Origin of the sequence: Litchfieldella xinjiangensis (assembly GCF_000759345.1) — a bacterium.
Lineage (GTDB): Bacteria > Pseudomonadota > Gammaproteobacteria > Pseudomonadales > Halomonadaceae > Litchfieldella_A > Litchfieldella_A xinjiangensis.
In genome coordinates this window covers 57672-114619 of record NZ_JPZL01000001.1, presented here as the reverse complement: position 1 = coordinate 114619, position 56948 = coordinate 57672, and the positions used below count along the sequence as shown (strand labels likewise).

Genomic DNA, 56948 nt, shown 5'->3' with positions numbered 1-56948 from the left:
ACACCCTGTCAGCAGCCGGGGTGAACACGGCGGAAGTAGAGCTCATCGATCACCCGAGCGGCCATGCCCTGATCCAGGTCGATGATCAGGGTGAAAACGCCATCATCCTCTTCCCCGGGGCCAACCATGGCTTCAGCAAGGAGCGTATCGAGACGTTGATCGAACAGGCCAACCCGGGTGACTGGCTCTTGCTGCAGAATGAATGCAATGGACTCGATAAACTCATGGCCAAGGCCAGTGAGCGGGATCTGCGCATCGCATTCAACCCAGCGCCGATGACCGATGACGTCAGCGATTTACCCCTCGAGAGTTGCCGCTTGCTGTTCATCAACCGAGGCGAGGCAACGGCGTTGGCTCGCGCCGATGACACAACGCCGCGCGACGAAGTCCTCGACCGACTGGCCAAACGCTTTCCTGACCTTGAGATCGTTCTTACGTTGGGCGGCGACGGCGTGTGCTATCAATCCTCCAGCCAACGATTGCATTTGACGGCGCATCGCGTCCAGGCCGTGGACACCACGGCCGCCGGCGATACATTCATTGGTTATTTTCTCGCCGCACGCCAGAAGGGGGACGACATCGAGACGTGCCTGCGACGCGCCAGCGCGGCGGCAGCCTTGTGCGTTCAACGTGCCGGTGCCGCCCCGAGCATTCCTGTGACCGGCGATGTCGAGGCGACTCGACGCGAATGGCCCAGCCTGACCTTGACCACGCAGTAACCCGACCCCACGAAAAGGACCAACGACGTGCCCTACCCGATCATCTTCGACACTGACCCCGGCGTGGACGACGCCCAGGCCATCGCCATCGCCCTGAGGCACCCCGATATCGAATTGCTGGGCCTGACGACAACCTATGGCAACGTCAACATCGAGACAGCCACGCATAATGCCTTGTTGCTCAGCGAGCTTGCCGGTCAGTCGATTCCAGTGGCTCAAGGTGCTGCAGCACCGCTTGCAAAGACCAAGTATCCGGCGCCGGCCTTCATCCATGGTGACAATGGGCTAGGCAATATCGAACTGCCGCCCGTCTCCGGCAAGGCCGTGTCGCAAAGCGCGGCCGAGTTCATTGTCGATACGGTGAATGCGCGTCCCGGTGAGGTCACACTGGTTGCCGTCGGACCCTTGGGTAACCTGGCAGCCGCCCTACAGCTCGATCCAGGCATCATCGACAAGGTAAAGCACGTCGTGATCATGGGAGGGTCGATCAAGGAAGGCGGCAATGTAACGCCGGTGGCTGAAGCCAATATCTTTAATGACCCCCATGCCGCATCACGCGTGCTGACGGCTGGCTGGCCCTTGACCATGGTCGGCCTGGACGCCACGCATCGATGCGTACTGAACCCTGATCATATGGAAGCCATCGCAGCGGGACAGGGCGAATTGGGCAAGGTGCTCGCGGGAAGCTATGCCTTTTACGCCGAGTTCTATCGGGGTGCTCTGGGCATCGACGGGTGCTGTCCGCACGACAGTTGCGCCCTTGCCTGGCTCATCAAGCCGGAACTCTTCACCACCACCAAGGGCCACTTGACCGTGGTCACCGATGGTGACGCCGAAGGCCAGACGGTATTCGCACCCGCCGGCCGCCCGTTCATCGATTCTCGCTGGAATCGCACACCGACGGTCGAGGTGTGTACCGGTGCGGACGGCGGAGCCATCGTCGAGTGGATCGTCGATACCCTTAAATAATCGCTGTCAGCAGGTTACGAAGGCGTCGTGTTCATGACAGTCGACGCCTTCCAGTTCGACATGGGTCACCCGCGCCTCGGGCGGCCCCTGCCATAGCCACTGGGCGACCCGATTCACCTGGGTTCCCTCACCGCAAAGCATGACTTCAACCCGGCCGTCGGGAAGATTCTTGGCATACCCCGTTACCTTGGCCTGTAGGGCCTGGTCCTGAGTCGCCTTCCGGAACGAGACACCTTGTACCTTTCCACTCACTACTGCCTTGACGCAACACGTTGCCATTGAACTCTCCTTCGCTTCTAGGCTCCACTTCATTCATTGCTCTGTCAGCAGCTCTCGCTTGACCAATACCGCCGCGTTGCGCGGAATGATGGGCCGCCCCCTGGCCTGCAAGTGGCACTTGGTGAAGGCCGCACCCAATAACAGGATCAACGAAGAGTAATAGACCCACAACAGGATAAGCACGACGGACCCGGCGGCCCCATAGGTTGAGGCGGTTGCGGTATAGGCCAGATAAGCGGCTATCGCGTTGCGCCCCAGCGCGAACAATACCGCGGTGACGATGGCGCCAAGCAACACATCGCGCCAACGCAATACGACATCGGGCAATATCTTGAAGATGGCCGCGAACAGCGCCACGATCACCGCTAACGAAATCAGCGATTCGGCGAGACTGAGCAGGATCCCGGTGCCTGGCAGGATATCATCGGCCACCTCGAGCAAGGCGCGCAGAACAATGCCAAACGCCAGGGACACCATCATGATGAAACCGATGGCAAACACGACGGCCAGGGACAGTGCGCGGTTTCGAAGGAACTGAATGAAGGTGTTGCCCGATGGCTTGGCTGTCACACCCCACAACATGTTGAGCGAAAACTGCATCTGGGCGAATACCGTCGTCGCACCGATCAAGAGTGCCGCCACCCCCATGACGGTAGGGAATAGTCCCGATTCCTCGATACGTGACTGGGCGACTGCCTGCTCAATGGCGGTAGCCGCTTCGGTACCCAACGTATCTTGCAATTGAGCGACGATCTGGCCTTGGGCTGCATCCTCGCCCAGGACCACCCCGATCACCGTCACAGCGATAATCACCACCGGGGCCAGGGAAAACAACGTATAAAATGCCAGCGAGCCGGCATAGCTGAAGGCATTGCGCTCCAACCAGAGGTTCACGGCATCCCTGACGACATGCCACCAGAAAATGACCCTTCCCTTGTACACGCTGACTCCTTATTTTCGTTTTACCCTCTACAGGATACGCAACAATAAGGAGAGTCGCAGTCAATCAAGGCCTTATCCAACGCTCTGTCGCATTGCAGCAGCGCAGGGAGACGCCGATAATGACCTAGCCCACCCATAGCCAAGCCGGGAACCACATGGCAACTCAGCCCGAGCCCTATCATCACGAGCGCCATCCCGATTTCGATTGTCTGGTCTTCATCGGCCGGTTTCAGCCTCCTCACCTGGGGCATCTTGCGGTCATCCACGAAGCGTTGAAGCGCGCCCGACAAGTGATTGTTCTGGTGGGCTCAGCCTGGCAGGCACGTTCCGTGAGGAACCCTTGGAGTTTCCTCGAGCGAAGCGAAATGATCCGAAGCTGCTTTAACGCAGACGAGAACGCCCGTCTTGAGGTCGAGCCTCTACTCGACGCGCTTTACAATAACGACGTTTGGGTCCGCGATGTTCAGCGCAAGGTTCGAGATATCGCAACCCCCCGCCATGGACGCTTGCCTCGCATCGGCCTGATCGGAGCCAGCCGCGGGCAATCCAGCTATTATCTCAGCCTTTTTCCCCAATGGGAGTCCGTCAGCGTCCCGCTGGTCGAAGGGATTTCCGCCAGCCAGATACGTGAACGGCTGCTATGTTCCCCAACCTCGACAAGCGATTATCTTTCGAAGGATGCCGCTCACGACCTGCCCGCCTGTATCCACGAAGCGTTGCACCTGTTCGTGCAGCGAAACGATGCCTGGAAGCAGCTCATCGAAGAGCAGGCACTCCTTCAGCAATACCGACAGGCTTGGGCAAACGCGCCATATCCCCCTATCTTCGTCACGGTCAACGCCGTCGTCGTCCAGTCGGGCCATGTGCTGCTGGTCAAGCGTAAGGCGGCTCCCGGCAAGGGGCTTTTGGCATTACCAGGCGGGTTCATCCATCCTCATGAACGTCTCATGGATGCCTGCCTCAGGGAGTTGCGCGAGCGAGTCCGACTCAAGGTGCCCGAACCGGTCCTGAAAGGATCACTCAAAGGCCAGCGTTTATTCGACGAGCCCCATCGCAGCTGGCGAGGACGCACCCTGGCGGAAGCTTTCTATTTTGCCTTGCGTCCCGAGCAGCGACTTCCTGAGATCAAACCGGCCAAGGGCGGAGACACAGCGCGTTGGGTCGCCCTGGCCGACCTCGAACCTGAAACGCTTTTCGAGGATCACTTTTTCATACTTCAGAATTTCCTGGGGCTGCCGACGGATTTCATCAGCGGCTAGTTGGGCGTAGCGGCCCCCTCGGGCGTAGCACTTACGCAGTCGATCTGCTCACGCGTGCAGGAAATCACGGGGTAACTTCATCATCTGGCGCCACAGGCGCTCGACCCCGGGTTTATGCACCAAGGAACAGCGGTACAGCCGGATCTCGAGCGGGACATCCCAGGCGCTGTCAGCCGCCCTCACCAGCCGACCACTAGCCAGCTCTTCTCTAATGCAGAAATCGGGGATCCAGGCCATCCCCACCCCCTGCATCATCATGCCCTTGAGCCCTTCCGCCATGGCAGTTTCGTATACGGTGCGCAAACGCAAGCGAACCGGATCGTTCTTGAGCAGCATGCGCACACTCCTCCCCAGGAAGGCGCCCTGCGTGTAAGCCAGATAGGGGATCGGTGCATCACCGTCGAGAGGAAAGCGCGGCTTACCATCCTCGTCAGGCTGACACACCGGGATCATCTTGACCTGGCCAATGGAAAAAGACGGAAACACCTCGGCATCGAGCTGCATGCTGGCATAGGGATCGTAGTAGCCAAGCATCAGGTCGCAGTTGCCTTCTCTCAACACATGGATGGCGTCCCCGACATTCATGGCAACCAAACGTGTCGGCAACTCGCCCAGCCCTTTCTGCAGCCTCGATATCCATCGGGGATAAAAGGCCAGCGCCAGTGAATGGGCGGCAACGATGTCCAGAGCCTCGTTGGCCATGGTCAGGCCCCGCAGATGCCCCAGACACTCATTCAATTGCTCGACGAGATTGCGCGCAGTGACGAGGAACAATTGACCTTCGGGTGTCAGGCCAATCGGGGTCGTCGAGCGATCGACGAGCGTCACGCCCACGGCCTGCTCAAGCGAGCGTATACGACGGCTGAAGGCGGGTTGCGTGACATGACGCTGACGCGCCGACGCGGAAAAACTACGGGTATTGGCCAGCGCAACGAAATCTTCCAGCCACTTGGTCTCGAGGTTCACCGCAACTCCGATGGGGTGTCGGGAAAGACACTTAGTTTACGTAAGGGCGCGCTAAACGACCATGGGCATGTCGAACTGCTGCAATCGACTGTCGCTACGCCTCATTGAACGGGCGAGAGAAGGTAAGCGGCGCGCGAAACCAGTTTCTTCCAAAGGGGGCGCTCTTTGAGTTCTCGGTAGCTGACCTCACGGCACGAGGCAAAGTCACGTTCCAGCATGTGCTGTACATCCGCTGCGAAATCGATATCGGGCACGAAGGCCGTTACCTCGAAATTCAGCCGGAACGAGCGGTTGTCGAGGTTCACTGTACCCACGGTCGCACTATGGTCATCGATCAGCATCACTTTCTGGTGCAGGAACCCCGGCTGGTAGCGATAGACCTTGACCCCGGCCCGCACCATGTCAGGCAGGAAGGCAAAGGCGGACAGGAATACCAGCAGATGGTCCGGGCGCTCGGGGATCATGACACGTACATCCACACCCCGCAGGGCAGCTAGGCGCAAGGAGTCCTGAACGCCCTGGTCGGGAACGAAATAGGGACTGGTCACCCAAAAACGCTCCCGAGCGTTGTGAATGGATTGCTGTACCAGCAGGCTGGCCGTCTCCTGCTGATCGGCGGGGCCAGAGGGAACGATCACCACATTCTGGCATTCGACACACGGAGCCATGGGTGTCCAAGTCAAGCTGAGCACATCGCCAGTGGCCCAGTGCCAGTCTTCCCAGAAAGCTTCCTGGAGGCCGAGTGCACTCGGGCCCGTCAGCTTCAAGTGTGTATCGCGCCAGGGCCCATGACGTGGATCCTCGCCCAGGTATTCCACTCCGACATTGAAGCCGCCCAGCCAGCCGACTTGGCCGTCCACGACCATAATCTTGCGATGATTGCGAAAGTTGAGCTGAAAGCGATGGCGAATACCCCGAGATGAGTTGAATGCATTCACTTCAACGCCCGCATCGATGAGGTCAGTGAGATAACCGTCATTGAGGTTATGACAGCCAACTTCGTCGTATAGGAAATAGACGCGCACACCCCGGTCGGCGGCATGCACGAGTCGTTGCTTGAATTCCAGGCCCAACCGATCGTTTCGCACGATGAAGAACTGGACGAGGAGATATTCTTGCGCGGATTCGATACCCGCGAACAAGCTGGCAAACGTATCCTCGCCGTCGACGAGGAGCTCGGCTCGATTGCCGCTGGTCAGCGGCATCTTGGCCAATTGCTCGATCGCCCGCGAGTCCCCGCGCGACGTGGTGGCCAGGTAGGGTTCGGTCAGACTGCGATGACGATCCAGCACGCGCCGCAGCACGGTATCGCGTTGACCGCGCGCAGAAACATAGCCATAGAAGCGTGGCCGACCGAAAACCCAATAGGCCGGCAGCGCTGCATAGGGGAAGGTGACCAGAGAGATGATCCAGGCGATCGCCCCCTGGGAAGTCCGGCTCGACATGAGCGCGAGGACGGCGGAAATCACCCCAAGCAGGTGGATCACGAAAATGGCAAACCCTACCAACGTCGAGGTCATATCGCTCCCGTTCAGTTCCGTCTGCCGAATGCTGGCGGTAACCAGGTTACCGTCATGCTACCGCCAGCATGCCTTCCTTAGGCCTTCTCGGCGATGATTTCCTTCCATTTGGCGGGACCGGTCTGATGAACCGACTCCCCTCGGCTGTCTACGGCCACGGTGACCGGCATGTCTTCGACCTCGAATTCGTAGATGGCCTCCATGCCGAGGTCCTCGAAACCGACCACACGCGATTTCTTGATGGCCTGGGCCACCAGATAGGCTGCGCCGCCAACGGCCATCAGATAGGTCGCCTTGTGATCGCGTATCGCCTCGATGGCCTGCGGCCCCCGCTCTGCCTTGCCGACCATGCCCAGCAGGCCGGTCGCTTCGAGCATGGTGCGGGTGAACTTGTCCATGCGTGTCGCCGTGGTGGGGCCTGCCGGACCGACGACCTCATCGCGTACCGGATCCACCGGACCCACGTAGTAGATAAAGCGACCCTTGAGGTCCACCGGCAATGATTGGCCCTTGGCGAGCATATCCGCCATGCGCTTGTGCGCAGCATCACGACCGGTCAGCAGCTTGCCGTTGAGAAGCAGCGTGTCACCCGGCTGCCAGGTCTGCGCTTCCTCGGGTGTGACCGTATCGAGATTGACGCGCTTGACGTTCTCGCCCACTTCACGGGTGATCTCCGGCCAATCCTCGAGCTTGGGTGCAGGCAGCTCAGCGGGGCCGGTGCCATCGAGGGTAAAGTGCACGTGACGGGTCGCAGCACAGTTGGGAATGATAGCCACCGGCTTGTTGGCAGCGTGCGTCGGATAATCCTTGACCTTGATATCCAGTACGGTTGTCAGGCCGCCCAAGCCCTGCGCACCGATGCCGCTGCGGTTGACCTTGTCGAATAGCTCCAGGCGCAGCTCCTCGGCTCGATTGCTGGCGCCACGGGCCTCAAGTTCCTGGATATCGATGGGGTCGAGCAACGACTCCTTGGCGAGCTCCATGGCTTTCTCGGCGGTGCCGCCAATGCCGATGCCCAGCATGCCGGGCGGACACCAGCCAGCCCCCATCTTGGGCAACTGCTCGAGCACCCAGTCGACCACGCTGTCGGAGGGATTGAGCATGGCGAACTTGGACTTGGCCTCGCTGCCGCCGCCTTTAGCTGCCACGTGAATCTCGACCGTATCGCCGGGCACCAGCTTGTGGTGAATGACCGCCGGCGTATTGTCCTTGGTATTGGCCCGCTTGCCGTCAGGGTCGGCCAGTACCGAGGCGCGCAGGACATTGTCGGGGAGATTGTATGCGCGACGTACGCCTTCGTTGATCATGTCGTCCAGGCTCATCTCGGCATCCCACTGCACCTTCATGCCCACATGGACGAAGACAGTGACGATACCGGTGTCCTGGCAGATCGGGCGGTGGCCGGTGGCGCACATGCGCGAGTTGATCAGGATCTGTGCAATGGCATCCTTGGCCGCCGGGTTCTCTTCCCGCTGGTAGGCGCCATGCATGGCGTCGATGAAATCCTTGGGATGGTAGTACGAGATGTACTGGAGGGCGTCGGCTACGCTCTGGATCAGATCGTCCTGGCGGATCACGGTCATGAGGAAGGCGCTCCTGGGCTATGACTAAGGGCTGCAAGCGCCGTCAGGAAGCGCTGGCAAGCCTGGTGGCGGCGAATTATACCTCAACTCGCCGAGTTGGGTTACTCCACCAGGCTTTCCCATGTCATCCCAATGTGAGCAGCTGTTCCTTGTATTGGTGAATACGATCCCGCAGTCGTGCCGCTTCCTCGAACTCCAGGTTCTGGGCGGCTTCGAACATGGCGTCTTCGAGACGCGAGATTTCGCGCGTCAACGCTTCCCCGCTCAGCGGCTCCTGCTTGTTGCTGTCGTAGACGGCATCGCGTTCTGCCACGAGTCGCTCGGTGCGCTTGCGACTGCCCTTCTTACCCGGCGTCTGTGCCCCTTCCATGATATCCGCCACAGATTTGGTCACCGTGCGCGGCGTGATGCCATGTTCTTCGTTGTGGGCGATCTGCTTGGCTCGCCGGCGCTCGGTCTCGTCAATGGCACGACGCATGGAATCGGTGATGCGGTCGCCGTACAGGATAGCCTTGCCGTTGGCGTTACGTGCCGCACGGCCGATGGTCTGGATCAGCGAGCGTTCAGCCCGCAGGAACCCCTCCTTGTCCGCATCGAGGATCGCTACCAGCGATACCTCGGGGATATCGAGACCTTCACGAAGCAGGTTGATCCCCACCAGGACATCGAACTTGCCCAGGCGCAGGTCGCGAATGATCTCGACACGCTCTACGGTGTCGATATCCGAATGCAGGTAGCGTACGCGAACGTCGTGTTCATCGAGAAACTCGGAAAGGTCCTCTGCCATGCGCTTGGTCAGCGTCGTGACAAGTACCCGCTCACCGACGTCGGTACGCAGACGAATCTCGGAGAGTAGATCATCCACCTGTGTCGAGGCCGGCCGCACTTCGATCTCGGGATCGACGAGCCCCGTCGGGCGCACCACCAACTCGACCACCTGCCCCGCATGCGACCCCTCGTAGGGCCCGGGTGTGGCCGATACGAATACCGCCTGGGGGCAGATACGCTCCCACTCCTCGAAGGTCATCGGCCGATTATCCAGTGCCGAAGGCAGGCGGAAGCCGTATTCCACCAGCGTCTCCTTGCGTGAGCGGTCGCCTTTGTACATCCCACCGACCTGCGGCACGCTGACGTGGGATTCGTCGATGAACAGCAGCGCATCGGCGGGCAGGTAATCGAAAAAGGTCGGCGGCGGCTCGCCGGGCGCACGCCCCGACAGGTATCTCGAGTAGTTCTCGATACCGTTGCAATAACCCAATTCGTGCATCATCTCGATGTCGTACATGGTCCGCTGCTCGAGACGCTGGGCTTCGACCAGCTTGTCATGCTTGCGCAGCCACTCGAGGCGCTCGGCAAGCTCCTCCTTGATTCGTCCGGCGGCCTCAAGGATCGTTTCGCGCGGCGTGACGTAGTGGCTCTTGGGGTAGATCGTCATGCGCGGTAGCTGGGCGCGCACTTCACCGGTCAACGGGTCGAACAGCCGAATCGAATCGATCTCGTCATCGAACAGTTCCACACGTACCGCCTCCTCGTCCGCATCGGCCGGGTAGATATCGATGACATCGCCGCGGACGCGATAGGTGCCGCGCCGGAAATCCATATCGTTGCGGGTATATTGCAACTCGGCCAGCCGGCGCAGGAAGGAACGCTGGTCGATGAGTTCCCCCCGATTGAAGTGAAGACGCATCTTCAGGTACTGATCCGGATCGCCCAATCCGTAGATCGCCGACACGGAGACCACGATCAAGGCATCGCGTCGCTCGAGCAGCGCCTTGGTGGCAGACAGGCGCATCTGCTCGATGTGATCGTTGATCGAGGCATCCTTCTCGATGAACGTGTCGGAGGACGGTACGTAGGCCTCAGGCTGGTAATAATCGTAATAGGAAACGAAATATTCCACGGCGTTGTCGGGAAAGAACGATTTGAACTCCCCATACAATTGCGCCGCCAAGGTCTTGTTGGGCGCCATGACGATCGTGGGCCGCTGCAAACGCTCGACGATATTGGCCATGGTGAAGGTCTTGCCGGAGCCGGTTACCCCGAGCATGGTCTGGTGGGCCAGGCCGGCGTCGAGGCCTTGAATCAGGCGATCGATTGCCCGGGGCTGATCCCCGGCGGGCTTGAATTTCGAGTTAAGCGTAAACGCTTTGCTCATTAGGGCTTGTTCTCCAGCAGTCCACCGGATAATGCGGACGTCATCATTCCTGGCGGGTGGTAATCTCGACGTTCGAGGTCGTCATGAGACGATGGATGGGACAGTGATTGCTAATCTCGCTAAGACGCTCGCGCTGCTCCTCGGTCAGGTCGCCGTGGAAACGCATCGCCACGTCCAGCCGGTAGACACCATGACGCTCCTCGCGTTCATCCCTGGCTACCGTTACCGTGACACCCTCTAGCGGCCATCCCTTGCGCTGCGCGTACATACGTGCCGTGATGGCCTTGCACGCACCCAAGGCAACGTCGAAATAATCATGCGGGTCGGGTGCCGTCTCTTCACCACCAACGATATGCGGCGCATCGACCATCAGGTCCTCGAACCCGGCGATTTCAGCACGCTGTCGATATTTGCCGTCTCGTTCGCTGAGGATGGTAATACTCATTACTTCACCTTGACGCCCAAGGCCTGTACGACGCGTATCAGTTCCTCGCGTCTCACATGCCCTTCGACATCGGCACCGTGACGACCTACTTCGGCGCTTTCCACCCCGTCCACCATCATCAAGGCCGTGGTGATACGATTGACGAGATCGGCGCTGTCGACGTTTTCGAATCCCAGGGAAACTTGGGCCATGGTCCTTCCTGCTGGTTTGCTTTCAGTCAGTCTATCACGGCGGGAGCACACGAAAATGGCTTGAACTTACGCGGCTCGCCCCCATTCCTATACATTAGGCCAATTACTTGAAATGCATCATAGCCCTGACGGAAGAGGCTTGACGGAGAGTCGCCCATGATTGACTGGAACGCCATAGCGGGTGCCACGTACAGCGATGGAGGACGGGTCGAATTCGACACGCCCGAACCGCATCGTGAAGCACTGGAGGGGCTGGCCCTGACCCCGTTGGCACATCTCGGCGTTCTCGAGGTCGAAGGTGCCGATGCCGAACGCTTCCTGCAAGGCCAGACCAGCGCGCAGGTCAGCCTGGCCGGTTCGGGATTCGCCCCCCTGACCTGCTTCTGTACCCCCAAGGGCCGCATGCTGGCCAATGCCCAGCTTGTCCGGGTCGCCGATCAGCGGTTCTGGCTAGTGCTCGAACGCGAACTCATTCCGTCATTGAAAGCCCATCTCGACAAGTTCGCGGTCTTCTACAAGGCCGAGATGCGGCCTCGTGACGATCTGGCCCTGATGGGACTGATTGGCAACGATGGGCCCGCGCTAGTCGAAGCACGACTGGATGTGCCCCCGCCGTCGCTCTGGGGTCATGCAAGCCGTGATGACATCCATGTCCTTCGGCACCCCGGGCCTCGTCCCCGCTTGCTGCTGGCCATTCCCCAGGACAATGCCGTGAATGCCTGGCAATCGTTGTCAGCGCACGCCGCCTCGGTCGGCAATAGCCTCTGGCGGTTGATGGACATCCAGTCGGGCCTCGCCTGGATGGGCGAAGTGCACCAGGACAAGTACCTGCCCCAGATGCTCAATTGGGAAGCACTAGGAGGAATCAGCTTCAAGAAAGGCTGTTATACCGGCCAGGAAGTCGTGGCACGTGCCCACTTCAGAGGCCAGGTCAAGAAACGCCTGATGCGCGCCCAGCTCGACGGCGCTGAGCTCCCAGAGCCGGGCACTGCAGTGGTGGATGCCGAAGGGAAATCCCAGGGAGAAGTCTTCACCGCCGAGTTGGACGCCTACGGTCAGGCAGAGATACTCGCGGTGCTGAATACCAAGGAAGCGCCTACCCCATGGCTGGTGGTGAACCAGCGCCTCAAGCTTCTTTCATTGCCCTACGCCATCGAACGGGTCGACCCGGAGCAGTTAGCCACCTCTATGGTCTAATCCAGCTCGAGCCCGAACACACGTTGCGCCGTCGCCGTGCTCTGCTCGGCGATGGCGTCAGGGGTGGTTCCTCGCAACTTAGCCACAACGTCGCGAACCTGAGTGATCCTGGCCGGTTCATTGCGCTGGCCTTGATAGCCGCAAAGGGGCATGTCGGGGCTATCGGTCTCGAGAACGAACCCATCCTCCGGCAATCGCCGCACGGCCCGCCACAGCCGCTGGGCGCGCTCGTAGGTTACGGCGCCGCCCAGTCCCACAACGAACCCCAGGTCCAGGAATTTCCAGGCTTGATCCGGCGATCCAGCAAACGCATGGATCAACCCACCGGCCGGTAAATCGAGCTCACGCAACCGCTTTGAAACCTTGTCATTGGCATGCACACAGTGAATCACCACCGGCAACCGTCGCGTTTTGGCAAGGCGTAGCTGGGCGTTGAATAGCCGCCACTGTGCGTCGAGCGTCTCCTCGAAACGCGCATCGATACCGCATTCACCAAGCGCAGTCACTTCAGGGTGCTCATCGAGTAGGGCGCCGAGCGCTTCGACATCGTCCTCTTGGTGCTCGCCCATGAAGTTGGGATGCAGTCCGAGACTGATGCTGACGTCACTGCGGGAATTCAAGGCAAGCACGTCGGGCCAGTGCTTACGGGTCGTGCCCGGGACCATAAAATGACCTACGCCGGCCTCCCTGGCACGTGAGAACATGGCGTGGCGATCGTCATCGAAGGCGGAAAAATCGAGATGGCAATGGGCATCGACCAGCATCCGTGTGGCGCTCCCTTGGTGGATCAAGTGTCGGACGACAACGTCGATGTGCAGGACGGACAACGTGTCGCCGGGATAGGAATCTTGCTGATGCAGTAGGGACAGCTTTTAACCGTAGGTGCTGATGCCGTCTCGGTGGTTTGCACCAGGTTCTTGAGGCGATTGATGTTACGCACGAGGAGGAAAGTCGCTAGAGCGACGATCAGAAAGGAGATCAGTGCGTTGAGGAATACGCCGTAATTCAGCGTAACCGCTCCAGCAGCCTGGGCCTGCTCCAACGTCGTAAACGGCATACCATCGCCCGCGCGCAGCACTAGAAACTGATTGGAAAAATTCAGCCCGCCGGTGGCCAGCCCGATCAGTGGAGTCAGAATATCCCTTACCAGGCTATTGACGATACCGGTAAAGGCGGCACCGATGATGATGCCAACAGCCATGTCGACCACATTGCCCTTGACCGCAAACTCGCGGAACTCCTTGAGAACCTTGGATGGCATCCTTCTCTCCCGTCTCAAATTCCGGTGTCAAGCCCTGGACCCATACTAGACAGCCTGGATCAAGGGGCCGAGGCCGGCAATAGCCGGCCTCGGCCAGGTATCAATGTTCCCGTGTCGCAGCAAAGCGCACGTCAGGCCAACGCTCTTGGGTCATCTGAAGATTGACCCGCGTCGGAGCGATGTAGGTCAGGTAGCCGCCGCCATCATAGGCCAGGTTGGTACTGGCCTTGCGCTTGAACTCCTCGAGCATCTTGGCATCGTCACAGTAGATCCAGCGCGCCGTCTGCACATTCACGGCCTCATATAGGCAATCCACCTTGTACTCCTCCTTGAGGCGGTGTGCCACGACATCGAACTGCAGACTCCCTACGGCGCCGAGGATGAGATCGTTGTTATCCAAGGGCATGAACACCTGGGTAGCGCCTTCCTCCGAGAGCTGCTGCAATCCCTTCTGCAGCGCTTTCATCTTGAGAGGGTCCTTGAGTCGAACGCGCTTGAACAGTTCCGGCGCGAAGTGGGGAATGCCGGTGAAGCGCATATCCTCGCCAACGGTGAACGTATCGCCGATCTGGATCGTGCCGTGGTTATGCAACCCAATGATATCGCCGGGCCAAGCTTCCTCGACCTGCTCACGATCCGAAGCCATGAACGTCAACGCATCGGCAATCTTCACATCCTTGCCGATACGCACGTGGCGCATCTTCATGTTCTTCTCGTACTTACCGGAGCAGACACGCAGGAAGGCGACCCGATCGCGGTGATTGGGGTCCATGTTGGCCTGGATCTTGAAAACGAAGCCGCTGAACTTCCCATCCCCCGCCTCCACTTCACGCGCGTCGGTCTCACGCGGCTGGGGAGGCGGCGCATACTCGACGAAGCCATCGAGCATTTCGCGAACGCCAAAATTACCCATGGCCGTACCGAAGTAGACCGGGGTAAGTTCACCGCGTCGATACGCCTCGAGGTCGAACTCATGCGAAGCCCCCCGCACCAGGTCGACCTCCATGCGAAGCTCTTCGGCTTGCTCCGCACCCAGGACCTCATCGACTTCGGGGCTATCCAGCCCCTCGATGCGCCGATCGTCAGGAATGCGGTTGCCCTGCCCCTGGGTATAGAGGTGAACGACATCGTTGTAGAGGTGATAGACCCCCTTGAAATGCCTGCCCATGCCTATCGGCCATGTCATCGGGGCACACTGGATATTGAGCACCGTCTCGACTTCGTCCATGACTTCGATAGGGTCACGCGTGTCGCGATCCAGCTTGTTGATGAAGGTGAGTATGGGCGTGGTGCGCAGACGGCAGACATCCATCAGCTTGATGGTACGCTCTTCGACACCCTTGGCCGCATCGATGACCATCAATGCCGAATCGACTGCAGTCAGGGTGCGATAGGTATCTTCCGAGAAATCCGCGTGCCCTGGCGTATCCAGTAGATTGACGATACGACCGTTGTACGGAAACTGCATGACCGAGGTGGTTACGGAAATGCCCCGCTCCTGCTCCATTTTCATCCAGTCGGACGTGGCATGGCGGTCGTTACGCTTGCTTTTGACCGACCCCGCCATCTGGATGGCATTTCCGAAAAGAAGCATTTTTTCGGTAATGGTAGTCTTACCCGCGTCGGGGTGAGAAATGATGGCAAAGGTTCTTCTAAGCCCGACTTCCCGGGCCAGCGATGAATCTGGCATGTATGGCGTTCACGAGGTCTGGGGCGGCCGCTGACCGAATGCGAGGGATCCCGCGGCAGCGAAATGGGTGATTTGGTGCGATTTTACGTGCTTGGACCGACGCCGTACAGCCTGCCCATTCCCGATGCCTCCATGAACATGGCTGTGCCATGCCAGGAATCATGCCTCGCGGTGGTAGCGAACCCCATTCAATTCGAGCTCGACGACATGCTTGAAGGGCTCGTAGGTACCGTCGATATCCCCCGGCGCGCCTCGGCTCCCATCGAGCCAGGATTCGGGAATGACCTTGACGGCGTCCAGCGCCACGAACTGAACTCTGGCGGGAAAGTGAGTGCCATCGTGATCGATCACGACATGCTCACCCGCCATGCAGCGTCTGAGCTTCTCGAAGAATGCCTCGTCTTTCAGCGTTTCCGTACGCATGATACCTCCTCTAGGCTTGTGTCTTCGGTTGTGTTCTTCAGTCTAGGCGCCGACCCCATAGCCAACAACCCAGGCCGGCCGCAACGGGTATATGAGCGCAACCCGATAGTTCGGTTATCATGTTCCCCCGCCCCTATACGGAGCCGCCATGCAACACGCCCTGCCATTGCCCTTGTCCACGCCCAATCGCAACCTGGTGCGACTCACCATCGTGCGCGGGATCACCTGGACAGGCTTTCTCGGCGCCATCATTTTTGGCATCGAGGTTCTAGGGTTTCAGTTGCACGTCTTGCCCGTCATCAGTGTCATCGTCGCCATGGGGTTGGTCAATGTCGCGACCTGGTGGCGGCTGGGACGTCCCCGCGCCGTCACGGATACTGAATATCTGATGCACCTGCTGACCGATATAGCGGGGCTCACCCTGCTGTTCTACTTCACGGGGGGATCGACCAACCCGTTCATTACCTACTACCTCGTTCCCGTGACCATCGCTGCCGCCACGCTTCCCTGGTTGTATGCCTGGATCATCGCAACGGCGGCATTGGCGGGCTACACCTTCCTCATGGTGCTCTACGAGCCCGTCCCGCAACTGAGCCATGGCATGCTGGTCGGGTCCATCAGCCTGCATGTGCTGGGCATGTGGCTCAACTTCGGTCTATCCGCCGGACTGGTCACGTTCTTTATCTTCAAGATGGCGCATGCCCTGCGACGGCGAGACCAGATGCTTTCCCATACGCGTGAAAATGCATTGCGCAACGAGCAGGTCCTGGCCGTGGCCACCCAGGCAGCGGGAACGGCCCACGAGCTTGGCACACCGCTTTCAACCATGGCGGTGCTGCTCAAGGAAATGCATCAGGATGTGCCGTCCGATTCACCATTACGTGAAGATATCGACCTGCTGCGAAGCCAGGTGGACATATGCAAGTCACGGCTGCAACATTTGGTGGCAAACGCCGATCGCCGCCGCCTGGCCGAACCCGAGATCCGGCCGGCAGCAACCTGGCTTCAGGAGGTGGTACAACGCTGGCTGGTGCTGCGGCCCGATGTCAGCCATCACCTCGACATCGCCCAGCATCGCAACCCACCTCACCTGGCCGTGGATGCCACGCTCGATCAAGCCTTGCTGAACCTATTGAATAACGCCGCCGATGCCAATCCCGAAGATATCGTGATTCAACTGGACTGGGATGACGATTTGGTCATCATCGATATACGCGATCATGGCCCAGGTGTCGCCATGTCGATTGCCGACCAGTTGGGCGACACGTTCGTCTCCACCAAGACCAAGGGCATGGGCATCGGCCTGTTCCTGACTCACGCCACCATCAATCGGCTCGGTGGCGGAGTCAGCCTGTACAATCACGAGGAAGGTGGCGCTCTGACCGAGGTAAAACTACCCCGCCAAGACCCAGATCGCCAGTGACGGAGCCCCTATGAGCCAGCGAGACGAGACAGTGTCGGAAACCAGCGAACGCGTATTGATCGTCGATGACGACGAGATGTTCTGTCACGTAATGCAGCGAGCCATGACGAGACGCGGCTACGAAGTAAACGTCGCACATGACGCGGAAGAAGCCCTGGCGAGCGCACGAACGGCCCCGCCGGATATTGCCACACTCGATCTCAAGCTCGAGCATAGTTCGGGGCTCAAACTCCTGCCGGAGTTGCTGGAGATCGTTCCCGAGTGCCGAGTCGTGGTGCTGACCGGCTACTCGAGTATTGCCACTGCCGTGGAGGCCATCAAGCTGGGTGCGGTGAATTACCTATGCAAGCCCGCCGATGCCGACGAGATATTGACGGCGCTTGAGCGGCAGACAGGGGACCCCGACACCGAAGTTGCCGAGAACCCCCCTTCCATCAACCGGGTCACCTGGGAGCATATTCAGAAAGTGCTGCAGGAACACGACGGCAACATTTCGGCGACGGCCCGCGCCCTGGGAATGCATCGCCGGACACTGCAGCGCAAGTTGCAGAAGCGGCCAGTGAGGCGTTGATGAAGGCGACTACTGCGCCGTCCATCCCAAGTCGATGTTCCAGCTCGATCCAGTCACGGCGCCCGCGGCGTCCGAGGCCAGATACGCCGTGAGCGTAGCGACTTCCGAGGGATCGATCAACCGCTTTACCGCCGCGTTCTTGAGCATGATCTGTTCGATGACCTCCTGCTCCTGCATGCCATGCAGGCGTGCCTGATCGGCAATCTGATTGTCCACCAGCGGCGTCTTGACATAGGCCGGACAAATGGCATTGGCTGTAATGCCGTGCGCCCCCCCTTCTAGAGCAGCCGTCTTGGTCAGGCCAATCAACCCATGTTTGGCGCTGACATAGGCCGATTTCCCCGGCGAGGCGACTTGGGCATGAACCGAGGCGATATTGACGATGCGCCCCCAGCCCCCTTCACGCATGTAAGGCCAGGCCGCCTGGGTCAGCAGAAACGGAGCAGTCAGCATCAGATCGATGATCTGGCGCCACTTCGTCTCGGGAAACTCTTCAATGCTGGACACATGCTGAATGCCGGCATTATTGACGAGGATATCGATGTGACCGAAACGCTTCGCTGCCTCGGCTACCGCATCACGGCATGCCTGTGCATCGGTTAAATCCGCCTGGAAAAAAGCCGCGCCTGATGCATCGGCCACTGTTTTGCCCTGGTCGTTGTAATCTACCGCGAGCACTTGCATGCCCAGCTCGCAGAAATGCTTGACAACGGCCTCGCCGATACCGCTGGTCGTGCCGGTCACCAAGGCCACACGCGGCGTAGCCTGCTGATGATTAGTGGCGCTCATCGCTTCCTCCCGGTTTCGTTGGCATCAATCGACCCACTCAGCATACGCCGACGTCATCACCTGGCGCCACTCAGCGGCGATGACGTCATGCCTTGGCCCCAGGGGGATCCATGACGCGGCTGACCAGCTGCTGGGCGAGGCGACTCCCCTCTTGCAGGGAGTCGATATCCCCCAGGTCGCTCAGCACCTCGCAGCGCCAAAACCAGACGTCATGATCGACTTGCTCCTGATTGAAGGCGTAAGCGCCTCCAGGAAGCTGGACGATGCGCTCAGCGACAGCCTCTCTGGTCGCGCTCGTCGGTGGCAGAAGCACCAAGGACAGTGAAATCGGCGTCAGCAATGCCCCCACCAGGCTGGGCTCATCGTTTAGCCCTACCTCATCTTGCCCCATCCCATCGCCTGACCAAGGGCGGAAGCACAGCGTATCCACCCCCAGTAGGGGATTGCGACATGGCGAGGATTTGAACCATGACGCATGGACCTGCCAGTAGCGATGGGCGACGTCTGCCAGACGAGCGTATTGGTCGGAATTCAATGCCTGCATGATGCTCTCCCGTTGGCGAAGCCCGCAGTCTACCTATTGAGGGGCTGCTGGCCACTTCCTGCGGTGCAACCTTCAGCCTGTTAAACTGGTTGCAAGGACACTCACAGACATCGCAAGGAGGCTCCATGCAGGCCCGCCAACGTCTCGAGCAAGCCACGGCCATTGCTCACCGTGCAGGACGTGCCATTCTGGACGCGCACGCCAGTCAGGATTTCGAGCATCGTTACAAGAAAGGCAGCGAGCTCGTGACCGACGCCGACGTGGCCGTCGATACATTGATCGCCGAGGCGCTCGACGAGGAGTTTTCCGGCGAAGCACGCTTGACCGAAGAGCTGGCTCCGGATCACGACAGCCTCGATCTCAATGATGCGCTGTGGATCGTCGATCCAATCGATGGCACCGTCAATTTCGCACATGGACTACCCCATGTGGCGGTGTCTATTGCATGGGCCAGCCAGGGCCGAGTGGAGGTCGGTGTAGTGCATGCCCCTTTCCTGCAGGAAACCTTCACCGCCATTCGTGGTGAAGGGGCTTTCCTGAATGGCACTCGCCTGCAGAGCAGTCGCGCCAATCGACTTTCAAACAGCCTGATTGCAACAGGGTTTCCATACGACCGTGATACCCGTGCCCCGCTCATAAGACGCCTGACAGCCGTATTGATGCACTGTCAGGACGTTCGACGAATCGGTTCGGCGGCGCTGGACCTGTGCAACGTGGCTTGTGGCCGGCTGGATGCGTATTACGAAAGCGTATCGCCATGGGACTTCGCTGCCGGCTTGCTGATCGCCCGTGAAGCCGGTGCACAGACCGGGCATCTTTACCCCGTACCGCAGGGTATCCCCAATGACCTGTACGGGGAGAATATCCTGGTCAGTGCGCCGGACATTTATGCCGAGCTGGATCGGTTGCTCAAGCAGGCGGACGAAGAAAGTCTATAGTGCAATGCAATAACCCGGGTAGATTGCTCCTATTGGCAATCTCCCGGCAAGTACGGAACAATGGGGCATAAATTTCTATTCGCACGATATGTCCACCTTTATTCAGGAGAACTTCATGTTCGTAGTGATCTTCGGCCGTCCCGCATGCCCTTTTTGCACCCGAGCCAAGGACCTGGCAGACAAGTTGAGCGACACAGGCGCCATCTCCGGTTATCGCTATATCGATATCCATGAGGAAGGCATCACCAAGGCGGATATGGAAAAGACCATCGGCAAGCCGGTCGAGACCGTACCCCAGATTTTCGTCGACCAGACTCACATCGGCGGCTTCACCGAGTTCGACCAGTACGTCTCCGATAATGCTTTGCTGCCGGCCAGCACCGAACAGTAAGGTGAGTCGAGCTCACACGTGACGCGATGCAAACCGCCCGGCTAGGGCGGTTTTTTCATGTGCGTAAGGTTAGCGTCCCCTTGGCGTTGAATCCCTCCTCAGCGCCTCTGCCTATACTTGCCTGGACGACAAGGCACAGGGAGAGGGCCTGACATGCAGCGCCAAGCGTTCTTGCAAGAGCTATGGCTCGATTATGTGCACCATCACCCCGAACTGGGTGCCTTGCGCCTGTGGCCGTTGGACAGCTGCCCCGAATACCTCACCCTACTGACGCTCAACCATGGCCCCTACGCAGCCAATGCTTTATTACCCGCCCTGAAGTGTCAGGGGTATGCGCATGCTGAGCACTTTGCCATGGCCGACCGGGGACTTCTGGTGACGTTGCTATCCCCCCCCGATGAGGGCGCCTGGCTGATCCTCGCGGAACTTCAGCTTGGTACGTTGACCCGCGAGCCCCGAGCCTATCTCCAGTCGCTGATACAGCGTCCTCGTGTCACCTCACTGGAAGGCTTGAAAATACTGACTCGCGGCCGACCTTGGGAGATGCCCGACTGGTCGGGGTACGAACGACTGCATCAGGCGCATCCACTGGCGGCCTGGCTGGCGGTAATGGGGCCTCGGATTCACCATGTCGGCTTCGATTGCGAATGCCTGGGAAACGACCTGGTCAGCCTGGATCAGCAAATGCAACGCGCCGGTTTCCAAGGAACCGCCAACCGGTTGGAGGGGGTGTTTCCTGTTTCTCCCCTGCTCAACTTCCGCTTTTATGCGACCCGTTCACAGCGCATGGCCTTCGCGGGAGGAGACGAGCACCGCATCGCCATGGGCGGGCTGGCCCTAGTGCAGAAATGTCTGCCCAGTAACCGTGAGCGCGCCGCCGAATTACTGATGCCACGCCATACCCGTTGCGAAATCGGCTAGGTGTCGATTTAACGTGTCACGTTCTCTTCCGCCGCCAGGTTTTCGGCCGCATCGTCTCCGTGTTCATCATCCTCGTCGTAGCTAAAGTCGAACTCGTGCTGCTGAGGCTCGTAACGTGGATCAAGCTCATTGATGTAGTGCGGCGTCTCCATGACGGGTACGGCCACATACGGCTCCTGCTCGACCGCCGGTTCGGCGATTGCCCGGCTACGGCCGAGTTGATACAGCACGAATACTGCCAATAGCACCGATACGGCGCCGAGGAACATCCATAGGCCATCCGGACCAACCCATTGCATGGCCAGCGATGCACTGAAAGGACCAATGATTGAACCGACCCCATACCAGATCATCAGCTTGGCATTTGCTGCAACGATCTCGGAATGGTCGAGCCAATCGTTGGTGTGAGCCAGGCTCAGGGAATATAGCGTATGCAGCATCGCCGTATGGAAGCAGGCGACTACCAGCAGCATGGTGAAGCTGGTGCGGGCCACGGCCGCGATCAGCACACCCGCCAATGCCATGACGACCGCCATGCACAGGATGACCTTGCGGCGATCGAAGCGATCGGAAACGCGCCCCAGAGACCATTGGGCTACCAGCGCCACCAACGTGGTAATGGCCATGAACTGAGCCGTCTGCGCCGTGGACAGGCCGATCTCCTGGCCATAGAAGGGCGTCATGGCAAAGAACGATTGCACCATCAAGCCGGCCACGAATGCGCCGGCCAACCCGACAGGCACGCGCCGGAACAGTTCGCGCAGCTTGATCTTCTGAGGTTGGACATCCCCCACCTTGCTGGGGCCATGGATACGATGGATGGACAGCGGCACGAGCGAGAGTGCGAATAGCATCCCTGCCACCGAGAACAATACCGTAGTCGAGGGGTCGGCCAGGTTCAGCATCCACTGCCCCCCCGCCAGCGACGAGGTGGAGATCACCATGTACCAGCCGAGCACGCGGCCACGATTCTCATTGGTGGACTCACCCGAAACCCACGACTCCATGACCATCAGCAAGCCAGCGGTGGCCACCCCGCCAAATAGCCGCCAAGCCAGCCAGGCCCAGGGATTGATCCATAGCCCATGCAGCATGGCGGTAACCGCCAGTGAAGCAGCACAGGCCGCAAAGACCCGGATATGGCCCACTGAGCGGATGCGTTTTTCCAACCAGTAGCTACCCACCACGAAGCCCAGCGAGAAGCTGGACATGAGCAGGCCTGCCATTTGTGAGGGAAAGCCCTCGAGGGACATACGAACGCCAAGCAGGGTCATGATCAGGCCATGCCCCAGCAGAAAGCAGATTTCGCATACGAACAGAATTGGCAACGTCGCGGGTAACGCGCGCACTCGCACCTCCATGTGGTAACCGCGTTCCATAATAGCGTCGACGACGCTCACTGGATGCAATCAACAATGACTCGAACCGCTATCCTCGTGAGCGCCGCATCACAGTGTGGCGCATTCTTGCCGATCATCAAAGTCAGCAGTGGCCAAGAATGAGGTTATTCACAATTCCTGTGGATAACGATGTGCAAAGTGACTGTATAGCCACGTTTGAGCAAGTCGCTCAGCGGGTCGGGCTTACAGTGATCAGATTTTCATCAGTGGCCACCGCGTTAGTGCAGCGCACCATTAGTCTAAGTTCATCCTCATGGTGCGAAGCAGCAGTTCCCAAGCCCGGCAAAGGCTGGCACGCTGTGCCAAACTGCGTTAGTTACATAACTATAGAGGGAGGAGCCGATGACTGCCCCGCTATGGGCCCCGTCCCAGGCCACCATCGACAATACGCAAATGGCCGCCTTGATGCATCGCATCAATCGCGACCACGGCGAGGACCTGCAGGACTACAGTGCCCTGCATGCCTGGAGCATCGAGCACGCCGAAGCCTTCTGGGCATTATGGTGGGACATTGCCGATATCCAGGCCGTCTCACGCGGAGATACCGTGCTCGAGCGGCCCGATGCCATGCCTGGGGCTCGCTGGTTTCCGCAAGCCCGGCTCAACTTCGCGGAAAACCTGCTCAGGCGTCGCGACGATCACCCTGCGCTAGTGGTCTGTGACGAGCGACGCAGGCGTAAGGTGATTTCCTATGCGGAATTGTACGAGCAAGTCGCCAAGCTTGCTCACTCACTGAAGCAAAGCGGGGTCACCGCGGGCGACCGAGTGGCGGGTTTCGTACCCAACAGTGAACATGCCGTCATCGGCATGCTCGCTGCAGCCAGCATCGGTGCTGTCTGGTCCTCCTGTTCACCTGACTTCGGTTTCAATGGCGTGATGGATCGGTTCGGTCAGATCCAGCCCAAGGTATTGATCGCTACCGATGGTTATACCTGGAACGGCAAGCCGATCGATACGCTGCCACGTCTGGCCGAGATTAGTGATGCCATCGACTCGATCAATCAGATTGTCATCTTCTCGTTTTTGAAGGACGAGGTGGAAACCGACGGCATCGACAAGGCCGTAACGTGGGACGACTACCTCAGTAATCCGGCTACAACTGTCGAATTCGAACCTCAACCCTTCGACCATCCGTTGTACATTCTCTATTCATCCGGCACGACCGGGGCACCGAAGTGCATCATTCACTCAGCCGGCGGCACCCTGCTCCAACATCTCAAGGAGCATCGGCTGCATACCGATCTCGATGCGAGCGATGTATTGTTCTACTACACCACCTGCGGGTGGATGATGTGGAATTGGCTCGTCTCCGGCCTGGCCTGCGGAGCCACCTTGGTGCTTTATGATGGTTCCCCCTTCTCTCCGGCGCCCGATGTACTCTGGGAAATGGCCGAACGCGAGAAGGTCACGGTCTTCGGTACCAGCGCCAAGTATATCGCCGCTTGCGAAAAGGAAGGGCTACTGCCCGGCAAAAGCCACGACCTGACGAGCCTGCGTGCCGTGCTCTCTACCGGCTCGGCACTGGCCCACGAATCGTTCGATTACGTCTACCGTGACATAAAGGAGGATCTGCTACTCGCCTCCATTTCGGGCGGAACGGATATCGTCTCCTGCTTCGCCCTGGGGTGTCCCATTCGCCCCGTCTATCGAGGCCAGCTACAGTGCCGCGGCCTGGGCATGGCCGTGGATGTCTTCGACGACGAAGGTAAACCGTTGCGTGAAGAAAAAGGCGAGCTGGTTTGCGCCCAGCCCTTTCCATCGATGCCCGTCGGCTTCTGGAACGACCCCAACGGCGAGCGATACCGGGAGGCCTACTTCTCGACCTTCCCCGGCATCTGGGCTCATGGCGATTACGCCGAAATCACCGCCGAGGATGGGCTTGTCATCCATGGACGCTCCGATGCCGTGCTCAACCCCGGGGGCGTGCGCATCGGCACGGCGGAGATCTATCGCCAGGTCGAGAAGGTCGAGGGCGTTCTCGAGTCACTTTGCGTGGGCCAGGAATGGGGTGACGACGTTCGTGTGGTGTTGTTCGTGCGGCTGCGCGAGGATAGGACGCTCGACGACGCGTTATGCGAGGAGATCAAGCGCACCATTCGTGCCAATACCACTCCGCGCCACGTGCCCGCCAAGATCATCGAGGTCGAGGATATCCCACGCACCTTGTCAGGCAAGATCGTCGAACTCGCCGTACGTAATGTCATCCACGGTCGTCCAGTCAAGAACCAGGACGCTCTCGCCAATCCCGAAGCCCTCGAGCTCTACAAAAACCTGCCCCAACTGCAGCATTGACGAGTTGCCCGGTCACGTAAGTGGCTGGGCAGCTCACGCATGTTCCAGTAGCATTGACTGATCGAAGCCCGCCGGGTAAGGAGCGCGCATGTCGGCCCTGAAGGGGATCGTCAGCCTACTGCTATTGATTGTGATCACCCTATTTTGGGGGATACCGCTTTTCATATTGATCATCGTCAAGCTTGTCACCCCGACACGACGCTGGCGACGCCAGGTGCTGCTGGGCTTGATTCATGTGGCGCAGAACTGGCTGGGCAGTAACCTGTGGTGGATGCGCCGCTGGCTAAAACCGCAGTTATCAACACAACTGCCGAAGAGCCTTTCCGCGCACAAATGGTGGCTGGTGATTTCCAATCATCAGAGCTGGACCGATATCTTCATGCTTCAGCTCGCCCTGCATCGCCGTATCCCCATGCCTCGCTTTTTCCTGAAGCGCGAACTCATCTGGCTCCCTATAGTGGGCCAGGCCTGCTGGGCACTTGAATTTCCGTTCATGCGGCGCTATTCGCGTACGCAACTTGAACGCAATCCCGCCTTGGCGAACATCGATCGTGAGGCCACGATCCGCAGCTGTCGCCAGGCACGTGAGGTTCCCTCCGCGCTTTATAACTTCGTTGAGGGGACCCGTTTCACCCCTGCCAAGCGCGATGCCCAGGCAAGCCCCTACCGTCATCTCTTACGCCCCAAGGCGGGCGGTATTGCTCAAGTTCTCAGCGTGATGGGCGATAGGCTTGATGGCATTCTGGACGTGACCATTCACTACGTGCGTCCTCAACCGACCTTCTGGCGTTTTTTATGCGGACGTGAAGCGGCGGTGACGCTGCACGCTCGGCACATCGATGTCCCCGACTGGATGCCGGGTGGCGATTATCATCAGGATCCGTACTACAAGGAACGCGTCCACACATGGCTCAACGGTATTTGGGAGGTGAAAGATGGCAGGCTCGATGCGTTTTCCTCGCCTTCGTGATGTTGATCCTGGGCGGTTGCGCATCTGCACCGTCCGAAACGCAGCGTCTGCAGACCATTGCCGGCAACTGGGTTACGATTCAACGCGGTGACACCTTGGGTGCCATAGCTTCACGCGCCAATGTCCCGCTGGAACGCTTACAGCGCTTCAATCCGGGGGTGGATTCCCGGCGCCTGGCTGTCGGCCAGCGCATTCTGGTGCCTTCGACCCAAGAGCGCGCTCCTTCTGGAGGTCCCTATCGCTACCAGATTCGCCCGGGCGATACCTACTCGAGCATTGCCCGGCGCTTCGGAACGACAGCACAGCACATACAGACAGCCAACAGTGGGCTTAATCCCAGTGCACTGCGGGTCGGGCAGTTGATTCAAGTACCGTTGCGCGGGGCGAGCAGCACTTCACGGAGTGTGGCCAATTCCCGCCCTCCCACGAATTCGGCTCCTTCCAGACCTAGCCCACGGCCCAACCCAGGTCCCGTACCCAGCCAGGCCAAGGGCTGGCCTTGGCCACTCGATGATTATCGGGTGGTGCGCCAGTTCGGGAGTGATTCTCGCGGGACACTGCAACCAATGCTACTCGCCACAAGTCGTGGCCAGCGAGCAAAGGCCGTCGCTGACGGTGACGTACGCTTTGCCAGCAGCATGCGTCAGCTGGGCAAAGTCGTCATCGTTCACCACAGCGACAACCTGCAAAGTGTTTACGCCCTTTGCGATAGCCTGGCCGTGAACGAAGGCGACAAAGTCACCCGGGGCATGCCGTTATGCGAGGTTGGCTACAGCAACGCCACGCAACGCTACGACTTGCTGTTCGATCTACGCCATGGCGGGAAGCCCATCGATCCTCGTCAGGTCCTTCGATAGTTTGGCCTCAGAGCGCCGTGGAAAAGATATCGGTCGTGTCATGGGACCGTCACTACCATGACCCCTTCCTGTCATCCTAAAGGGCCACACTGGCCTAAAAGCGATGACGGGAAGTGCCATGCGTTTATGCCTGGTCAGTGAAACCTGGGCCCCCGAGATCAACGGGGTCGCACACACGCTCAACCATTTGAGTCAGGAGCTGGATCAACGCGGGGTCGAGCAACTGCTCATTCGGCCACGCCCCCGCGAAGGCCGTGAGGCCCGGTACATGCAGGCCGAGCTCCAGGTCAGTGGATTTCGGCTTCCGCGCTACACCGACGTACAGTTCGGCCGCCCAGCGGACAGACGCATCATGAATTTCTGGCGTCAGAATCGTCCAGACGTGGTCTATCTCGCGACCGAAGGCCCTCTAGGCTTCTCTGCCCTCCGGGTTGCCAGGCGGCTAGGCATCCCGACAGTCAGCGGCTTCCATACCAATTTCGATCATTATGCAGGCGATTACGGCATGAATTGGTTGAAGGCACCGGTGCTGGCGCTGCTCAGGCGCTTCCATAATCGCACCCATGCCACGCTGGTACCCACAATGGTTCAGGCCGAGCGGTTGCGTGGGCAGGGCTTCGCCAATGTCGGCGTGATGGGACGAGGCATCGATAGTCATCACTTTACGCCGGACAAGCGTGATCCGGCGTTACGTCGGCAATGGGGTGCAGAAGGCCACCAACCCGTGGCTTTGCATGTGGGCCGTCTCGCCTGTGAAAAGAACCTCGACCTACTCGTTGAAACCTTCAGGGCGATGCGCGAGACACAACCGGATCTTATCCTCGTGCTCGTGGGTGACGGCCCTCAGCGGACGACCCTGGAGCAGCGTCTCCCCGAGGCCATCTTTACCGGCTTCATCGACCATCATGCCCTCGCCCGACACTATGCCAGCGCGGATCTTTTCATCTTCCCTTCACTCTCCGAAACCTACGGCAATGTTGTGGTGGAAGCCATGGCCAGCGGCCTGGGTGTGGTGGCCTTCGATTATGCAGCAGCCGAGGAACTTATCGAAGACCAGAAAAATGGCTTGCTGGTCTCTCGCGATACGCCTGACGACTTCGTCCAGGCAGCGGTGTCGCTGTGTCAGTCACCCGCACGCTTCGGTCAATTGGGCCGGGCGGCGCGAAGGAGAATTCAAGCTCAAGGATGGGACGTCATTGCCGATACATTCCTCGATAGCCTTCGACACGCACAGGAGCCCTCCGATGGCCTGCCCGACCCCTGCCGCCCCTGAGCGCCTGAACGCACCACACCTGTTCACTCGGCTCGACAGTGCCGAGTGGCGCATGTGCCAGCGTATGGCCAGGCTGAGTATTTACAGGCCTTGGCTCGTGACGCTGCGTATCGCCAGTCGGCTCGGGGATTGGCCCGCCTGGGTCGCCCTCATTGCCATGCAGCCCGTGTTGTACGGCAACCAGGGCTGGTTATGGCTATGGCAGTTCGCCATCACGGCTATCGTGGCGGTGATCATCTATCGCTTGATCAAGACGCGGCTTTGCCGTGAGCGGCCTTTCATCACATTCCAGGGCATTCCCTGCACCATGCCTGCACGTGACCGCTACAGTTTTCCAAGCGGACATACCATGCATGCCGTCATGTTCTGTTGGCTATGTGCGGCCACCCAACCTAGCGCCCTGTTCGTCGTTGCCCCACTCAGTGCGCTGATCGCCGCCTCGCGCGTCGGGCTAGGCCTTCATTACATCAGCGATGTTCTTGGAGGTGCCTTGATCGGGTGTGCTTTTGCGTGGTTCAGCTTATGGCTAATTCCGCCCATGCTCACCTGACACAGGCCGCACGGCGTGTCATCCTGCTCCAATGAGCGATGTCTTCCATACTTCGTGCGAGCGCCTTCTTCAAGCCCCACCGCTGTGGCTATGCCAGGATCTCCTTGGCTGGCACGAGAGCCGAGCGCTGCTCAACTATCTTGACCAAACGCTCGACTGGAAACAGCCGAGTCTGCGACTCTACGGTCGAGAGCATCCTATACCCCGTCGCCAGGTCTGGATGGGAGACAGCAACGCGACATATCGATACTCAGGTAAGGAATTCCAACCGGCCCCTTGGTTGCCGGCGCTGATTCCGGTTCGTGAGCGCGTCGAGGCTCGTATTGCCGCTCTTGGCTTCCCTGCCAGATTCAACAGTATTCTCCTCAACCGCTACGCGGACGGCGAGGAGCGCATGGGCTGGCATAGTGACGATGAGCCTGAATTGGGACCGGAGCCGATCGTCGTGGCTCTCAGCTTGGGTGCCGAGCGACCGCTGCGTTTACGCTGGCGTGACCGGCGCAGCGAGGCTTTCAATGTCTGGCTGCCCAACGACAGCCTGTTACTGATGGGTCCAGGAACTCAGCAGCAATTGCAGCATGCCCTGCTTCCTCGGAGAGTTCCTGGATTACGTATAAGTTTAACTTTTCGATATGTAAGTTAGGATTAGTGTTTTTTATATCAAGAAAGATAACGGTATAAACTATAGCGACATTAAAAGGGAGGCTTAGCCTCCCTACGGTGCAAATGAGCAGTATCCCTTAGCCGCGATAATACCCCGGGGTAACGAAAGGCATCCGCGCCACAGTCATCGGCAAGCGCTTTCCTCGAACCTCGGCGAACACTCGGTTCCCCGCTTCGGCATGTGCAACTGATACATAGCCCATAGCCACCGGTTTACCGACGGTGGGGCCAAAACTCCCTGACGTCACCTCACCTATCCGATGGCCCTCCTCATCGAACAGCTCGGTTCCTTCACGTACAGGGGCCCGCCCCTCAGCTACCAGCCCCACTCGCTTGCGGTCATGATCCCGAGCATCGATCTGATGGAGTATCAAATCCGCACCGGGAAAACCACCGACCCGTTCGCCACCATGACGACGCGCCTTGCCCACGGCCCAGATAAGCCCTGCCTCGACCGGCGTTGTCGTGGTATCGATATCGTGACCATAGAGACACAGCCCCGCTTCGAGTCGCAGTGAATCGCGGGCGCCGAGCCCTATCGCTTCGACTTCCGGCTCATCGAGCAGACGCCTGGCAAGACCGTCGGTATCGTCCTTCTCTACCGAGATCTCGAAACCGTCTTCTCCGGTATAACCGCTCCGGCTGATCCACACAGGGAAGCCAGCCAGCGTGAAACGTCCATGCTGCATGAAGACCATATCGCAGGCTTCGGGACACACGCGTTTCATGACATCGGCCGCTCGGGGTCCCTGCAGGGCCAGCAGCCCCCGGTCCAGCGTCTCGACGTGATAATCCTGGCCCAGCCCGACACGCAAGTGTGCCAGGTCCTGATCCCTGCAGGCGGCATTGACGACGAGGTACAGGTGGCCTTCACCTCGGACCACCATGAGATCATCGAGAATTCCCCCCTCATCGCCGGTAAACAGTGCATAGCGCTGCATGCCGACCTCGAGGCCAACGATGTCGGCGGATACCAGCGTTTCCAACGCGGCCGCTGGATCAGGCCCCTTTATGAGCAGTTGCCCCATATGGGAAACGTCGAACAGTCCGCATGCGCTCCGGGTATGCTCGTGCTCTTTCTTGACACCCAGAGGAAACTGCACGGGCATCTCATAACCCGCAAAGGGCACCATCTTTCCGCCAAGTTCGACATGCAGTGCGTACAAGGGCGTCTTGTTGAGTTCGCTCATCGTGAGGTCCACCTTCGATTGCATCCATGGCCAGGCGTTGCGGGTGGTCTGCCACCCGCAACGTCCGTCGACTACTAGCGTTCTTCGCCTGGAAGGACCTCCTTGCCATCGAAGTAATCACGGGTTAACCGGAAGACGATCGGTGACAACAACGCCAAGGCGATCAGGTTGGGTATGGCCATCATGGCATTGAAGGTATCCGCCATCAGCCAGATGAAGCCAAGCTGGGCCATGGCACCGACTGGAATCGCCAGTACGAACAGCACGCGATAGAGCATGATCGAGCGCACGCCAAACAGGTATTCGAAACACTTCTCGCCATAGAACGACCAGCCAAGGATGGTCGTGAAGGCGAAGATCGCCAGAGCGATCGACACGATGTGGTTGCCGATACCCGGTAGTGCCGCCTCGAACGATAGGGCCGTCAGGGAGGCCCCGGCTTCACCGGTTTCCCAAACCGTTGAGGTAAGGATTACCAACGCGGTTATCGAGCAGACGATGATCGTATCGATAAACGTTCCCAGCATGGCGATCAAGCCCTGACGCACCGGGTTCTTGGTCTGGGCTGCTGCATGCGCGATCGGCGCACTACCAAGCCCCGCTTCGTTGGAGAAAATGCCGCGCGCGACACCGAAGCGAATGGCGGCCATGACTGCGGCCCCGGCAAAGCCACCCATGGCCGCATGGGGATTGAACGCATAGTAGAAGATCATGCCAAAGGCACTGCCGATTTCACTGGCATTGACGATCAGTACGACGATACCGGCTGCGACGTAAGCGATGCCCATGATCGGTACCAGCTTGCCTGCCACCTTGGCGATGCGTTTGATACCGCCCAGTATGACCGCGCCTGCCAGCACCATGATGACCACGCCGGTGATCCAGCTAGGCAGGCCAAACGATGCGTCCAGGGCGTCCGCCACCGAGTTCGACTGAACGGTATTACCGATACCGAACGCAGCAATGGCCCCGAAGAAAGCAAATGCGGCGCCCAACCAGGCCCATTTGCGCCCCAGTCCGTTACGGATGTAGAACATCGGGCCGCCAACATGATTACCGAGGTCATCCACTTCCCGGTAACGTACCGCCAAGACGGCTTCGGCAAACTTCGTGGCCATACCCACCAGCGCGGTGATCCACATCCAGAAGACGGCCCCCGGGCCACCCAGGGCAATCGCGGTGGCCACACCGGCGATATTCCCTGTACCTATCGTTGCCGAAAGCGCCGTCATCAACGCATTGAAAGGAGAGATTTCCCCCTCGCTCTCATCGCCCTTGGACGATACGCGCCCCTGAAACATGAGGCTGAAACCGACCCCCAACTTGCGAATCGGCATCAGCTTGAGCCCCAGCTGGAGATACAAGCCAACCCCCAGCAGCAATACCAGCATCAATGGTCCCCAAACCACGCCATTGATGGCGCTGAAGACCCCATTCAACGTTTCCATCGAGTATTCCCCTTCTTGTATGGCTTCTTGTTGTGCACGACCGTGCATGATGGATACCAGACCAGATGACCCGGTATGCGAAACCGCACTACGATAGCGGATTCCACCGATATTCCGCCACAGCTCCGCAGTTTCCTACCGGTTTTTGGTCTTGGGGTATTTTCCACGATTCATAGAGTGCTGTTACCCCCCGCCGGAGGGTGAAATTTGTTTCTTATAAGAAACAGCGCTACATTAGCGGCCTTGCGACGGCACTCAAGCCAGCGAACACGCCATGAACTCAGCATAGTCGGTCACGCCAGGTTGAGTTGAGCCCCATATCGCAAGGTAGAAAAGCACGGGGGACCGTTGCTGGACGAAGCCGGATAAAGCGGCCAACATGGTGAAGCGGTCAAGCAGTGACCCTCGGCTGGCAGCTCCGTTTGGTTATGGTGGCCTCGCCGTAGGGTCGGATGACAGTACGATTCGTACAGAAAACCATTTCGTATAGGAAAACGCGATGAGCAACCTTCCCGCGAACCTGAGATATACCGAAAGTCACGAGTGGGTCCTGGATAACGGTGACGGTACCGTTACGCTGGGTATCACCGACCATGCTCAGCAGGCCCTGGGTGATGTGGTGTTCGTCGAGCTTCCCGATGTCGGACGCACCTTGGAATCCGGTGGCGAACTGGGTGTCATCGAATCGGTCAAGGCTGCCTCGGACCTCTATGCCCCGTTGGCCGGTGAGATCGTCGAAGCCAACACTGCGCTGGAAGACGCCCCCGAAACGGTCAACGAATCGCCCTATGACAAGGGATGGATCGCCAAGCTGAAGCCCAGCAATATCGAGGCAATCAACGACCTTCTCGATGCCGACGCCTATGCCAAGGTAGCCGAGCAGGACGATTGAGGATCGATGCCCTTCCTCCGGCGAGTTCGTCTCGCCGGCTTCTCTGAACCCGTAGTCTATGTGAGCTTGACCGCTCCGACATATTCGCAGGTATCCCATGGCTCTCGATAACCGCCGCCTGGCCGACCTGACCGGCCACGATGCTTTCATTGCCCGTCACAACGGCCCGCGTGCCGACGATGTCGAGCATATGCTTCATACACTCGGTCTCGATTCGATCGATGCGTTGATCGAAAAAACGGTCCCGTCAGGTATCAGGCTCCAGCAGGAGCTTGGCCTCGATGCGCCTCGCTCCGAAGCCGAAGCGCTGGACTACCTCAAGCGTTTGGCGCGGCAGAACAAAGTATTCAAGACCTATATCGGCCAGGGGTACCATTCGACGCACTTGCCCGCGGTGATCCAGCGTAACGTGCTGGAAAATCCGGGCTGGTATACAGCCTATACGCCCTATCAGCCAGAGATTGCGCAAGGCCGCCTCGAAGGACTGCTCAACTTCCAGCAAATGGTCATGGACCTGACCGGCATGGAGCTGGCCAACGCCTCGCTGCTCGACGAAGCGACGGCGGCGGCCGAAGCCATGGCGCTGTGCAAGCGTGCCAACAAGCGGTCGAAGAGCGACGCCTTTTTCATCGCCAACGATATCCTGCCCCAGACACTCGATGTGGTACGCACGCGGGCCCACTACTTCGGTTTCGAGCTAATCATCGCTCCCGCGTCCGAACTGGCACGGCATGACGTCTTCGGGGCGTTATTACAGTATCCCGGGGAAAGCGGTCAGGTCCACGACCTCGCTCCCCTGCTGGCTGCCGCTTCCGAAAAAGGCATCATGACGTGCGTGGCCGCCGATATCATGAGCCTGGTATTACTCAAGGAACCGGGCCGCATGGGCGCTGACATCGTCGTTGGCAATACCCAGCGATTCGGGGTCCCCATGGGCTATGGCGGACCTCATGCCGCATTCTTCGCTACCACGGACAAGCTCAAGCGCTCTATACCCGGGCGCATCATTGGCGTCTCCAAGGACAGTCGCGGCGCACCCGCGCTGCGCATGGCCATGCAGACGCGCGAGCAACACATCCGTCGCGAGAAGGCCACCTCGAATATCTGTACAGCCCAGGCCCTGCTTGCCAATATCGCCGGGTTCTATGCGGTGTACCATGGTGCGGAGGGCTTGCGCACCATTGCCTCTCGCATCCATCGCCTGACGACGTTGCTCGCTGAAGGCCTGGCCCGCAAAGGGGTCCGTCTGGTCCATGACAGCTGGTTCGATACCCTGCGCCTGACCGGAATCGATGCCGGCAAGGTGCACGGCCGAGCCATGACCCACGAGATCAACCTGCGCTATTTCGACGGTGGCGATATCGGCGTCAGCCTGGATGAAACCACGACGGCGGCAGACTTGGCCGTATTGTTCGATGTCCTGATTGGCGAAGAACACGACTTGTCGATCGCCGCGCTGGACGAGGCGATTATTGCGCAGGACATTAGCGGCATTCCCTCGGACTGCCTGCGCGAAAGCGATTTCCTGACGCACCCCACCTTCAGGCGCTATCGCAGTGAAACCGAGATGCTGCGTTACTTGAAGCGCCTCGAGAACAAGGATCTTTCGCTGACGCATGCCATGATCCCGCTCGGATCGTGCACCATGAAGCTCAACGCGACCAGCGAGATGATTCCCATCACCTGGCCCGAGTTCGCCAATGTGCATCCTTTCGCACCGCAGGAGCAGGTGGCAGGCTATAAGCAGATGATCGGCGAATTGGCTGCATTCCTGGTTGAAATCACCGGGTATGAGCATATCTCCATGCAGCCCAACTCGGGGGCTCAGGGAGAGTACGCGGGCTTGGTGGCCATCCGTCGTTATCAGGCCGCGCAGGGTGAAGGGCACCGTGACATCTGCCTGATTCCCAGCTCTGCCCACGGTACCAACCCCGCGTCCGCTGCCATGGCGCAAATGAAGGTCGTCGTCGTGGAATGCGACAAGAACGGCAACATCGATATTGACGATCTACGCACCAAAGCCGAGCAGCACAGCGAGAACCTTTCGGCCATCATGCTCACCTACCCGTCGACACATGGCGTGTTCGAGGAAGCGATTCGCGAAGCGTGCGACATCGTCCATGCGCATGGCGGGCAGGTGTACATCGATGGGGCCAATATGAACGCGCAAGTCGGCCTGGCGCGCCCGGGCGATTTCGGAGGCGACGTTTCACACCTGAATCTGCACAAGACGTTCTGTATTCCTCATGGGGGTGGCGGCCCGGGCATGGGCCCGATCGGTGTCAAGTCGCATCTGGCGCCCTTCGTCTCGAACCATGTGGTCACTCCCATCGATGGGGTTCGACCGGAATGCGGTGCCGTGTCCGCGGCTGCTTTCGGCAGTGCCTCCATCCTTCCCATCTCCTGGGCCTATATCAAGATGATGGGGGCACGCGGGCTGCGTGAAGCAACGGAACTGGCCATCCTGAATGCCAACTACATCGCCCAGCGGCTCGATGGCCATTACCCCGTGCTCTACAAGGGAATCAACGGCACTGTCGCCCATGAGTGCATCATCGATATCCGCCCGCTGAAAACCACGTCAGGTATCTCGGAAGAAGATATCGCCAAGCGTTTGATGGATTACGGCTTCCATGCCCCGACCATGTCTTTCCCGGTGCCGGGCACGCTGATGATCGAGCCCACCGAATCCGAGTCGCGTTATGAAATAGATCGCTTCTGCGATGCCATGATCGGCATCCGTGAAGAAATCGCACGCGTGGAGAGCGGAGAGTGGCCTGCTGAAGACAACCCCCTGGTCAATGCCCCGCATACCATGGCCGACTTGATGGATGACGCCTGGTCGCGCCCGTATACACGGGAAACGGGGGCTTTCCCTTCAGCCGCTGCAAAGGCGGCCAAATACTGGCCCTCGGTCAACCGGGTCGACAATGTGTTCGGGGATCGGCAGGTAATATGCTCATGCCCAAGCATCGATGACTATCGCGACTGAGCGCAGTGACGAGCTTAGAACTGAAAATCCCGGCCATAGCCGGGATTTTCATATTGAGTCGGTGTAACTAACGTGGCGTTTCGCCAAGCGTTTCCAGCCCGGGCTCTTCCGCGTACCCGTACAAGGCATGCCGCCGGTGTTGGCGGAAGTCCTCCAATAGCTGAACGTAACGCCGAGGTAGGTCTACCCCGCGGGGGGTGACTATATGCAGCGTCTCATGCACGGGATGAGGCAGGGCAATTTCCTTGACCTGACGTTGCCAAGGCGAGGTTTCCAGCACCAGGCGGGAGATGACAGTAAAGCCCAAGCCGCGAGCGACGGCATCCAGCACCATGGAAACTTCATTGGTGTAGCCCTGCAAGGGGAAATGGCTCATGGACCTGAACTCACCGACGAAATTGGCACGCAACAACTGACTGGCATTATTGATGCCGTCGGAGTAGTTCATGAATCCCAGGCCCAGCAGGTCGTTGAGCGTGGTCCCGGTGAAATCGGCGGGTACCACCAGGCATAACGGTTCCTGGTGCCACGGGTCGTGATTCAATTCAGGGTGGCGGCTGACGTCGTTGACGATACCCAGGTCATAACGGCCCGCCAGGACGTCCTGGACGATCTCGTGATTGAAGGCAAAACTGTAGCTGACGGTCAGGCCCGGATACATCTGCTGATAGCCGAGAATGAACGGATAGAACATCAACCCCACACTACCCGGTGAGGCGATTCGACAGTCCCCCGAATCAAGCGAATCATTATCCAGGGAGTGACGAAAATGTTCATGCTCGGCAAATAGCTTGACCGCATACTCATAGGCACGCCGACCGGTCTCGGTGAGCGCGAACTTGCGCCCTTGCCGATTGAGCAGCGGCTTTTCCAGATACTGTTCGAGCTTGCGTATATGCTGGCTGACCCCTGGTTGGGTCATGTCCAGCCGCCGTGCGGTGTGCGTGAAGCTACCGGTCTCGACCAGTGTGATGAAAGTGCGAAAATACTGGGCGTTGAACATGGAGCATCAATCCACTCGTTGACCAGGTGACTTGCACGTACGCAAGCTACCGAGTTTAACAGGATTCAATCATTTACACAGCGCTGCCTAGCCCCGTGGGGACGTGATAGCATGCCTGAAACAGTGCCTGACGAAGGAATGTCGCTTTGCCAAGGAAAGTCGCCGTGCCCGAAACCATCTCGACCATACTCTCCCCCGAGGGAAGCCTCGAAGTCCTGTCGCAGCATGAAGTCAATCGTCTTCGAGACACTTCGGCCAAGGGTCTGCATGATCTACTGCGTCGATGTGCCCTGGCCGTGCTGAACTGTGGTACGCCTACCGATGACGGACGCCAGGTCATGGAGACATACCGCGATTTCGACATCGAGGTACTTCAGCAGGACCGCGGCATACGCCTCAAACTGACCCATGCCCCCGCCGAGGCCTTCGTCGATGGCAAGATGATCCGGGGGATCCGCGAGCTGCTCTCGGCCGTGCTACGGGATATCGTCTACGTCTACAACGAGATCCAGACCCAGCACCGCTTCGACCTGAATACCGGCGAAGGTACCACCAACGCGATCTTCCATATCCTGCGCAAGGCCGGTGCACTCAAGCCGTCTCGCGATCCCAGCCTGGTCGTGTGCTGGGGCGGTCACTCGATCAATCGCGAAGAGTACGAATATACCAAGGACGTCGGCTATCACCTGGGCCTGCGAGACATGGATATCTGCACCGGCTGCGGTCCTGGCGCCATGAAAGGCCCCATGAAAGGCGCCAACGTCGCCCACGCCAAGCAGCGACGCTATGGCGGTCGTTATCTGGGGATTTCCGAACCCGGCATCATCGCTGCGGAATCACCCAACCCGATCGTCAACGAACTGGTGATCATGCCTGATATCGAGAAGCGCCTGGAGGCCTTCGTACGTGTCGGGCATGGCATCATCGTCTTTCCCGGCGGGGTCGGTACGGCTGAGGAAATCCTCTACTTATTGGGTATTCTCCTGCATCCCGACAATCGTGACATGCCCTTCCCCGTCATATTCACCGGCCCTGCGAGTTCAGCAGATTATTTCAAGCGCATCGATGAATTCCTGGCGTATACCCTGGGCGATGAAGCGCGTAATCGCTATCGCATCATTATCGACGACCCGGCTGGGGTGGCACGCGCCATGCTCGAGGGGATCGATGAAGTCGCCGAGTTCCGCCGTGCGCATCAAGACGCGTTCTACTACAACTGGCGACTGAACATCCAGCGAGACTTCCAGGAACCGTTCGAAGCCAACCATCAGGCCATGGCCGGCCTGGCTTTGCATCGCGACCAACCGGTACATACACTCGCAGCGAATTTGCGCCGTGCGTTCTCGGGGATCGTCGCGGGTAACGTCAAGGAAGCCGGGATCAAGGCGATCGAAGCCGAAGGCCCCTTCCGCTTGCATGCAGAAGCCGAATTGATGACCCGGCTCGACGACCTGCTCAATTCGTTCGTGGCCCAGGGCCGGATGAAATTGCCGGGGAGTGCCTATGTCCCCTGCTATACCCTGACCTGATCGACGTGTCGATATCGGTCTGAGCATGCAACATCGGCGGCCCATGGGCCGCCGATGTTTGTGCTACCTGCTAAGCCAATAACGGATAAAGCGACGACACACTGCTCACCTAACGTCTGGTACCGGCTTCCAACGCATGGCAATGACGTGAAGCAACAAGCCGGCCGCTGCACCATGAGACACAATACGTGGCCAAGCCTCGCCAGTTGTTGTAACGAGGTGCCACAATGCCATCACTCCTCCCCCAGCGAGCAAGGCAAGCAGTAACCGGCGCAGCAGCGGCTTGAGCCGTGAGACTTCACGCTCCGAAAGCATTCGCCAGTGCACGATACTGACAGCAGCCAGTACGACAATAGCCATCACGATCAGCGATAACCGTGTATCGTGCCCTTCCGCCAGATAACGAGGCACGGTCAACAACATGGTCGCTACCAGCCCCAGCATCACGCTGAGCCGTTCAGCGGTTGGCTGCATCCCCATCATGTATGGCTGAGATTCTCTTCGGCGATCCAGGCTTCCACCCAGGGCAATGCCGCATCGTCTGCCATGAAGGTTTCCATGGCATCGATCTCGAGGCGCTCCCCCAGCCGCTTGGCGCCATGGTCCTCCAACAGCGCATCCAGCTTGCGACCTGCGCCACAGAACGTCTCCCCATACGAGCTATCGCCCATGGCGATCATTCCATAGCGCAACTCGGCCAGTGATGGGCCTTTCTCACTGATGGCGCGGGTCAGGGGCACGATGTTACCCGGGTAGTCTCCACTTCCTGTCGTCGAACAGCAGAAGAGGGTCAGATCAGGCAAGGGAGAGGTCAAGTCGTCAAGCGTGGGCTGGTCGTAGATGTGCACGGCGTACCCAGCTTGCTCGAAGAGAGGCTTCACTTGTTCTGCGACGTCGAGCGCGCCACCGTACATGGTACCGACAAATATCTTGAGCGTTGGCATGATCAGTATTGGCTGGGGAATTTTCGTGATGTTAACACAGTCACCTGCGTGCTCACATTCGCTCAGCTGCCACCGACCGCGCTGCAGTCGACCACCATCCTCGCTATACTCCCCCTTTTTGTGTCTGGAGCGATCATGCGCGAAACTTTCGAAGCTTGGATCACCCCTGTCATGATCGGCGGCTTGATCTTGTTCATGTGTTTCATCATCTGGGATCTGGCACGTCGATCGAATGCGGGAAAGTTCGGCACGGCGATGCTATTCGTGGTGCTTGGTGCCGGCATGCTGGGGTACGTGTTCAAGGTCGTGGTGACCTACCTCATGGAGAAAGGCGTTTGAGGTCTCTGGCCCCTACAGCAGGCTAGTGATGCGTACTTTACTGCTAACTCAAGAGGCGCCCAAATGGGCGCCTCTTGAGGTTTGAAGGCTTGGCTTGAACCGCTGAACCAGGCAGGAGTCAGGGCTCGAGGGGCCCATCGAATTCCTCGACACGCCCCTTGAGCTTCTGGCCCGGACGAAACGTCACCACCCGACGGGCAGAAATGGGGATCTCTTCACCCGTCTTGGGGTTACGACCGGGCCGCTCACGCTTATCCCTCAGGTCGAAGTTACCGAACCCCGAGAGCTTGACCTGCTCGTTCTCGCGAAGACATCCGCGTATCTCCTCGAAGAACGTCTCCACCATCGACTTGGCCTCTCGCTTCGAAAGGCCCAGTTCAATATGAAGATGCTCGGCAAGCTCCGCCTTGGTCAACGCACCCATGCTCATGCCCTCGTTGATCGTCGCCTGTCTGGAAACCTGATTTAGCTTCGCAGCCGAGCGCCGAAGCGCTGTCCCGACTCGGTGACGATTGCATCGACTAACTGGTTGATTTCATCGTCATTAAGCGTGCGCGATGGATGCTGCCAGGTCAAGCCCAGTGCAAGACTCTTATCGCCCTCTTCAACGCCTTTTCCGCGATAGACGTCAAACAGGCGCAACTCGGTGAGCCATTCACCCGCATGAGAGCGAATACTATCGAGTAGATGCTGCACCGGAAGCGAATCGTCGACCAGCAATGCCAGGTCGCGACGCACCTCGGGATAGCGAGACAAGGCCGAGAACGCCGGTAGCTTACCCTGGACCAGGTAATCCAGCCGAACTTCGAACAGCACGGCGTCGACCTTGAGCCCCAACTCGGCACGCACCGCCGGATGCAGCGTGCCGATCCATCCGGCTTCCTCTCCGTCATGAAGCACACGCGCCGTCTGCCCAGGATGCAGCGCACTATGGCGACCGGGCTCGAACCGCCAGGCATCGGCGTTGCCACCAAGGGCAAATAGCGTTTCGAGATCGCCCTTTACGTCGTAGAAGTCGACCGACTCACGGCTTCCAGCCCAGCCCTCCGGCTCGCGAGGGCCACATGCCAGGCCACCCAGCATGCCCGTCTGAGTGAGCGAGTCGAGCTCTCCATTGAAGACCAACCCCGTCTCGAACAGGCGCACACGGCTCTGCTGTCGATTGAGATTATGCTCCAGTGCCTTGATCAATCCCGGGAAGAGGCTGGCGCGCATGACGGCCATATCGCTGGAGATAGGATTGGCAAGACGCGGTGACACGGCATCGGGCATTAGCAAGCGCTGGAGCTCAGGCGACACGAAGCTATAGCTGATCGCTTCCTGATATCCACGTGCAACCATCTGGCCACGCAGACGCGCCTGGGGCTGACGACGCTCGTCGTCCGCCCTGAGGGCCAGGCGAGCTGACGGCCGCCTGACAGGAAGGCGGTTGTATCCATGGATACGTGCCAGCTCCTCGATCAGGTCTTCCTCGATGGAAATATCAAAACGCCAGCTCGGCGCATCGACCGTCCAGCCCTCCGGGGCCGTCGTGACAGCCATCCCGAGCCGCTCGAGAATATCGACGACAAGGGACGATTCGAAAGGCATGCCTAGTGCCTGCTCCAGCCGGGCACTACGCAATGTGACCTGTCGCGGCGCCGGCATGTGGGCCTGGCTGGTCACGTCGAGGATGGGGCCCGCTTCCCCACCGGTAATCTCACGCAACAGGGCAGTGGCTCGTTCGACGGCGACTGCCGTCAGGGCTGGATCTACCCCCCGCTCGAATCGATGCGAGGCATCGGTATGCAAGCCGTAGGCGCGCGCCTGTCCCGCCACCGCCAAGGGTGTAAAAAAGGCGGATTCAAGGAAGATGTCGCGCGTGGTAGCTGTAACACCCGAGTGTTCGCCGCCCATGATGCCGGCAATCGCGAGTGGGCCTCGGCTGTCGGCGATAACCAGGGTCGAATCGCGTAGCGCGATGTCCTGGCCATCGAGCAAGGTCAAGCGCTCGCCAGCGCGCGCCAGTCGCACCTCGATGCCTTGCGACAGGTTGGCCAGATCGAACGCATGCATTGGCTGGCCCAGCTCGAGCATGACGTAATTGGTGACATCCACCACGGGGTCGATACTGCGAATACCGCTACGACGCAACCGCTCGACCATCCAGAGCGGGGTTTCCACCGTGACGTCGACCCCCTTGATGACACGGCCGACATAGCGCGGACAGCGCTCGGGATCACTGACGTTGATCTCGAATCGTGTCTCGTGAGTCACCGATTGGGGTTCGATCGCCGGCCCCTGGACGGCCAAACGATTGAGGACGCCAACTTCACGAGCGAGGCCCTTGAGGCTCAGGCAGTCACCACGATTGGGGGTCAGGTCCACTTCGATGGTCGTGTCTTCGAGCCCCATCCAGGCACGAAAGTCTTCCCCCACCGGCGCGGTAGCCGGCAATTCGAGAATACCGGCCGATGTGCCTTCCTCCAGCCCGAGCTCCGAGGCCGAGCAGATCATGCCGCGAGACTCCTGACCACGCAGCTTGGCGCGCTTGATCTTGAAATCGCCGGGCAGGACAGCGCCAACCCTCGCAAAGGGCACTTTCTGCCCTTCAGCGACGTTGGGGGCACCACAAACGACCTGAACGACCTCCCCACTACCGTCATCGACTTCGCAGACACTGAGCTTGTCGGCGTCGGGATGCTGTACCTTGCGGCGTACATGGCCCACCACCACGCCAGAGAAACTCTCTGCAACGGGCTCGACGGCATCGACCTCGAGCCCGGCCATGGTGACCTGGTCGGCCAGTTCCTGGGGCGTCAGTTGCGGCGAGACCCATTCGCGCAACCACTGCTCTGAAAATTTCATGTGTGTTCCTGTGTTCTGTGTGGGTCGATGCGATCAGGCAAACTGACGCAGGAAGCGCAGGTCATTCTCGAAGAACAAACGAAGATCGTTGACCCCGTAACGCAGCATGGCCAATCGTTCGGCACCCATGCCAAACGCGAACCCTTTGTATCGCTCGGTATCGATCCCCGAATGGCGGAACACCTCGGGATGCACCATGCCGCAGCCCATGACTTCGAGCCAACCGCTGTGCGAGCACACACGGCACCCTTCGCCTTGGCACATCACGCACTGGATATCGACCTCGGCGGATGGCTCGGTAAACGGGAAATAGGAAGGCCGAAAGCGTACCGACAATTCATCACGCTCGAAGAACGCCTTGAGGAAGTCCTCGATGGTCCCCTTGAGGTCTGCAAAACTGACATCCTCATCGACCAACAGACCCTCCACCTGATGGAACATCGGTGTATGGGTCAGATCCGAGTCACTGCGATAGACACGTCCCGGGCAGACGATGCGAATCGGCGGCTCCACCGACTTCATCGTGCGCACCTGTACCGGCGACGTGTGGGTACGCAACAGCCGCGTGGCATCGAAGTAGAAGGTGTCGGCCATGCCGCGTGCAGGATGCTGCGCAGGAATGTTGAGGGCTTCGAAATTGTGGTAGTCGTCCTCGATTTCAGGACCCACCGCCACATCGAAGCCGATGCGCGTGAATAACCCTTCGATACGCTCCAGAGTTCGCGTGACAGGATGCAAGCCGCCATTGGACTGGCCCCGGCCCGGCAAGGTGACGTCAAGTGTCTCAGCCGCGAGCCGAGCATCGAGTGCGGCTTTTTCCAGTACCTGCTTGCGGTTGTCGAGCTCCTGCCCCAGGGTTTGCTTGGCCTGGTTGATACGCTCACCCGCCGCCGGCCTCTCGTCCGCCGGCAACTTGCCCAAGCCTTTCAGCAATGCGGTGATTTCGCCTTTCTTACCGAGATAGCGAACCCGCACCTCATCTAGCGCTTGCCGATCCTCGGCAGATTCGATGGCGGAACGCGCCTCGTCGACCAACGTGGATAGATCGTCCATCCGTTCTGCTCCAACACGTTTCGATCGACGCCGGGCCGTCAAAACGGATCAAAAAAATAGGGGGAAGAGCGGCTGCTCTTCCCCCTGCGAGGTCATGAGCCCTTTGCCCGAATCAGGACGCAGGGTTCATTGGCCAATCACTTACTGAGCAGCCTTGGCCTTCTCGACGATGGCGGTAAAGGCCGCTTTTTCATGCACTGCCAGATCAGCGAGGACCTTACGGTCGATCTCGATACCCGCCTGCTTCAGGCCAGCGATGAAACGGCTGTAAGACAGGCCGTTCTGACGGGCTGCAGCATTGATACGGGCAATCCACAGCGCGCGGAACTGACGCTTGCGCTGGCGACGGTCACGGTACGCATACTGACCCGCCTTGATGACCGCCTGCTTGGCTACGCGGAAAACGCGCGAGCGAGCACCGTAGTAACCTTTGGCTTGCTTGAGGATCTTCTTGTGACGGCGACGCGCCACCACACCACGCTTGACACGAGTCATAACTTTCTCCTGACGTTAAATAAAGGCTACCAAGCTTACAGGTTGGGCAGCATACGCTGGATCAGCGCCTTGTCGGCGTCGTGAATCAGCTTGGTGCCGCGCAGCTGGCGCTTACGCTTGGTGGTCTTCTTGGTCAGGATGTGGCTACGAAACGACTGCTTGTGCTTGAAGCCGTTGGCCGTCTTCTTGAAGCGCTTGGCAGCGCCACTGTTACTCTTGATTTTCGGCATGAGATCAACTCCGCTCATTATCTTCAGAAAACCCAAGGCCGGTAGCCGCCGACTGTACTGGTCGCCGGCTACCCGTTCACTTGCCTTCGGATCACTTCTTCTTGGGGGCAACGATCATGATCATCTGACGTCCTTCCATCTTGGGGAAGGACTCGACGGTCGCGATTTCCTCGAGATCCTTGGCAATCCGCTCCATCAACCGACGGCCGATATCCTGGTGTGCCATTTCACGTCCACGAAACCGCAACGTGACCTTGCCCTTGTCGCCACCTTCGAGGAAGCGTATCAGGTTCTTAAGCTTGACCTGATAGTCCCCCTCGTCGGTACCCGGCCGGAATTTGACTTCCTTGACCTGGATCTGCTTGGTTTTCTTCTTCTGAGCAGCCTTCTGCTTCTTCTGCTCGAAGACGAACTTGCCGTAATCCATGATCTTGCAAACGATCGGATCGGCATTGGAGATCTGCACGAGATCCATACCAGCCGCTTCGGCCTGTTCCAGCGCTTCGCGCGTGGAGACGATGCCGAGCTGTTCCCCTTCGGCACCGATGAGGCGGACTTCGTCTTCGCTGATACGGTCATTCATTGGGGGACGCTTGTCTTGGGGGCGCCCACGCTGATTATTTCGCTTGATCGTTACATCTCCGTGTTGGTTGACGTTGTCGTTGTCGTTATACCCGCTCGGCGTCCAACCGGGCGATAAGGTCGTCGACCTTCATGGTCCCGAGATCCTCACCGCTGCGAGTACGCACGGCAACAGAGCCAGATTCGACTTCCTTATCTCCAACTACCAAGAGATAGGGAACTTTCTGCAACGTATGTTCCCGGATTTTAAAGCCGATCTTCTCATTCCTCAAGTCCGCCTTGACGCGCAGACCGATTTTCTGCAAACGCTGCTCGAGCTGAAGCGCATATTCACGCTGCGCATCGGTGATATTGAGCACTACCGACTGCAGCGGAGCGAGCCACAGCGGCATGGCGCCAGCGTAGTGTTCGATCAGGATACCAATGAAACGTTCCATCGAACCAACGATCGCCCGATGCAGCATGACAGGCGCCTTGCGATCGCCCTCCTCGGTCACGTATTGCGCGCCCAAGCGGCTCGGCATCATGAAATCGACCTGCATGGTGCCGACCTGCCATTCACGGCCCAGGCAATCCTTCATATGGTATTCGATCTTGGGACCATAGAAAGCGCCCTCACCGGGCAGTTCCTGCCATTCTACATTGCAGGCGGAGAGCGCACCACGCAAGGCCGCCTCGGCCCGATCCCATACATCATCACTCCCCAGCCGCTTCTCTGGGCGCAACGCGATCTTCACGGCAATGTCATCGAAACCGAAGTCGCTGTAGACCTTGAGCGCCTGACGATGGAACGCGGTGACTTCCGGCTCGATCTGTGCCTCGGTGCAGAAGACGTGACCGTCATCCTGGGTGAAGGCCCTGACCCGCATGATGCCATGCAGGGCGCCTGACGGCTCGTTACGATGACAGCCACCGAACTCACCGTAACGCACCGGTAGCTCACGGTAGCTGCGCAGGCCTGAGTTGAAGACCTGGACATGCCCCGGGCAGTTCATGGGCTTGAGCGCATACTCGCGCTTTTCGGACTCGGTGAAGAACATGTTCTCCGCGTAATTGTCCCAATGCCCCGACTTCTTCCATAGCGAAACGTCCATGACCTGAGGGCAACGGATCTCCTGGTAACCGCCCTCCTTGTAGACGTTACGCATGTATTGCTCGACCGTCTGCCAAAGGGTCCACCCACGCGGATGCCAGAACACCATCCCAGGCGCTTCTTCCTGCATATGGAAGAAGTCGAGCTTGCGGGCCAGCTTTCGGTGGTCGCGCTTCTCGGCCTCTTCGAGGCGCTGAAGATAGGCCTTGAGCTGCTTCTTGTCGGCCCAGGCGGTGCCGTAGATCCGGGTCAGCATGGGATTCTCGGCATTGCCTCGCCAATAGGCCCCGGCCAACTTGGTTAACTTGAAGGCTTTCAGGTGCTGTGTGTTGGGCACATGCGGCCCACGACACATATCGGTGTACTCTTCGTGGTGATACAGGCGAATGGTTTCGCCGGCCGGTATCTCCTTGACGATCTCCTGCTTGTAGGGCTCATCGCGGTTTTCGAAGGCAGCCAGGGCCTGGTCGCGACCGACGTATTCGCGCACGACATCGTACCCTTTGTCGATCAACGCTTTCATGCGTTGCTCGATCGCCTCGAGATCGTCCGGCGTCACCGAGCGACCGAAATCGATATCATAATAGAAGCCGTCGTCGATGACGGGGCCGATCGCCATCTTGGCGTCCGGATAGAGCTGCTTGACCGCATGCCCAATGAGATGGGCACAGGAATGGCGAATGATCTCGACGCCTTCCGGGTCGCGGGCGGTCAGTATGGAAACCTCGGCATCATGATCGATGATGTCCGCAGCATCGACCAGTTTACCGTCGATCTTGCCGGCAACGCAGGCCTTGGCCAGACCGGGGCCAATGGACTCGGCCAGTTGCATGACGCTCAACGGGGCGTCGAATTCTCTCTGGCTGCCGTCCGGCAGTGTCACGATAGGCATTGCAGATTCCTTTAGCGCAGTGGTGAGCCATACCAGGGCTCACATGTCGCAGGCAGTGGTGAAAGGTCGTACCCATGAAGGAACGGTACGACGGCGGTCATGCCGCAAGGGGCGAACATTAGCAGCACGAACTTTTGCCGTCCACCCGTGCCCCCAAAACGAAACCAGGGAGCCCGAAGGCTCCCTGATAGTCGCGGCAAGCCGCGTCTAGCTGAGTTCGATCAAATGCGAACGATCAGTCCCACTCGTCGAGCTCGACGCGACGGTTCTCGGCGCGACCTGCATCGGTCTCGTTGGAGGCAACCGGACGCTCTTCGCCGAAACCACGGGCGCGCATGCGATCACGCTCGACACCCTGGGATGCCAGGTAATCGACGACCGATTCTGCACGACGCTGAGACAGGCGCTGGTTGTAATCGGCAGGACCCACGGCGTCGGTGTGACCTTCGATGCTCACACGAACGTCCGGGTTGGCTACCAGGCGTTCCGCCACACCGTCGAGAACCTGCTGAGCCTGCTGGGTCAGCTGTGCGGAGTCGAATTCGAAATTGACGTCGCGCAGGACCACGCTATCCGGGCAGCCCAGAGCGTTGACTTCGGTGCCGGCCGGTGTACCGGGGCACTGGTCACGGAAATCGGGAACGCCGTCACCGTCGGAATCCAGCGGGCAACCTTCGGCGTTGACTTCAACACCTGCCGGCGTGCCTGGGCACTGATCGCGATAATCGGGTACGCCGTCACCGTCGGAATCCAGCGGGCAACCCTGGGCATCGGTAGCGACGCCAGCCGGGACGTCCCCATAAGTCGGGCACTGAGGCTCGACCGGTGCCGGTGAACGGTCGGCACACAACAGTGCACCAATCGCCGCGCCGGCGGTCCCGCCGGTGGCAACACCTCTGTCCTCGTCGGACTGGCTGCTGGTCGCGTAGCCGATGCTACCGCCAATCAGGCCACCAGCCAGACCACATACGGCAGGATGCTGGTACCAGGCATTTCCACCGCTCGTGGCAGAAGTGCTCGATTGACCAGCCGGTTGCCCCCCCTGACCCCCTTGAGTGGCACAGCCAGACAGGCCTACCACCAGTGCGGAACCAAGCATCAAGCCAGTTGTTGATTTCTTCATGTAAGACTCCTTCTTAACACAGCGCTTGTCGCAATTCTTCGTGACTCGGCAGGTCCATTGACCCAGGCAGGCGAGAAGAAATGGCCCAACCTCCTTCGCAAAGAAAGCACAGGATCAGCCTTTCAGCTAGTGCTTTTCTCGCGTAACACATGATGCCACATAAATAAGATCAACATCATAGGTACCGGACCAGAATGGGGGAATTGTTAAAGTGTTGCAAATGGCGCGAACCGCACAGGATTTGTATAACGAAGAGAGGGCATGGCGCCGGTAAACGATCAAGGTCGCCTCACCCCTGTGCATCCAGACTCTGCGGCCACTCCTTGCGGAACACCAGAACTGCCCTGGCCGCCGCCAGCAACGCCTCACGATGATCGTTCTCGATCGCGACACGCTGGCGATCTTCCAGCATGCGTTCACGTGGCTTCAGTGCCTTGCGGGCGGAATGCGTATGTAAATGGGCAGTTCGCTCATGGATGATAACGAAGACATTGAAGCTATCGCGCTCCAGCAGGGCGGGATCGATAATTTCGAGCAAGACCTTGCAACGCAGAGCCCCTTCGGTCAGGTCGACCTGCTCGTGGACCATGGCGCTGGCTATTGCATCGAGACTTTCCAGACAGTTGTCATTGGCACGCTGGGCTTCATCACGCCGGAACGCTTGCCTGCGCCGCACCTCTCGCCAAAGCGACCATGCATAGACCATCAGGGCAGCCACGACGGCCAGCGCGATGCACAACAACACCAGGGCAAGAGTGTCACTCATGGGGGCAGCCTTTCATTGGGAATGCAGGATGGGTAAACCGCGTCGCTGAACCATACTGAGTCGCCCTCGGTTCAGCAAGGCACCCCCACCATCTAGACAATCCAGGCAAAGGCGTAGTGATCCAGCAGCAGAACGGCGAATATCCCCAGGATATATCGAATCGAGAACCAGAACGCCCCGATGGGCGCCTTGGGATCCTGGCCACGCCAGACTTTCCAATTCCAGACCATGAAACGCATGTTCAAAGCCATGGCACCCACGAGGTAGACCAGCCCACTCATCCCGATTACGAATGGAAGCATGGTGATTGCCACCGTCAACCAGCCATACAACCACACCTGCAGCCGGGTGAAGGCATCGCCATGGGTCACAGGCAGCATGGGCACCCCGGCCTGGGCGTACTCGTCACGCTTGTGAATGGCCAGTGCCCAGAAGTGCGGAGGCGTCCATGCAAACACGATCAATACCAGCAACAGCGGCTCGGGGCCCAGTTGGCCGGTCACCGCAGTCCAGCCAAGCAAGGGCGGTGCAGCCCCTGCCAACCCGCCGATCACGATGTTCTGTGGCGTAGCCCGCTTCAGAAAAGCCGTATAGATCAGGGCATACCCAATCAACGAGGCGAGTGTCAGCCAGGCCGTCAGGGCGTTGACCTGCCAAAGTAAAAGCCCAACCCCCGCCAAGGAGAGCAGTGTTGCCCAGGCCAGGGCAAGCGATGTTGGCAGGCGCTGTGTCGCAAGCGGTCGACGAGAAGTACGCAACATCAATTTATCGAGACGTCTATCGAGCACGTGATTGAAGGCCGCTGCACCGCTGGCCGTCAGTCCAATCCCGGCAAGGCCGAAGATCACTGAATCCAGAGGCGGCAACGCAGGTGTCGCCAGGGCCATACCCACCAAGGCACATACCAGCATCACCACGACCACACGTAGCTTGCACAAGGCCAGAAGGTCCCGCCAGGCAGGTGTTACAAGGCCCTCGATTGACCCGATCGTTGCATTACGCATGGGCGATACCTCCACTATCGATGGGCTTGCTGGAGCTGAAACGGCTCAATATCGAGCCATGACGCCACTGCCAGAGACAAAATGCCATGGCGATCGTTACCATGACGGCACCTGCGGTATGCAGCAGCGCCAGGCCAAGCGGGAGCCATAACAGGACATTGGCGATGCCTAGCGCGACCTGACTGACATAACTCGCCAATAACGCGAGCAGAGGCAACCGCATGTGCGACTCACGTGCATATCGCCAATAAAGCAATACGATCAGCAAGCCAAGCACGATTGCCCCGAGCCGATGCGCGAAGTGGATCGTTGCGCGAGCTTCGGCGTGCAACTGGCCAAACAAGTAATTGGGGCCAACCGTCTGAGTGAGGTGAAATCCTTCGCTCCAATCGGTATCGGGCCACCATTGCCCGTTACAAGTAGGAAAACCCTGACAAGCAATGCCTGCATAGTTGCTGGTCGTCCACCCTCCAAGCGCCAACTGCAAGACGAGCAGGACAATGGCAGCGCCCCATAAGGGAGTGAGGCGCCGAGGGGCGCGGAGCCAACCGAAATGTGAACGGCCGGTGAGGTATTGTCGAAGCCGTAAATGCAGCCATAGAAACAGCAGCATGACCGTAAGCCCGCCCAGAAGATGGAGGGTGACTACTTGAGGCCATAGCTTCAAGGTAACGGTATAAGCACCAAAAGCGCCCTGCAGCAGGATCATGCCAAGCAGTGCCAGGGAGACGCCCCATGGGTAGCCCTTTTCACGCCTGAGCGGTGCCCCCAGCCAAACAAGCCCTAGCACGAGCAAGCCCAGCGCCGTTGCAATGTAGCGGTGGCTCATCTCGACCCAGGCCTTGGCGGATTCAAGAGGCGCGTCCGGGGTATGTAATTCGGCGGTCCCCGCATCGGGAACGACAAACTGGCCGTAACACCCAGGCCAATCGGGACACCCCAGGCCCGCATCGGACAATCGCGTCCAGGCACCGACAAGAATTACCACCACGGTGAAACACACGCCGACCAGACTCAGCCGCACCAGCAGGGGAAGCCGTCCCTCTCTCATAGTCATGCTGCCGCCTCCTCGCTTGCGCTGCGCATGCCACGTCACTATTCCTTGTTCATGAAGCAGATAGCCTCGCTGATGGCCGAGCGCATCAAGGGCTATCGGGATTCCTTCGCAATACATGGTTGATATCGTCAAGTACATCGGCCGGATCGGTCGTGGAGGCATAGGCCAACAATACCCTGCCCTGAGGATCCAGAAGCCAGACGTGCCCTGGCTGCTGCCATGCCGGAACACTATCGGCCCGCCAATCCACCACATGTTCACCCGGCAGGGACGCCACGTCACCGCCGACCCTGAGGCGAGTCACTCGGGGCGCTTCACGTCCCAGGGCGCGGTGGACCCGCCACCACCGATCGGCAATCGCCTCGCATCCTTCAGTGCAATCGAAGGCCAGAACCCAATCATCGCCTTCCAAACCTTGCGGCACTTCAGCCAATGGCCAATCACGGAGTTGGGGTATGCCTGGCTCGAGCGTGCCATGTGCCGTGCGTGAGTCCGGTATGCCGATCCGCCATTCGACCATGCCCCAGGCAACGGCCATAGGCGCGGCAAAGACACTGAACAAGGCAACTAATTTGAGGTATTGCCGGTTAGTCTTGCTCATCGATACTCCTCCCTGCCGGAACCTGTCCCGGTTGTGTCCTTAGCTCGCGACCCAAGTGACGGTGCCCGATCACCATCATCGCAAACGCTGCAGCCGCCAGTCCCCACCATTGAAAGGCATAACCGACATGGCGCTGGGGCGGCATGACGTTGGGCTCCCACCACGCTTGCAGGGCCCCCTCGCCCTGCTCCAGATGCACCCAACCCTGGTAAGCAAAGCCTCCAAGCTCCGGCCACGCTTCTGTATCGATGCGCTGCAGTCGCTGCCCTTCGCGCACTGCACCGAAGATGGGTGGTCTATCGCCATCGTTCTGCCAACGGCCTTCCAGATTGACTTGGCCGCTGGGCGTTTCAACCGTGGGCGTATCGCGTGTCGCGCCCGTCGGGAGGAACCCTCGCTGAATCAGCCACAGCCGGCCATTGTCATCCTGCAGCGGCGTGAGCGCCGCAACGCCTAACTGACCACCTACAGTGCGGTTATCCAGGAATAGCGTATGCTCGGCGAGGTATTCACCCTGCAAGATGATATGGGCCCCCTCGGGCGGCGGGGCTGAAGGCGACTCAAGCACAGGGGCGTTGTCGAGCCGCTCCAGGTAGGCCCGTTTCATGTCGGCACGCTCCCATTGCCATAGGCCCAAGGCCACCCCAACGATAACGAGGCAACTCCAGAATCCCCACCACAACCCAACTCGCTTGACATGACGCCCTGCCTTGCTTGAACTGTTCACATCATCCTCATGGAGTTCGTCATGCTTAAAGCGTTGATCGCCGTCGTCTTCCTGGCCATGGTGACCAGTCTGGCGGCGGGTGCAGGTTTTCTGCTACGCGACCAAAGTCGCTCGCGTCGCGTCCTCACCTCGCTCAAGGCGCGTGTCGCCCTGGCTACCCTGCTGCTGGCCCTGTTGTTGTATGGATTCTATATCGGCGACCTGGGTGCCTGAGGCTGGATACGTGAGAGGCCATTCCAGCCCAGGCGCAGATCACTGCATCAGAAAACGTAAACGAACAGGAACAGCCCGATCCAAACCACATCCACGAAGTGCCAATACCACGCACCCGCCTCGAAGGCGAAATGATCGTCGGGCGTGAAGTGACCTTTCAACAGGCGCGCCAGCAACACGGCCAGGGTGATGGCACCGATCGTCACGTGCAGGCCGTGGAAGCCGGTGAGCAGGAAGAAAGTGGAACCGTAGATCCCCGCTTCCAACGTTATTCCGTAATGTGTATACGCTTCGTAGTATTCGATGCCCTGCACGATCAGGAAGCAGACGCCAAGCGCCAGCGTACCGATCAACCAGTTGCGCGCTGTGGCGCGATGCCCTTCTTTCAATGCTTCGTGGGAAATGGTCAGCGTGATGCTGGAGCTAATCAGGAAGATGGTGTTGACCAGGGGCAGCTGCCACGGGCTCACGACCTCGAGCGGGCCGACCACGTTCTCCCCTGGCGGGTTCAACAAGGGCCAGCTGGCCGTGAAATCCGGCCATAGCAATGAGGCGACCCCCTTGGCGCCCTCTCCGTCCAGCCACGGTAGGCTGAAGGTCCGGACGTAGAACAAGGCCCCGAAGAAGGCGGCAAAGAACATGATTTCCGAAAAGATGAACCATCCCATTCCCCAACGAAACGAACGGTCCATCTGAGCATCGTAAAGCCCTTGGCGCGACTCCTTGACCACGTCACGAAACCAGAACCACATCACGGCCAGAACGGCCACGAGCCCGATCGTCATGAAAAGTGCGCCCTGGCCATGGACCAGTACCGCCCCGAGGCTGACCATCATCAGCCCGACGGCCGCCGAGCCGAGTGCCGGCCACTTGCTGGATGCGGGTACGTAGTAGCTGCCACCACTCATGCTTCACCTCCTGAAACAGGCGTTCGCGCAGCCTGTCGTTGTGATTGTTCATCAGCAACGGGATACAACGTATAGACCAGCGTCACCGTATGCACATTGGCTGGCAGGTCCCGTGTCAACTGAAACACCAGGGGCATCGTGACCCGCTCCCCCGCCTCCAGGCGCTGTTCTTCGAAGCAGAAACACTGCACCTTGCGAAGGTACGGGCTGGCCTCGGATGGGGATACGCTCGGTATCGCACGTCCGGTGATGGTCTTTCCGCCCAGGTTGCTGAATGTGAAGTCTACCTCCGTTGCCTGCCCTGGATGGACTTGCACCTGCCGGTTCTCGACATCCAGTCGCCAGGGTAGGCCGCTCCCCGAGCGGGTCACGAATTGCACGTTGATATATCGCGATGCGTCGACCTCTTCGCTGAGTATCGCCTTCGCTGTGTTGTCCACCTTGCCGTTGAGCCCCGTCACCTGACAAAAGACGTCATACAAGGGCACCAGCGCAAAGGCGAAGGCAAACATACCAATCAGGGCAAGGACCGTGCGTGATACTGTCGTCTGAACTGGCGTCATCTGATGCCTCCCTGGCCGGCCGCTGCCCCTGTCTTGACAAGGCCAGCGGCGACGCATTCAGTGGCTGGTCGGCTTGAATTCCGGTGGTGTCTCGAAGGTATGCAACGGTGCCGGGCTCGGTACCGTCCATTCGAGATCCCCTGCCCCTTCCCAGGCTTGCGCGGGCGCCTTCACACCGCCGCGCACGCATTTGATGATCACCCAGACGAAGATCAACTGAGAGGCACCGAACATGAACGCCCCGAGGCTCGAAACCATGTTGAAGTCAGCGAACTGCAGCGAGTAGTCGGGAATCCGGCGGGGCATGCCCGCCAAGCCGGAAAAGTGCATCGGGAAGAACGTCAGGTTGACACCAATGACCGAGGTCCAGAAATGCCATTGTCCCAGACGCTCGTCGGCGTAGTGCCCCGTCCACTTCGGCAGCCAGTAGTAGACTGCGGCCATGATGGAGAAGACAGCCCCCGGCACGAGAACGTAATGGAAGTGCGCGACGACGAAGTAGGTATCGTGATACTGGAAGTCCGCAGGCGAAATGGCCAACATCAATCCAGAAAAGCCACCAATGGTGAACAGCACCACGAAAGCCAGCGCAAACAGCATCGGGGTTTCGAAAGTGATCGATCCACGGAATAGCGTGGCGATCCAGTTGAATACCTTCACCCCGGTGGGGATCGCTATCAACATGGTGGTGTACATGAAGAACAATTCGGCCACCAACGGCATCCCGACCACGAACATGTGGTGCGCCCAGACCAGGAACGAGAGTATGGCGATGGATGCCGTGGCATAAACCATCGAGGCGTACCCAAACAGTGGCTTACGTGCGAAGGTCGGGATAATGGCCGACACGATCCCGAACGCAGGCAGGATCATGATGTAGACCTCGGGATGGCCAAAGAACCAGAACAGATGCTGAAACAGTACAGGATCACCGCCACCGGCTGCTGTGAAGAAGCTGGTGCCGAAATTGATATCCATTAGCATCATGGTGATGACCCCGGCGAGTACCGGCATGACCGCAATCAAGAGGAATGCCGTGATCAGCCAGGTCCATACGAACAGCGGCATGTCCATCATGCGCATGCCTGGTGCGCGCATGTTGAGGATGGTCGCGATGATGTTGATGGCACCCAGGATGGAACTGATCCCGGCAATGTGCAGCGACAGGATGAAGAAGGTCGTGGACGGCGGCCCATAGGTCGTCGACAGCGGAGCATAGAAGGTCCAGCCGAAATTGGGGCCGCCGCCGGGCATCAGCAGGGTCGACAACAACAGCGTGAACGCCACTGGCAGCAGCCAAAAGCTGAAGTTGTTGAGTCGGGGCAACGCCATGTCCGGCGCGCCTACCTGAAGGGGGACCATCCAGTTGGCCAGGCCAACGAAGGCAGGCATCACGGCCCCAAAGACCATGATCAGCCCATGCATGGTGGTCATCTGATTGAAGAATTCGGGCTGCACCAGCTGCAAGCCCGGCTGGAATAGCTCCGCCCGGACCACCAGCGCGAAAATGCCGCCGATGAAGAACATCGTCAACGAGAAGATCAGGTACATACTCCCGATCTCCTTGTGATTGGTCGTCAACAGCCAGCGCAGGGCACCGCGTGGCGGCTGGTCGTGATGATCATGAGTCTCTTCGGCGACACCGCCTGCTGCGGTCGCCGTGCTGTGCTGCGGTGTCGGCTTGGGTAGCTGATTCAAGGCCATCGGAAATCTCCTGTAAGGTGATGATTCAAGAGGAAAACCCCGGGTCGGCGCTACTCGAGCCGACTCTGGATTTCCGACGGTTGAACCGCATCCCCGGTTTCGTTCCCCCAGGCATTGCGCTCGTAGGTGATTACGGAGGCAAGCTCGACGGGGTTCATGTTGTTACGGTAAGCCGCCATGGGCGTACCCGGAACACCATTCAGAACCACGTCTATATGAAACTCGACATCCGAGAGAAGTTGTTCGTTACCGGCAAGCGCCGGGAAGGCGGGCTCCGACCCCGAGCCATCCACCTGGTGGCAGGACGCACACACTGAGTTGTAGACTTGTTCGCCTCGCTCCATCAGCTCATCGAGCGCCCATTCGCGATCGACACCCAGTGCCTCCTGGGCAGCAGCTTCCTTCCGATCGGCCAGCCAGGTATCGAATTCATCGCTTTCCATGGCATGCACCACAATGGGCATGAAAGCATGATCCTTGCCACACAACTCCGCGCATTGGCCACGGTAGATGCCCGGCTCGTTGATACGGACCCAATTCTCGTTGACGAAGCCTGGAATGGTGTCCTGCTTCACGGCGAGTTCGGGAACCCACCAGGAGTGGATCACGTCATCGGCTGTCATCAGGAAGCGCACCTTCCGCCCGACCGGTAACACCAGGGGTTCATCCACCTCGAGGAGGTAGTGCTCCTGACGTTCCTCCTCCCCCGTGATCTGCGCCCGGGGCGTGCTGAGGCTTGAGGTGAACCCAACGTCCTCACCGAGGTATTCATAGCGCCAACGCCATTGCTGCCCGGTGATCATGACATCAAGATCGGCTTCGGACGTGTCGTACATCTGACGCAAGGTCGCTGTGGCAGGCAGGGCCATGCCCACGAGAATGAGCAAGGGGACGGTCGTCCAGAGGATCTCGACGGTAGTGTTTTCGTGAAAGTTGGCCGAGTCGGTGTGTCTTGAACGCCGGAAGCGCAGCAAGGAGTAAAACATCACGCCAAAGACCACGACACCAATCACTACACATATCCAGAAGATGGTCATGTGCAGCGAGTGGATATCGCGACTGACATCCGTGACGCCAACAGGCATGTTCCACCCGTTGGCCAGGGCTGGCGTTACCCCACACAACGATCCCGCACCCGTCATCAACGCGAGCTTGCGACGCATCGGCCCCTCCTTATAGTTGTCTTCGCCTACCGGCCGTCAGGTGGCATATTAGACGTGTCTTATCGCTTATAGAAGAAGATTGCAAGCCCCCTGACAAGGGATAATTCCAGACTGGCAATCTGTATATCAACGTTAAATCAGCGAGAGGCCAAGATAGCTACCAAGGCAATCAGCCCCACCATGACGGCAGCCAGGACCAAGCCGACCGCAATGAAGGCCCCTGGATTGCCATGCTGAAAATCCTCGCTGCGCTGACGTTCGTTCTGAACGCCGAAGAATGCCGCCAGCACCGATTTGACCACCTTCCACATCCCTGCCCCCTAATGGCGCGCCAAGACTTGGCGATGTGACTCATACATGAATCCTGACACACGTCATGGAAGCCGTGCTCATAAACTTTCGGCTACCC

Annotated in this window: 59 protein-coding genes (2 of these 59 cut by a window edge); 20 read left to right on the top strand and 39 right to left on the bottom strand. The window is 59.2% G+C overall.

Going from position 1 to position 56948, the window contains the following annotated elements:
• Positions 1-719: the 3' portion of a ribokinase gene (locus JH15_RS00495; RefSeq protein WP_043525942.1), read on the top strand. It extends 202 nt beyond the left edge of the window; only the last 719 of its 921 coding nucleotides appear in the window; the start codon falls outside the window, past its left edge; its stop codon occupies positions 717-719.
• 27 nt (positions 720-746) lie between these two features.
• Positions 747-1688, top strand: a complete 942-nt coding sequence (locus JH15_RS00490) for a nucleoside hydrolase (protein WP_043525939.1) — start codon at positions 747-749, stop codon at positions 1686-1688.
• A gap of 6 nt (positions 1689-1694) precedes the next feature.
• Here JH15_RS00490 and yccX read toward each other — a convergent pair whose 3' ends face one another.
• Together yccX and JH15_RS00480 are read right to left on the bottom strand one after the other, a co-directional pair.
• Positions 1695-1967 carry an acylphosphatase gene (gene yccX / locus JH15_RS00485; protein ID WP_043525937.1) on the bottom strand — a complete coding sequence of 91 codons (273 nt, stop codon included), beginning with the start codon at positions 1965-1967 and terminating at the stop codon, positions 1695-1697.
• Between the two features lie 33 nt (positions 1968-2000).
• Positions 2001-2909 (bottom strand): YihY/virulence factor BrkB family protein, encoded by a 909-nt coding sequence (locus tag JH15_RS00480; protein ID WP_043525935.1) that lies wholly within the window; start codon positions 2907-2909, stop codon positions 2001-2003.
• Between the two features lie 155 nt (positions 2910-3064).
• Between JH15_RS00480 and JH15_RS00475 the strand changes: the two genes are divergently transcribed.
• On the top strand, positions 3065-4168 hold the full coding sequence (locus JH15_RS00475; RefSeq protein WP_043525933.1) for a bifunctional nicotinamide-nucleotide adenylyltransferase/Nudix hydroxylase: 1104 nt from the start codon (positions 3065-3067) through the stop codon (positions 4166-4168).
• Between the two features lie 48 nt (positions 4169-4216).
• Here the strand turns inward: JH15_RS00475 and JH15_RS00470 are convergent, their stop codons facing one another.
• The 6 genes from JH15_RS00470 to JH15_RS00445 all read right to left on the bottom strand — a co-directional run bounded on the left by JH15_RS00470 (position 4217) and on the right by JH15_RS00445 (position 11028).
• Positions 4217-5134, bottom strand: coding sequence for a LysR substrate-binding domain-containing protein (locus JH15_RS00470; RefSeq protein ID WP_043525931.1), 918 nt, complete (start codon positions 5132-5134; stop codon positions 4217-4219).
• A 101-nt stretch (positions 5135-5235) separates the two neighbouring features.
• A complete protein-coding gene (gene cls / locus JH15_RS00465; protein WP_043525929.1) occupies positions 5236-6654 on the bottom strand; it encodes a cardiolipin synthase in 1419 nt (472 codons plus the stop codon).
• A gap of 77 nt (positions 6655-6731) precedes the next feature.
• Positions 6732-8237 (bottom strand): fumarate hydratase, encoded by a 1506-nt coding sequence (locus JH15_RS00460; RefSeq protein WP_043525927.1) that lies wholly within the window; start codon positions 8235-8237, stop codon positions 6732-6734.
• A gap of 124 nt (positions 8238-8361) precedes the next feature.
• Complete coding sequence (uvrB, locus tag JH15_RS00455) at positions 8362-10392, bottom strand: excinuclease ABC subunit UvrB (protein WP_043525925.1); 2031 nt, start codon at positions 10390-10392, stop codon at positions 8362-8364.
• A 43-nt stretch (positions 10393-10435) separates the two neighbouring features.
• On the bottom strand, positions 10436-10837 hold the full coding sequence (locus tag JH15_RS00450) for an OsmC family protein (RefSeq protein WP_043525923.1): 402 nt from the start codon (positions 10835-10837) through the stop codon (positions 10436-10438).
• Positions 10837-11028 carry a hypothetical protein gene (locus JH15_RS00445; protein WP_043525921.1) on the bottom strand — a complete coding sequence of 64 codons (192 nt, stop codon included), beginning with the start codon at positions 11026-11028 and terminating at the stop codon, positions 10837-10839. Before JH15_RS00445 ends, JH15_RS00450 begins: the two co-directional genes overlap by 1 nt.
• Before the next feature lie 156 nt (positions 11029-11184).
• Between JH15_RS00445 and ygfZ the strand changes: the two genes are divergently transcribed.
• Positions 11185-12225, top strand: a complete 1041-nt coding sequence (ygfZ, locus tag JH15_RS00440; RefSeq protein ID WP_081948804.1) for a CAF17-like 4Fe-4S cluster assembly/insertion protein YgfZ — start codon at positions 11185-11187, stop codon at positions 12223-12225.
• Here the strand turns inward: ygfZ and JH15_RS00435 are convergent.
• The 4 genes from JH15_RS00435 to JH15_RS00420 form a co-directional block, all read right to left on the bottom strand.
• Entirely contained in the window at positions 12222-12989 is a 768-nt protein-coding gene (locus JH15_RS00435; protein ID WP_043525919.1) for a TatD family hydrolase, read from the bottom strand. The genes ygfZ and JH15_RS00435 overlap by 4 nt on opposite strands.
• 23 nt (positions 12990-13012) lie before the next feature.
• On the bottom strand, positions 13013-13486 hold the full coding sequence (gene mscL / locus JH15_RS00430) for a large conductance mechanosensitive channel protein MscL (RefSeq protein ID WP_043525917.1): 474 nt from the start codon (positions 13484-13486) through the stop codon (positions 13013-13015).
• A gap of 100 nt (positions 13487-13586) precedes the next feature.
• Positions 13587-15176, bottom strand: coding sequence for a peptide chain release factor 3 (locus JH15_RS00425; protein WP_043525915.1), 1590 nt, complete (start codon positions 15174-15176; stop codon positions 13587-13589).
• Between the two features lie 159 nt (positions 15177-15335).
• The gene (locus tag JH15_RS00420; protein ID WP_052383822.1) at positions 15336-15599 is read right to left on the bottom strand and encodes a hypothetical protein; all 264 of its coding nucleotides are present in this window, start codon (positions 15597-15599) and stop codon (positions 15336-15338) included.
• Positions 15600-15747: 148 nt separating this feature from the next.
• On the opposite strand from JH15_RS00420, the gene JH15_RS00415 reads away from it, so the two are divergent.
• Both JH15_RS00415 and JH15_RS00410 read left to right on the top strand, forming a co-directional pair.
• A complete protein-coding gene (locus JH15_RS00415; RefSeq protein WP_043525913.1) occupies positions 15748-17022 on the top strand; it encodes an ATP-binding protein in 1275 nt (424 codons plus the stop codon).
• A gap of 10 nt (positions 17023-17032) precedes the next feature.
• Positions 17033-17593, top strand: a complete 561-nt coding sequence (locus tag JH15_RS00410) for a response regulator transcription factor (protein ID WP_043525911.1) — start codon at positions 17033-17035, stop codon at positions 17591-17593.
• Between the two features lie 9 nt (positions 17594-17602).
• Here JH15_RS00410 and JH15_RS00405 read toward each other — a convergent pair whose 3' ends face one another.
• Positions 17603-18382, bottom strand: a complete 780-nt coding sequence (locus JH15_RS00405) for a 3-hydroxybutyrate dehydrogenase (RefSeq protein WP_043525909.1) — start codon at positions 18380-18382, stop codon at positions 17603-17605.
• Positions 18383-18467: 85 nt separating this feature from the next.
• A complete protein-coding gene (hybE, locus tag JH15_RS00400) occupies positions 18468-18926 on the bottom strand; it encodes a [NiFe]-hydrogenase assembly chaperone HybE (protein WP_043525906.1) in 459 nt (152 codons plus the stop codon).
• A 125-nt stretch (positions 18927-19051) separates the two neighbouring features.
• Between hybE and JH15_RS00395 the strand changes: the two genes are divergently transcribed.
• The 3 genes from JH15_RS00395 to JH15_RS00385 all read left to right on the top strand — a co-directional run bounded on the left by JH15_RS00395 (position 19052) and on the right by JH15_RS00385 (position 21176).
• Positions 19052-19864 (top strand): inositol monophosphatase family protein, encoded by an 813-nt coding sequence (locus JH15_RS00395; protein WP_043525904.1) that lies wholly within the window; start codon positions 19052-19054, stop codon positions 19862-19864.
• A 115-nt stretch (positions 19865-19979) separates the two neighbouring features.
• The gene (locus tag JH15_RS00390; protein WP_043525902.1) at positions 19980-20255 is read left to right on the top strand and encodes a GrxA family glutaredoxin; all 276 of its coding nucleotides are present in this window, start codon (positions 19980-19982) and stop codon (positions 20253-20255) included.
• Between the two features lie 153 nt (positions 20256-20408).
• Positions 20409-21176, top strand: a complete 768-nt coding sequence (locus JH15_RS00385; RefSeq protein ID WP_043525901.1) for a VOC family protein — start codon at positions 20409-20411, stop codon at positions 21174-21176.
• Between the two features lie 8 nt (positions 21177-21184).
• Here the strand turns inward: JH15_RS00385 and JH15_RS00380 are convergent, their stop codons facing one another.
• Positions 21185-22525 (bottom strand): MFS transporter, encoded by a 1341-nt coding sequence (locus JH15_RS00380; protein ID WP_043528509.1) that lies wholly within the window; start codon positions 22523-22525, stop codon positions 21185-21187.
• Between the two features lie 393 nt (positions 22526-22918).
• Here JH15_RS00380 and JH15_RS00375 point away from each other — a divergent pair, with 393 nt between their 5' ends.
• The 6 genes from JH15_RS00375 to JH15_RS00350 all read left to right on the top strand — a co-directional run bounded on the left by JH15_RS00375 (position 22919) and on the right by JH15_RS00350 (position 29161).
• Entirely contained in the window at positions 22919-24868 is a 1950-nt protein-coding gene (locus tag JH15_RS00375; protein ID WP_043525899.1) for an acetoacetate--CoA ligase, read from the top strand.
• An 88-nt stretch (positions 24869-24956) separates the two neighbouring features.
• Entirely contained in the window at positions 24957-25838 is an 882-nt protein-coding gene (locus JH15_RS00370; protein ID WP_043525898.1) for an acyltransferase, read from the top strand.
• On the top strand, positions 25775-26695 hold the full coding sequence (locus JH15_RS00365; RefSeq protein WP_081948802.1) for a LysM peptidoglycan-binding domain-containing protein: 921 nt from the start codon (positions 25775-25777) through the stop codon (positions 26693-26695). The genes JH15_RS00370 and JH15_RS00365 overlap by 64 nt, the downstream gene beginning before the upstream one ends.
• 118 nt (positions 26696-26813) lie before the next feature.
• On the top strand, positions 26814-27968 hold the full coding sequence (locus JH15_RS00360; protein WP_043525896.1) for a glycosyltransferase family 4 protein: 1155 nt from the start codon (positions 26814-26816) through the stop codon (positions 27966-27968).
• Positions 27940-28518 carry a phosphatase PAP2 family protein gene (locus tag JH15_RS00355; RefSeq protein ID WP_052383821.1) on the top strand — a complete coding sequence of 193 codons (579 nt, stop codon included), beginning with the start codon at positions 27940-27942 and terminating at the stop codon, positions 28516-28518. The genes JH15_RS00360 and JH15_RS00355 overlap by 29 nt, the downstream gene beginning before the upstream one ends.
• Before the next feature lie 31 nt (positions 28519-28549).
• Positions 28550-29161, top strand: a complete 612-nt coding sequence (locus JH15_RS00350) for an alpha-ketoglutarate-dependent dioxygenase AlkB family protein (protein WP_052383820.1) — start codon at positions 28550-28552, stop codon at positions 29159-29161.
• 97 nt (positions 29162-29258) lie between these two features.
• On the opposite strand, the gene gcvT is transcribed toward JH15_RS00350, so the two are convergent.
• Entirely contained in the window at positions 29259-30371 is a 1113-nt protein-coding gene (gene gcvT / locus JH15_RS00345; RefSeq protein WP_043525895.1) for a glycine cleavage system aminomethyltransferase GcvT, read from the bottom strand.
• 74 nt (positions 30372-30445) lie between these two features.
• Complete coding sequence (locus tag JH15_RS00340; protein WP_043525894.1) at positions 30446-31819, bottom strand: alanine/glycine:cation symporter family protein; 1374 nt, start codon at positions 31817-31819, stop codon at positions 30446-30448.
• Between the two features lie 499 nt (positions 31820-32318).
• On the opposite strand from JH15_RS00340, the gene gcvH reads away from it, so the two are divergent.
• Positions 32319-32711, top strand: a complete 393-nt coding sequence (gcvH, locus tag JH15_RS00335) for a glycine cleavage system protein GcvH (protein WP_043525893.1) — start codon at positions 32319-32321, stop codon at positions 32709-32711.
• A 97-nt stretch (positions 32712-32808) separates the two neighbouring features.
• Positions 32809-35703 (top strand): aminomethyl-transferring glycine dehydrogenase, encoded by a 2895-nt coding sequence (gcvP, locus tag JH15_RS00330; protein ID WP_043525892.1) that lies wholly within the window; start codon positions 32809-32811, stop codon positions 35701-35703.
• A gap of 67 nt (positions 35704-35770) precedes the next feature.
• Here gcvP and JH15_RS00325 read toward each other — a convergent pair whose 3' ends face one another.
• Positions 35771-36706 carry a LysR family transcriptional regulator gene (locus JH15_RS00325; RefSeq protein ID WP_043525891.1) on the bottom strand — a complete coding sequence of 312 codons (936 nt, stop codon included), beginning with the start codon at positions 36704-36706 and terminating at the stop codon, positions 35771-35773.
• A 164-nt stretch (positions 36707-36870) separates the two neighbouring features.
• Here JH15_RS00325 and ppnN point away from each other — a divergent pair, with 164 nt between their 5' ends.
• Positions 36871-38235 (top strand): nucleotide 5'-monophosphate nucleosidase PpnN, encoded by a 1365-nt coding sequence (ppnN, locus tag JH15_RS00320; protein WP_043525890.1) that lies wholly within the window; start codon positions 36871-36873, stop codon positions 38233-38235.
• Positions 38236-38340: 105 nt separating this feature from the next.
• On the opposite strand, the gene JH15_RS00315 is transcribed toward ppnN, so the two are convergent.
• Together JH15_RS00315 and JH15_RS00310 are read right to left on the bottom strand one after the other, a co-directional pair.
• Entirely contained in the window at positions 38341-38709 is a 369-nt protein-coding gene (locus tag JH15_RS00315) for a hypothetical protein (RefSeq protein WP_231566349.1), read from the bottom strand.
• 5 nt (positions 38710-38714) lie between these two features.
• A complete protein-coding gene (locus tag JH15_RS00310; protein WP_043525887.1) occupies positions 38715-39179 on the bottom strand; it encodes a flavodoxin in 465 nt (154 codons plus the stop codon).
• A gap of 135 nt (positions 39180-39314) precedes the next feature.
• Here JH15_RS00310 and JH15_RS00305 point away from each other — a divergent pair, with 135 nt between their 5' ends.
• Positions 39315-39518, top strand: coding sequence for a DUF2788 domain-containing protein (locus tag JH15_RS00305; RefSeq protein ID WP_043525885.1), 204 nt, complete (start codon positions 39315-39317; stop codon positions 39516-39518).
• Between the two features lie 118 nt (positions 39519-39636).
• On the opposite strand, the gene ihfA is transcribed toward JH15_RS00305, so the two are convergent.
• The 13 genes from ihfA to JH15_RS00240 form a co-directional block, all read right to left on the bottom strand.
• A complete protein-coding gene (ihfA, locus tag JH15_RS00300) occupies positions 39637-39942 on the bottom strand; it encodes an integration host factor subunit alpha (protein WP_043525883.1) in 306 nt (101 codons plus the stop codon).
• Between the two features lie 41 nt (positions 39943-39983).
• A complete protein-coding gene (pheT, locus tag JH15_RS00295) occupies positions 39984-42365 on the bottom strand; it encodes a phenylalanine--tRNA ligase subunit beta (protein WP_043525880.1) in 2382 nt (793 codons plus the stop codon).
• A 33-nt stretch (positions 42366-42398) separates the two neighbouring features.
• A complete protein-coding gene (gene pheS / locus JH15_RS00290; protein WP_043525878.1) occupies positions 42399-43418 on the bottom strand; it encodes a phenylalanine--tRNA ligase subunit alpha in 1020 nt (339 codons plus the stop codon).
• 141 nt (positions 43419-43559) lie between these two features.
• A complete protein-coding gene (rplT, locus tag JH15_RS00285; protein WP_043525876.1) occupies positions 43560-43913 on the bottom strand; it encodes a 50S ribosomal protein L20 in 354 nt (117 codons plus the stop codon).
• 35 nt (positions 43914-43948) lie between these two features.
• Complete coding sequence (rpmI, locus tag JH15_RS00280) at positions 43949-44143, bottom strand: 50S ribosomal protein L35 (RefSeq protein WP_043525874.1); 195 nt, start codon at positions 44141-44143, stop codon at positions 43949-43951.
• A 91-nt stretch (positions 44144-44234) separates the two neighbouring features.
• Entirely contained in the window at positions 44235-44774 is a 540-nt protein-coding gene (gene infC, locus JH15_RS00275; protein WP_269319778.1) for a translation initiation factor IF-3, read from the bottom strand.
• A gap of 37 nt (positions 44775-44811) precedes the next feature.
• Positions 44812-46710, bottom strand: a complete 1899-nt coding sequence (gene thrS, locus JH15_RS00270; protein ID WP_043525871.1) for a threonine--tRNA ligase — start codon at positions 46708-46710, stop codon at positions 44812-44814.
• 235 nt (positions 46711-46945) lie between these two features.
• Positions 46946-47833 carry an OmpA family protein gene (locus JH15_RS00265; protein ID WP_043525868.1) on the bottom strand — a complete coding sequence of 296 codons (888 nt, stop codon included), beginning with the start codon at positions 47831-47833 and terminating at the stop codon, positions 46946-46948.
• 289 nt (positions 47834-48122) lie between these two features.
• Entirely contained in the window at positions 48123-48599 is a 477-nt protein-coding gene (locus tag JH15_RS00260; RefSeq protein ID WP_043525867.1) for a DUF2489 domain-containing protein, read from the bottom strand.
• A gap of 92 nt (positions 48600-48691) precedes the next feature.
• Positions 48692-49603 (bottom strand): heme o synthase, encoded by a 912-nt coding sequence (gene cyoE, locus JH15_RS00255; protein ID WP_043525865.1) that lies wholly within the window; start codon positions 49601-49603, stop codon positions 48692-48694.
• Positions 49596-50660, bottom strand: coding sequence for a COX15/CtaA family protein (locus JH15_RS00250; protein WP_043525863.1), 1065 nt, complete (start codon positions 50658-50660; stop codon positions 49596-49598). The genes cyoE and JH15_RS00250 overlap by 8 nt, the downstream gene beginning before the upstream one ends.
• 85 nt (positions 50661-50745) lie before the next feature.
• Entirely contained in the window at positions 50746-51261 is a 516-nt protein-coding gene (locus tag JH15_RS00245) for a hypothetical protein (RefSeq protein WP_043525860.1), read from the bottom strand.
• Positions 51248-51988 carry an SURF1 family protein gene (locus JH15_RS00240; protein WP_052383819.1) on the bottom strand — a complete coding sequence of 247 codons (741 nt, stop codon included), beginning with the start codon at positions 51986-51988 and terminating at the stop codon, positions 51248-51250. Before JH15_RS00240 ends, JH15_RS00245 begins: the two co-directional genes overlap by 14 nt.
• 21 nt (positions 51989-52009) lie before the next feature.
• Here JH15_RS00240 and JH15_RS00235 point away from each other — a divergent pair, with 21 nt between their 5' ends.
• Positions 52010-52201: a DUF2909 family protein gene (locus JH15_RS00235; protein WP_081948798.1), complete on the top strand. Its 192-nt coding sequence runs from the start codon at positions 52010-52012 to the stop codon at positions 52199-52201.
• Positions 52202-52248: 47 nt separating this feature from the next.
• Here the strand turns inward: JH15_RS00235 and JH15_RS00230 are convergent, their stop codons facing one another.
• The 6 genes from JH15_RS00230 to JH15_RS00210 form a co-directional block, all read right to left on the bottom strand.
• Positions 52249-53109, bottom strand: a complete 861-nt coding sequence (locus JH15_RS00230; RefSeq protein ID WP_043525856.1) for a cytochrome c oxidase subunit 3 — start codon at positions 53107-53109, stop codon at positions 52249-52251.
• Positions 53106-53672: a cytochrome c oxidase assembly protein gene (locus tag JH15_RS00225; RefSeq protein WP_043525854.1), complete on the bottom strand. Its 567-nt coding sequence runs from the start codon at positions 53670-53672 to the stop codon at positions 53106-53108. Before JH15_RS00225 ends, JH15_RS00230 begins: the two co-directional genes overlap by 4 nt.
• 57 nt (positions 53673-53729) lie before the next feature.
• Positions 53730-55376: a cytochrome c oxidase subunit I gene (ctaD, locus tag JH15_RS00220; RefSeq protein WP_043525852.1), complete on the bottom strand. Its 1647-nt coding sequence runs from the start codon at positions 55374-55376 to the stop codon at positions 53730-53732.
• 50 nt (positions 55377-55426) lie between these two features.
• On the bottom strand, positions 55427-56539 hold the full coding sequence (gene coxB / locus JH15_RS00215; RefSeq protein ID WP_043525850.1) for a cytochrome c oxidase subunit II: 1113 nt from the start codon (positions 56537-56539) through the stop codon (positions 55427-55429).
• 137 nt (positions 56540-56676) lie between these two features.
• Positions 56677-56850 (bottom strand): DUF2970 domain-containing protein, encoded by a 174-nt coding sequence (locus JH15_RS17685; protein ID WP_081948796.1) that lies wholly within the window; start codon positions 56848-56850, stop codon positions 56677-56679.
• Between the two features lie 92 nt (positions 56851-56942).
• A protein-coding gene (locus JH15_RS00210; RefSeq protein ID WP_052383818.1) for a DUF2252 domain-containing protein crosses the window boundary here: on the bottom strand, positions 56943-56948 show its 3' portion. The gene runs 1353 nt beyond the window's last position; only the last 6 of its 1359 coding nucleotides appear in the window; its start codon lies beyond the right edge, outside the window — the gene reads right to left on this strand; it ends in the stop codon at positions 56943-56945.

Coding starts and splice junctions, on each gene's coding strand:
- yccX (WP_043525937.1), bottom strand. CDS start 1,967: ATGGCAACGTGTTGCGTCAAGGCAGTAGTGAGTGGAAAGGTACAAGGT.
- JH15_RS00475 (WP_043525933.1), top strand. CDS start 3,065: ATGGCAACTCAGCCCGAGCCCTATCATCACGAGCGCCATCCCGATTTC.
- cls (WP_043525929.1), bottom strand. CDS start 6,654: ATGACCTCGACGTTGGTAGGGTTTGCCATTTTCGTGATCCACCTGCTT.
- JH15_RS00460 (WP_043525927.1), bottom strand. CDS start 8,237: ATGACCGTGATCCGCCAGGACGATCTGATCCAGAGCGTAGCCGACGCC.
- uvrB (WP_043525925.1), bottom strand. CDS start 10,392: ATGAGCAAAGCGTTTACGCTTAACTCGAAATTCAAGCCCGCCGGGGAT.
- JH15_RS00450 (WP_043525923.1), bottom strand. CDS start 10,837: ATGAGTATTACCATCCTCAGCGAACGAGACGGCAAATATCGACAGCGT.
- JH15_RS00445 (WP_043525921.1), bottom strand. CDS start 11,028: ATGGCCCAAGTTTCCCTGGGATTCGAAAACGTCGACAGCGCCGATCTC.
- ygfZ (WP_081948804.1), top strand. CDS start 11,185: ATGATTGACTGGAACGCCATAGCGGGTGCCACGTACAGCGATGGAGGA.
- JH15_RS00435 (WP_043525919.1), bottom strand. CDS start 12,989: ATGCTGGTCGATGCCCATTGCCATCTCGATTTTTCCGCCTTCGATGAC.
- mscL (WP_043525917.1), bottom strand. CDS start 13,486: ATGCCATCCAAGGTTCTCAAGGAGTTCCGCGAGTTTGCGGTCAAGGGC.
- JH15_RS00425 (WP_043525915.1), bottom strand. CDS start 15,176: ATGCCAGATTCATCGCTGGCCCGGGAAGTCGGGCTTAGAAGAACCTTT.
- JH15_RS00420 (WP_052383822.1), bottom strand. CDS start 15,599: ATGCGTACGGAAACGCTGAAAGACGAGGCATTCTTCGAGAAGCTCAGA.
- JH15_RS00415 (WP_043525913.1), top strand. CDS start 15,748: ATGCAACACGCCCTGCCATTGCCCTTGTCCACGCCCAATCGCAACCTG.
- JH15_RS00410 (WP_043525911.1), top strand. CDS start 17,033: ATGAGCCAGCGAGACGAGACAGTGTCGGAAACCAGCGAACGCGTATTG.
- JH15_RS00405 (WP_043525909.1), bottom strand. CDS start 18,382: ATGAGCGCCACTAATCATCAGCAGGCTACGCCGCGTGTGGCCTTGGTG.
- hybE (WP_043525906.1), bottom strand. CDS start 18,926: ATGCAGGCATTGAATTCCGACCAATACGCTCGTCTGGCAGACGTCGCC.
- JH15_RS00395 (WP_043525904.1), top strand. CDS start 19,052: ATGCAGGCCCGCCAACGTCTCGAGCAAGCCACGGCCATTGCTCACCGT.
- JH15_RS00390 (WP_043525902.1), top strand. CDS start 19,980: ATGTTCGTAGTGATCTTCGGCCGTCCCGCATGCCCTTTTTGCACCCGA.
- JH15_RS00385 (WP_043525901.1), top strand. CDS start 20,409: ATGCAGCGCCAAGCGTTCTTGCAAGAGCTATGGCTCGATTATGTGCAC.
- JH15_RS00375 (WP_043525899.1), top strand. CDS start 22,919: ATGACTGCCCCGCTATGGGCCCCGTCCCAGGCCACCATCGACAATACG.
- JH15_RS00370 (WP_043525898.1), top strand. CDS start 24,957: ATGTCGGCCCTGAAGGGGATCGTCAGCCTACTGCTATTGATTGTGATC.
- JH15_RS00365 (WP_081948802.1), top strand. CDS start 25,775: ATGGCTCAACGGTATTTGGGAGGTGAAAGATGGCAGGCTCGATGCGTT.
- JH15_RS00360 (WP_043525896.1), top strand. CDS start 26,814: ATGCGTTTATGCCTGGTCAGTGAAACCTGGGCCCCCGAGATCAACGGG.
- JH15_RS00355 (WP_052383821.1), top strand. CDS start 27,940: ATGGCCTGCCCGACCCCTGCCGCCCCTGAGCGCCTGAACGCACCACAC.
- JH15_RS00350 (WP_052383820.1), top strand. CDS start 28,550: ATGAGCGATGTCTTCCATACTTCGTGCGAGCGCCTTCTTCAAGCCCCA.
- gcvT (WP_043525895.1), bottom strand. CDS start 30,371: ATGAGCGAACTCAACAAGACGCCCTTGTACGCACTGCATGTCGAACTT.
- JH15_RS00340 (WP_043525894.1), bottom strand. CDS start 31,819: ATGGAAACGTTGAATGGGGTCTTCAGCGCCATCAATGGCGTGGTTTGG.
- gcvH (WP_043525893.1), top strand. CDS start 32,319: ATGAGCAACCTTCCCGCGAACCTGAGATATACCGAAAGTCACGAGTGG.
- gcvP (WP_043525892.1), top strand. CDS start 32,809: ATGGCTCTCGATAACCGCCGCCTGGCCGACCTGACCGGCCACGATGCT.
- JH15_RS00325 (WP_043525891.1), bottom strand. CDS start 36,706: ATGTTCAACGCCCAGTATTTTCGCACTTTCATCACACTGGTCGAGACC.
- JH15_RS00315 (WP_231566349.1), bottom strand. CDS start 38,709: ATGCAGCCAACCGCTGAACGGCTCAGCGTGATGCTGGGGCTGGTAGCG.
- JH15_RS00310 (WP_043525887.1), bottom strand. CDS start 39,179: ATGCCAACGCTCAAGATATTTGTCGGTACCATGTACGGTGGCGCGCTC.
- JH15_RS00305 (WP_043525885.1), top strand. CDS start 39,315: ATGCGCGAAACTTTCGAAGCTTGGATCACCCCTGTCATGATCGGCGGC.
- ihfA (WP_043525883.1), bottom strand. CDS start 39,942: ATGGGTGCGTTGACCAAGGCGGAGCTTGCCGAGCATCTTCATATTGAA.
- pheT (WP_043525880.1), bottom strand. CDS start 42,365: ATGAAATTTTCAGAGCAGTGGTTGCGCGAATGGGTCTCGCCGCAACTG.
- pheS (WP_043525878.1), bottom strand. CDS start 43,418: ATGGACGATCTATCCACGTTGGTCGACGAGGCGCGTTCCGCCATCGAA.
- rplT (WP_043525876.1), bottom strand. CDS start 43,913: ATGACTCGTGTCAAGCGTGGTGTGGTGGCGCGTCGCCGTCACAAGAAG.
- rpmI (WP_043525874.1), bottom strand. CDS start 44,143: ATGCCGAAAATCAAGAGTAACAGTGGCGCTGCCAAGCGCTTCAAGAAG.
- thrS (WP_043525871.1), bottom strand. CDS start 46,710: ATGCCTATCGTGACACTGCCGGACGGCAGCCAGAGAGAATTCGACGCC.
- JH15_RS00265 (WP_043525868.1), bottom strand. CDS start 47,833: ATGAAGAAATCAACAACTGGCTTGATGCTTGGTTCCGCACTGGTGGTA.
- JH15_RS00260 (WP_043525867.1), bottom strand. CDS start 48,599: ATGAGTGACACTCTTGCCCTGGTGTTGTTGTGCATCGCGCTGGCCGTC.
- cyoE (WP_043525865.1), bottom strand. CDS start 49,603: ATGCGTAATGCAACGATCGGGTCAATCGAGGGCCTTGTAACACCTGCC.
- JH15_RS00250 (WP_043525863.1), bottom strand. CDS start 50,660: ATGACTATGAGAGAGGGACGGCTTCCCCTGCTGGTGCGGCTGAGTCTG.
- JH15_RS00245 (WP_043525860.1), bottom strand. CDS start 51,261: ATGAGCAAGACTAACCGGCAATACCTCAAATTAGTTGCCTTGTTCAGT.
- JH15_RS00235 (WP_081948798.1), top strand. CDS start 52,010: ATGCTTAAAGCGTTGATCGCCGTCGTCTTCCTGGCCATGGTGACCAGT.
- JH15_RS00230 (WP_043525856.1), bottom strand. CDS start 53,109: ATGAGTGGTGGCAGCTACTACGTACCCGCATCCAGCAAGTGGCCGGCA.
- JH15_RS00225 (WP_043525854.1), bottom strand. CDS start 53,672: ATGACGCCAGTTCAGACGACAGTATCACGCACGGTCCTTGCCCTGATT.
- ctaD (WP_043525852.1), bottom strand. CDS start 55,376: ATGGCCTTGAATCAGCTACCCAAGCCGACACCGCAGCACAGCACGGCG.
- coxB (WP_043525850.1), bottom strand. CDS start 56,539: ATGCGTCGCAAGCTCGCGTTGATGACGGGTGCGGGATCGTTGTGTGGG.
- JH15_RS17685 (WP_081948796.1), bottom strand. CDS start 56,850: ATGTGGAAGGTGGTCAAATCGGTGCTGGCGGCATTCTTCGGCGTTCAG.